The organism is [Phormidium] sp. LEGE 05292 (assembly GCF_015207735.1).
Lineage (GTDB): Bacteria > Cyanobacteriota > Cyanobacteriia > Cyanobacteriales > Aerosakkonemataceae > Floridanema.
The window spans coordinates 1-57,671 of sequence record NZ_JADEWG010000022.1 but is presented as its reverse complement, the minus strand read 5'-3'; the positions used below and the strand labels follow the sequence as shown (position 1 = coordinate 57,671).

Genomic DNA, 57,671 nt, shown 5'->3' with positions numbered 1-57,671 from the left:
AGTTTTTTATCAAATTTTTCCGGATCGGTTTGCTCGCAGCAAACAGCCTCACAAACGACTTTTGAGAAACGCCTCTTGGGAAGCTTGGGATGATATGCCAACACTCCAAGGTTATAAAGGTGGTGATTTGTGGGGTGCGATCGAACAGTTGGATTACTTGCAGGATTTGGGCATTAATGCTGTATATTTTACCCCCATTTTTCAATCTGCCAGTAACCACCGATACCATACTCATGATTATTACCAAGTAGATCCAATGTTGGGGGGAAATCCGGCTTTTAAAGAATTACTAGATGCTGCCCACAAACGGGATATTAAAGTTGTGTTGGACGGGGTATTTAATCATTCTAGCCGAGGCTTTTTCTTCTTTCATGATGTGTTAGAAAATGGCCCACATTCTCCTTGGGTGGATTGGTTTAAAGTTGAAGGTTGGCCTGTATCTGCTTACAATGGAGAGTATCCAGCAAATTATGTTGGTTGGGCAGGAAATCGCGCTTTGCCAGTATTTAATCATGACAATCCCGAAGTGCGCGAATACATCATGGAAATTGCCGAATATTGGATTAAATTTGGCATTGATGGCTGGCGATTAGATGTACCTTTTGAAATAAAAACTCCTGGTTTTTGGCAAGAATTTCGCGATCGCGTTAAAGCCATCAACCCCGAAGCTTACATAGTTGGTGAAGTTTGGGGAGACTCCCGCGAATGGTTAGATGGTACTCAATTTGACGGAGTAATGAATTACTTATTTGCTGCGCCAACTATTGCTTTTACGGCTGGCGATCGTGTAGACATTTCTCAAGTACAAGACCGTTCTTACGATCCTTACCCGCCTTTATTCGCCAAAGAATACGGCGAAAAAATTGAATATTTGCTGCAACTTTACCCTTGGGAAATTCAACTTACCCAACTTAATTTATTAGCTAGTCATGACACAGCACGATTAATTTCCATCGCCCAAGGTGACAAAGCCAGCGTAGAACTAGCAACCGTTTTACTATTAACATTTCCCGGTGCTCCCAGCATTTATTATGGCGATGAAGTTGGCTTACCTGGGAAATTAGACCCCGACTCGCGGCGCGGTTTTCCAATGGAAGCCCACTGGGATGTTTACGTTCTCAAATATCACCAAAAACTCATCGCTTTACGGAATAAATATCCCGCACTTCGTACAGGTTCCTATCACATTTTGTACGCAGAAGGAACAGTTTACGTATTTGCCAGAATTTTGGTAAATGAAAAATTAATTGTTGCTGTTAATGTCGGTACTTCAGATGCAAATATCAGCTTTGAAGTAACAACTTTGCAATCTCAACCAAGTCAATTACTATACGGTGAAGCTGAATTTTCTTGGAATGAAGAAGCAGGAAAATCCCAGCAATTAAGCTTGAATTTACCTGCTCGATCGGCTTCTATTTTAGGCCCAATTGAATAGAGTTTTTCTAGTAACTCAATTTGCTAGTTATTAATTCTTTCTTGTTCCTTGTTCCCCCCTTGAGTAAGGGGGGATAGGGGGAATCTAACTCTGTGATTACAATGTTTTGATCCCCCCAACCCCCCCGTGATGTTAATAGCGAAACTTCCGCTGGTTCCCCCCTTTGTAAGGGGGGCGGAGGGGGGATCAAAAGGGGGCTAAGAAAGAGTTAGTAGAGACGTTTCATGAAACGTCTCTACAATGTCTCTTCAATCCCTAATATTGCGGGATTAAAACAGTATCGATCGCATGAATGACACCGTTATCAGCTTCTAAATCGGACTGAACGATCGCAGCATCACCCACCATCACAGCACCATTGTTATGAATTTTCAAATCCGAACCTTCAAATGTGGTAGTTTTATCTAGTTTTACCACATCTTCTGACATCACTTTGCCTTCGATAATGTGATATGTGAGAATCTTAGTTAACTGGGGAATATCGCTCAACAATTTATCGATAGTTCCTGTGGGCAATTTGTCAAAAGCTTCATCAGTTGGAGCAAAAATAGTAAATGGGCCAGCACCTTTCAAAGTATCAGTTAAACCAGTAACTTTCACAGCTTCTACTAAAGTCTTAAAAGAGCCAGATTTAGCAGCTGTTTCTAAAATGTTTGCCATTTGTTTTACCTTTTTTTGATTTGATAATTAGTTGAACAACTTATGGCAACTTATTCAACTGCTACTAATGCAGGCATTAATACTGTATCAATGACATGAATAACGCCGTTGTCTGCGAGAATATCTTGTTTTAAAACATTAGCATCATTCACTTTTACACCATCTGAAGAATCAATAGCTAATACTGACCCTTCAAAAGTAGGTGCTTCATTGATTTGGATAAGATCATCCGATCTAACATCTCCAGCAACAACGTGATACATGAGAATTCGCTTCAGTTTGGCAGTGTTCTCCATCAAAGAAGCTACAGTAGTAGCGGGAATTTTAGCAAATGCCTCATCAGTAGGAGCAAAAACGGTTTTGGTTTCAGGATTTTTAAGTACATCTACTAATCCTGCTGCTTCCACTAAAGTTAGTAAAGTTTTGAAAGATTCAGCTTGAGTAGCGGTTTCTACAATGTCAGCCATAATTTTTCCTAAGTTGTTAACTTTTCCTGTTTCAAGTAATACAAACTGACAAGCTTAAGTGCATCTTTCAAGAGTCGCAGATATTTCTTAGACATCTAAAAGGTAAATTACCTCAAAGCCTTGTAGAGACGTTGTATACAACGTCTCTACATTGTTTTTTTTGGAGATGTCTATTTAACTGCTGGCAGTTATACCTCTTTTTTGCAGTTGTTCCATAAAAAACTCTTCTAAAGTAGGACGCGCTAAGTTTAAGGTGATGATTTGGGCTTGCATGAGGCGTAAACTAGAGAGAAAATCTTGTATATCGCCTTTTACGTGACCTTGCCAAGCTTCTTCTGTGCTACCTATTCCTTGAGATACAAATTCTAAATCTGGTAGCCATTTTTTTAAGATGTCTTGCTTACCGCCTTTGCCTTTAATGTAATATGTGTCGGCGGTTCCCAAAAGTTCATTCAAAGAGCCGATGCAAATTATTTCACCTTGCGCTAATATGGCGATGCGATCGCAAATCTTCTCCACATCTGACAATACATGACTGTTAAAAAATATGGTTTTTCCCGCAGCTTTTAAAGATGAAATAATCTCTCTAATTTGGTAGCGTCCCAGAGGATCTAAACCCGACATCGGTTCATCTAAAAATACCAATTCTGGGTCATTAATTAAAGCTTGCGCCATGCCAATTCGTTGCAACATTCCTTTAGAATATTGTCGCAGTTGCTTTTTCTTCGCTGCTGACTGGGCGAGTCCGACCATTTCTAAAAGTTGGGGAATGCGTTGCTTTTGAATTTCTTTAGGAATTTGAAAAAGTCCGGCGATCATTTGCAAAAATTCCCAACCTGTTAAAAAATCATAATAATAGGCATTTTCCGGCAGATAACCAATGCGTTGCTTGACAGTGCGATCGCCCAAAGTTTTTCCTAATATTAACCCCCTGCCAGAAGTAGGACGGGCAATGCCTAGTAAAGTTTTTAACAGTGTAGTTTTTCCCGCACCATTCTGCCCTAACAAACCAAAAGTTTCCCCTTCATAAACTGTCAAGGTACAACTTTTTAAGGATTCGATTTTCTGATTCAGCCAAAAGCCTGTGCGGTAAACTTTTCCTAATTCGTAGGTTTGCACAACTGGCTGACGTGCAATTGTAATTTCTCCCCCTGACAAATCTGTAGCAGAATCCATATTATTTTAGTTATCGACGACAACTGAGATTGATTATTACCTATATTAAGTAAATAACATCATTTAGTAGCAAGGAAACTCATGGATCGAGGGAAAATTGTGGCAATTATTACCGGGGTAATTTCTCTAATTCTAGCGATCGGCTATTTACTCTTAGTACAACTGCTAGATTTTCGTGGGGAAATGATACCTGCACCCGTATCAATGTTGAATTTGGGAATTTGGTAGTAAATTGTGGGTAATGGATGGTTGATGATTTGTGCGATCGATTCATTACCCACAACTTTGACAATTTTAAAAATGATGTACATGAGTAGCTTTGAGCGTATGAAAAGAAATTAATAACTGCGTCAAAGCCAGAGGATAACTTTGCAAAATCTCATCAGTTGTCCCAGTAATTTTCCCCAATTCTAAATTTCCTCCCAAACTACAATGCGGAAATAAATCGGGCATTTCCTGACACAAAACCTTTTCTAATTTACTCACCTGTTCCGCAGTTGCATGACTATCAATTTCCAGCACATCAACTGGTTTACCCATATCCCGATCTAATCCTAAACGAACAGATGAATCAGTACCATTATCACTGAGATCTATAATTTTAATAAAATCAGGATGGGGGATAGTAGGTCTGAGTACCAAACGCACATTTAAACGGGAATTATCCTCATCAATATCATCATTTGGGGGATAAAAAGTTACGACCACATCTGCCCATTTGCGCTGAGGACGAATAAAGTGTTCTGAGTCAGGTTCGCGTTTTTCTAATTCTGCTAAAACTTGTTCTGGCGAGTAACCCCGCTTCATTGTATCCCGCTTAATCTTCCACTTCGCACGCAAAGATTCTGGTGGTGCAAGGTAAACTTTAACATCAAAACAATCACGACAACCACGAGTAGAATAACCTAGCAATCCTTCGACAATTACAAATTTTTGGGGTTTAATATATTGTGGTGGTTCAAAAGTTCCTGTGTGGTGACTGTAAACTGGTTTTAGGATCGGTTGACCTGTTCGCAACAGCGATAAATGCTGCTGCATAATATCCAAATAATTGCAATCTGGATGCAAAGCTGTAATGCCTAATTCTGCTCGCTGAGTGCGATCGTATTTGTGATAATCGTCAGTACAGATAACTGTAACATTATCTTCTCCCAAAACCTGGGCAATTCCTCTAGTTAAAGTGGTTTTTCCCGCCGCACTATCACCAACAATTCCAAGGATAATCGGACGATTGCTCATAGTTTTTGATATATTAAAGCTTCTGAATTAATTTAATTTTAGGAGGGAATGGAGATCGAATCAATGCCTAATCAATTTATTTACAATTCTTTTCAACTTAGTTATGCCATTTTGGGAACAGGTGCGCTAGGTGGATATTACGGCGCTTGTTTGCAAAAAGCTGGTTTAGATGTTCACTTTCTGTTACACAGCGATTACGAATATGTCAGTCAGCATGGTTTAGTAGTTGAATCAAAATATGGTAATTTCACTTTACCAGATGTTCAAGCTTACCAGGAAGCTAGCAAAATGCCTCCTTGTGATGTAGTAATTGTGGCATTAAAAACTACCCAAAATCATTTATTACCGCAAATGTTAACCAATCTAGTTAAAGATAATGGTGTGGTTTTAGTATTACAAAATGGACTAGGCGTAGAAGATGAAGTTGCTAAAATTGTCGGCGCAAAAAGGGTAATGGGTGGGCTATGTTTTCTTTGTTCTAATAAAGTAGCACCTGGACATATTTGCCACTTAGATTATGGTCAAATTAAAATTGGAGAATATGCTGCTAATTATCAACCTGCTGGAATTACTAATAGAATGCAGCAAATCGCTGCTGATTTTGAACGTGCAGGAATTAAGATGGAATTAGCAGAGGATTTGCTATTAGCACGTTGGCAAAAATTAGTTTGGAATATTCCCTACAATGGACTTTCTGTAGTTTTGGATGCAAGAACTGATGAATTAATGAGTAATCCTGATACTCGCAGTTTAGTTGAAGAGTTAATGTGGGAAGTAGTAGCAGGAGCAAAAAGTTGTAATTCCATTATTGATAAAAGCTTTGTAGAAACCATGCTACACTACACCGATAAAATGAAACCTTACCGCACCAGCATGAAAATTGATTACGATGAAAAGCGACCTTTGGAAGTAGAAACAATGTTTGGCAATCCCTTACATTTTGCCCAAAAAAAGGGTGTAAATTTACCAAAAATTACCATGATTTACCAACAATTAAAGTTTTTGGATAGCCGAAATTGTAGTTAGCGGTATGGTAAATTCATCGCAGCTAATCTAAAATAGTTACAATAAATGAGTAGGGGCGGGTTTAGCCAAAAGATGGTAATAGCCAGGAATAATATAGAAGTCAAAACCCGCCCATTCCAAGCATCTGTAGCAAACATTTATTACGGTAAATTTATCCGGGAATTTAACCACAATTTAATTAAAAGCAAAACTCCCAAATGTAGCGGATACAAAGGATAAAACCATTTATAAAACGGTTTACTCTTTCCCCCTTGTTCACCGTTATATAAAGCTATTATTCCTACAGAAGCTATACCAAACAACTCGACATAACTCCATTGATTAATATAGATAAACAATAACCGATAGCCAACAAAAAAGAACCACCATTTGGCACTTTGTAAATCGATAATTGACATCAAATAAATTAGAATTAATGCGAACATTCTCCCCTCAACCCGCAACAATTCGGCAACTACCATGAAAGCAATAACAATTAAAAACTTGAAAAGTTTCGATTCAACTAATTTAGTGCAACGAATAGTTATAACTCCCAAAGCCAGAGTAAATAGGATATTAAGTTCGCTGGGTACAGAGAAAACTAAATAGTAAACTTTGCTATAAATTGGTTGAGTTATAATTCCCCAAATTATTAATCTAAAGACATATTTTTTGATATCAGATGTATACTTTTCTCCTTGTGCTGCTAACCATGCAAACAAGGGAAAACTCAGCCTTCCTAAGATAACTAAAATAGTCACTTGTGGAAAAAATAACCTCCCCACATGATCGATAATCATTAGGGAAAACGCTATCAGTTTAATATCAAAAGCGGTGAGTTTTTGAATGTTTAACTTACCAAGAATTTCAGACATATAGAGCAATCCTATTTTTTTGAACCGCTACAGACGCAGAGAGCGCAGAGAGAAGAACGTAAGTAGAGACGTTTATACAACGTCTCTACATTTTTTGATAACTAGTAACTAGCATTAATTACCAATCTTCTCGTTTTGGTGATGATTTAGTCCAATCATCTACATATTCGTAAGGTGGGATTTTGATCTCTTCTACTTCTTCCTCTTCCGCCTCTTCTTCTTCATATTCTAATTCCGTTTCTTGTGGGGGATTTTGTGTTAACGGTTGGACAACTTTTGCAATAGCATCTTGGACAAAAGCTTTGACAAATTCATCTTTTTTATTCAACTCAAATTGCCGTTGCACAACTTCTGAAATTCCGCCATCGCCCCAATCTTGATTATGGCGAAAATATTCAATAAAACTCTTTCCGGCAATGCGGGTTAAATAAGCAGCACTTACGCCTTGAATTGCTTTACCAACTAAATAAGTAGCAATGTTTAATTGTAATGCTCTAGAAACTAATTCAATTGCTCCTTTAACTATGCCTAAACTAGCGAGAGTTTTGCCTAAAGAAAGCGCCAACTCTCTCCCCCTTTCCATATTCAAATCACAGCCATAAATCTTGCCAATTTCTACTACCATTTGGGCGTTTACTGCCACAGTTGCTAACAAATCTACCACTGGCAAAGGTGTAACTGCAATTACTCCCGCGCTTATCCATTGATACCGTTCTACAACTTTATCAGCTTGACGGCGACGTTGGGCATCAATTATTTTTCTGGCTTCTTCTCCTAAACGTTGCGATTGTAATAAAATATTATCTGCCATTAAATCATCACCTTCTGCCCGTAAAATGTTTGCTAAACGGCGAATTAATGGCATAACATCAGGTTCAGGTTGAATAATTTCCCCGGTTTCTAACTTGACTGTGCGGGGATTTGCTGACACAGTAACAATATCAGAAGTAGAAATAAAACTCTTAACTCTTTCTCGGAGTCGCGCCAAAATTGTTTCTTTATCTTCGTCGGTGTAAAGGTCGATTTTGTTGAGGACTAAAATATTGCGTTTACCAATTTCTGCCAAGGCTTTTAAGGGTACAAATTCTGATTGCAGCAGGTCGTTTTCGACTACAAATAATAGTAAATCCGCCTCGGTTGCTAATTGACGTGCTAGTTGTTCTCGTTCTGTTCCCGCAACTCCCGCTTCTAAAATTCCTGGGGTATCAGTAATTAAAATTTCCCGTTCTAAACCTTTTAATTTTAATTCGTAAGTTTCGCCAACTTCTGTCGTTCCCATTGGCGCACTAACTTTGCCTACCATTCTACCCATTAAGGCATTTATTAAGGAAGTTTTGCCCGATGAACCTGTACCAAATATTACAACTTGGAGGTTTCCTCTGGATAAATTAGTTTCAATTTCACGAGAACGACTAAGTAAAGCTTGTCGGGAAACTTCGTCTTCAATTTGTTTGACTTGTTTTTTGACGGCGCGGAGATTTTCTGCTGCTGCTTCGGTTTTTGCTTCGGGAAGTTTAATTTTTGGTTTGCGGCGCTTTGGCTGATTTTGCGATCGCCAAAACATCACCCCATAATAAATCAAAGCCGTAATCAGCAACGCCAGCAGCAATATCAGCAGCAACACTACTACATTAGCCAACAAAGGCGGTGCAGACCAAGCAATATTAATATAAAGCTGATAAATGGAGTTAACTAACCAAATCATCAGCCCCAAGACTACAGTGAGGGCAGCTACTAAAGCGAGAAGTTTAGGCAGTCGCATGGCAGAAACGGGTATTTGCTTCTAAACACTAGCCTACACTGACAAAGTTTATCTGTGTCTGGTAAATTTTCTGCAAAAGACTTTAGGCTTAAGCTAGAGGTAATCGCTAGTTTTTGTCAGATAAAATTTTCTCTCACTCGCCATTTCCTCCTTATTGCTGCAACAGCTTCAGAAGAATTTCTGGATTGTCCATTTTGTCCATCACTATTTCAATAAAGGCAAGGGAGTCTCTATCTTTTTCAGCTTTAGAGACCGCTGTTTCTAACTCTGATTCTGTGCTAACTTTCATACTCCAACTATTGTTAGCAAAAACTTCAGGAAGTTTGTAATAATCCCACCTTTGGATGTCGTTGTATGGCATTTTTTCACCATGAATGTCGCGTTCTATGGTGTATCCATCGTTATTCATCAGAAAAATTATTGGTTTGAGGTTATAGCGTAATATTGTTGATAGTTCTTGTGCTGTCATTTGGAACGAACCATCACCAATTATTAAGATACACCGTCGCTGGGGAGCAGCCAGCGCACAACCTAGAACTGCGCCAAGCGAGTAGCCTATAGAAGCCCAAAGTAGTTGTCCGACAAAAGTTGTTCCCTTTGGGAAAGGAACTAGCAATGCGCCAAAAAAAGAAACTCCAATTTCGGCAACGACGATATCATCTTCTTTGAGAAAATGAGCCATTCTTTGCCACCAACGCTCTTGCTTAATAGGTGCATTATCGTTAGGTTGGAAACTCGTTGTAAAACCAGGATTCAAATTGTCTTTAACGGGTTTTATATCCAGCGAAATGCGATCGCGATGCTGCAATTTTTTGCTTAAGGCAGGTAGAAAATCCCGCATCGCTACATTATTGTACAAGGCACGCTTAATCTTTAAATACTGCCCATGCACTTCAATAGTTCGACTAGGATCTAGTTGGGCGGAAAACTTTCCGGTGTTAAAATCGGTCAAATAAGTACCGATACTTAATACACAATCTGCTTCTTCAATACGTCTTCGCACATAGTTGTCACTGATAGCACCGTTATAAATGCCAATATATTGGGGATGAGTTTCTTCTAGTAACGCTTTCCCCATGCTCAAAGTGGCATAAGGATATCCAGTAGCTGCTAACAAATCTCGCAACTGGTTATGCAGGCGATAGCGATCGACTCCCACATCAGCGAGAATAATTGGTTTTTCAGCTTTTTCCAACATAGTAACGCTAGCATCAATTGCCTCTTCCAAAGTAAGGCGATCGCTCTCGAATACAGGAGATACTAATTCACCTGAAGGCGCAGCTACTTCAGTAGAAGCAACATCCATAGGTAAGCTGATATAAACAGGTTGCTTTTTGAGAAGACAAGCACCCAGAACTCTATCAATTTCTGCTGTGGCATTCTCTGCTGTTAGATACGCTTGTGCCACCGTTACTTTTTCATACATTCTGGCAAACATGGTAAAATCGCCAGTGCCAAGGGTATGGTGCAGAAGTCCGCCCATTTTTTGCTTTTTGGTAGCCGGAGAACCAGTAATCGCTACCACAGGAACGTACTCGGCATAAGCACCAGCAATTCCATTAATTGCGCTCAATTCGCCCACACCAAAAGTGGTGACTAATGCGGCAATACCATTAATCCGAGCATAGCCATCGGCGGCATAAGCGGCGTTGAGTTCGTTGCAAGTTCCAATCCACTCAATGCCCTCTATATTGAAGATGCTATCCAAAAATTCCATATTGTAATCACCAGGCACACCAAAGATATGCTTGATGCCAATTTGTTTGAGACGAAGCAACAAATAGTCCCCAACTGTAAATTTCGTCATGGTTTATTCTGCTTTAAATAACTTTTAAGGCTTCACCACATATTTACCATTAACATTCTGTGCCTTACCTTGTTTTACCCTAGCTTGATAAACTAAAGCTGCTATTTCTGCACGAGTCGCATTTTTATTTGGGTTTAACACATTTGTATTCGGATAATTCACCACAATTCCAGCTTGGGTAGCTGCTGCAACTTTCTTCCTCGCATAGTTGGGAATTTGCGCTGCATCTTTATATTGTTGTTTTAAAATTTGTTCTGGATTAGCGGGTTCTGGTAAATTTAAACCGCTAGCTAAAGCTACAATAGCTTGAACTCTGGGAATAGGTTGTTTTGGTCGGAAACTTTGGTCTGGATAACCCGCGATAAACTCGCTTCCACTGGCTTTTTTAATCGCTGGAGTCGCCCAAAAACTATTACTTACATCTTTAAATACTACAGTTTTACTAGTAATTTTTGAACCCAAACCTTTTTCTATCACTGCGACGAATTCTGCACGAGTTACAGGTTGATCTGGTCGAAAATATCCAGCAGGAAAACCACTAACTACTCCTTGTTTTTGCAATCCTAAAATATAAGCAGCCGCCCAATAATTAGCGGGAACATCTGATAATTTAATCGGTTGCGGAGCTTTAGCTGTTGGTTTTGTTGGTACGGGAACTACAGGGACAGCTTTTGGTTGTAATGGAATAATTGGATCTGTTGGTGCAGCTGGCGTTTCCACTGCTTGAGGTACTGGTACAGGCGCGATCGCCTCTGGCGCTGCGCTTGGCGCAATCGCAATTACCCCAGGTAAAATAGGTTGAGCAACTTCAGGAACTACGCCTAACTGAGTTCCATTCCTTTGTGGATCGACAGCTACAACTCTGTTTTCAGTTCTTGCATTAGTTCCTTCTCTAACCGTTCTCCTTTCTCGATCGACTGCCCGATTCGCTAACCAAGGTAAAATTATTCTTGGTGCCAGCAAAGAACTTCTGGGAGTAGGAGCAACTTGAACCGGAGTTGTACTGGTTACATTCCAATTAATTGGCTTTCTACTTAAACTCCAAAAGAATATACTGCCGATCGACAACAAGGCAACCAAGACTGCAACAAATTCATCAAACCCTAAAGGCTCTCTTTTTGATGGTTGAGGTTCTGGGCGCTGTGATTCTGTCATCTTGATTACCCTCTACACGGCAACTCTGATTTAGATTAAACCACACTTGCGAAAACTGGAACCGCATCTTTAGATTGATTTTCGGTAACAAAATGTTTATCTAATATTTCCGGCACTTCACTGGCATCAATTCGACGATAAGCTGTTTTATCTGGCATCACAATATTTGGCCCAGCTTTACAATGTTTCATACAACCTGTGCCTTTAATGATTACTTCTTGTTGCAAATTGCGATCGCGCAACCCCTCCGCCAACGCCTGACTAACTTCCATCGCCCCCCGTTTGCAGCAATCAGACTTCTGACAAACTAAAATACAAGCTGGCTTCTTCTTCGGCTGCAAAGCTTGTGTCTCCTGGGGAACTACCTGTGTTTGTGCGCTTGCCTTCAGCTTAATTCTATAAGCTTTCAACTTTGCTGCGCCCTTCTCTGCATCCAGTTTTCGCTCTCCCCAGACTTCGATCCAATCTCCGGGTAGTAAAACTTGTCCTAATCCAGCCCTTGCCTCTTTAGAAAGTTTAATCCAAGATTCGCCCTCTGCTGTCTCTACTCGCAACAACTTAATCTTGTAACCATCCTCCAGTACAAAGCCCACAAATTTTCCAGCGAGGCAAAATTCTGTTACTTGACAAGTTTTCTTACCCATTTTTTTTGTTAAACCTCTCTATCAAAACCACAACACAATTGCAAATAAATATCAGTTTTTAACTATGATTTTAGCTGCCAGCAACGGTTCAACTGCGCTGCTAACTCGCTGCGAGGTGCTGTCAATTGCTTGAACACGCACCACAATTGAATCGCTGCTAATGGGCTATTTATTTCGACTTCTAAGCCACCGTTGCTGTTACAACAGCAGGGAATCTCTAAACCTTGTAGTCGGCGGTAGACTTGCCAGCGATCGCTACGCGCTACCGCCACTACCTGTGAATCTGTAGGATTTGTAATCGATTGCTCCATCCGAGCTTCCCACCTAAATGAAATAAATTCTCAATATTGAAACATGATTTATTTATATCCTGTTTCTGCATTTTTGTCACCTAATTGACAGAAGTTTTCAAATAATCTTTAAAGAATGGGAAGGAGGGACTGAGGACGTTCGGCTGAGCGCTCACGTCGAAGCCTGGGGATTGGACACTGGGGAACCTTCACACAGCCTTTACAAAACCCTTAGCAAACTGGCAATACTATCTACAGCTTCCAGCGCCCGAATTTCCGCCAAAGCCTGACGGAAGTTACCTTCTCGGACATCGTGAGTTACTACGACAATTTCCGCCAAATCTCCGCGAAAACCAGTTTGCACAACTGATTCCAAGCTGACACCGTGATTTCCGAAAGCAGTTCCCAGATGTCCTATAACACCAGGGTTGTCATTTGTCAAGAAGCGAGCGTAAAAACGGGTAACAAGTTCTTCCATCGGAGCAATTTGGCAATAATGCTGATGGGTGCAAGCTAAGAGAGGATGGAGGATGGGGGTTGGGGGTTGGGGAAGTACTGAGGTTTTGAGAATGGAGGCTATGTTGAGAATATCGGAAACTACGGCGCTAGCGGTTGGGCCTGCACCCGCACCTCTGCCGTAGAACATGACTTGACCGATCGGATCGCCTTCCACGAAAATAGCATTGTAAACGCCGCTGACACTGGCTAAAGGATGTTGTTTCGGGACTAAAGTCGGATGAACTCTCACTTGTAACTGTTCTGGTTCATTTGATTTAACACTCATCTGTTTAGCAACAGCGAGTAACTTAATCACAAAACCCAATTTTTCGGCATAAGCAATATCTGCCGCACCGACTTTAGTAATTCCTTCGTGATAAACTTCTTCTAATTTGATGCGTCCGCCAAAAGCCAAAGAAGCGAGAATGGCAATTTTATCAGCAGCATCAAACCCTTCCACATCAGCTGTTGGATCGGCTTCAGCGTAACCCAACTTTTGAGCATCAGCTAAAACATCAGCGAAATCAACACCTTCATTTTGCATCCGGGTGAGGATGTAGTTAGTCGTACCGTTGACAATGCCTGTAATTGCTTGAATGCGGTTAACGCCTAAAGTCTGTTTCAAAGGTTGAATTATGGGGATACCGCCGCCGACTGCTGCTTCTAACATTACATAAACGCCTTTTTCGTTAGCAGCATCGTAGATTTCTTCGGCAAAACGAGAAATTACAGCTTTGTTAGCGGTAACGACGTGCTTCCCGTGAGCAATAGCTTTGAGAATTAGCGATCGCGCAGGTTCCAACCCACCCAACAGTTCTACCACGATATCAACTTCTGGGTCTGTTGCGATCGCTTCCAAATCAGTAGTCAGAATCTCCTTAGATAATTGCACATCACGGGGTTTCGAGAGATCGCGCACTCCCACCCGATAAACTTCCAATTCTTGCACCAACGGGTGACGACCATCTGGAGAGAGCAAAATTTCCGCCGTTCCCGTTCCCACCGTTCCTAGTCCCAGTAAACCAATTTTAAAACTCACGCTTTCAACCTGTTCTGACTAAACACTTGCCACAACCATTGTGACATTTGTCGTGTGAACAGAGACACTTAGACAAAAAATTGTCTATCTTACTATCACTCTGGCGAAAAGTCAGTAATAGGTTTAATAATTACATCGTTAGCTATTGCGGCATTTAATTGGCGATCGTCCACAGTAATTAAAGGACAATTTAAGTTTAATGTTAAAGCGATATAAAGAGAATCATATATTGCTAATTGGTGAGCTAGACCAATTTCAAATGCGCGAGGTAGCAACTCTCTAACAGGTACAAATTGCAACGGTAAATCTAACAGATCAATAATAAATTGTTCAGCATCGTCCTGTGACAACCCTTGAAAACGGACTTTCTTCCAAAACACATTAACACACTCTATCAAGCAAAATTCTGGTACATATAAATCATCACCTCGATCCATCTGAGCCAACAAAATTCCTACTTCTGCTGTGTAAGGCTCGGTAATAAAATACTGAATTAGTACATTAGTGTCAACCACATAAATTGCCATTAGCTGTCTCTATCTTCACGTAACATTTCCAAAGTTGATTTAGCTCCTGGTGGAGGTGTCCACCGATGGCGATCGATTGAGTTGAGAATCTCCTGCAAGGAGCGTTTTGGCACTGGGTTTTCGGGTTTTTTCCAGTGCTGTAACCGCTCATCTACTAAATCATAAACTAAAGTCTTAAATTCCTCGACCGTCAAATCAGCAACTCGGTTTTCTCTCATTTTTTCCAACTCCTTTTTTCTAGCGATCGTTTACCAATTGAATTTTCTCATTCTAGCAATACAATCAGCTTGCCAATTACTAAGGCGATCGCAATACCAAAAACAAAAATTCACAACCTCAACCCAAAAAAACAGGGCAGGCAAAAGCCCACCCCAGAAAAAGCTGAGAGTAAAAAACTAAAAATTAGTAAGTCTCTACGTGCCAGCGATGTTCTTTCTTCAGTTTCTTTTGGTAATCAGCCCAATTTACACCGAACTTACCAGCCGCACCGGACATACCTTCGTCGATACCGCCTTCCATACCTTTGAGACCACAAATGTAGGTGTGGGTGTTGGATTTTTGCACCAAATCCCAAAGGTTATCAGCGTGTTCCGCAATTCGGTCTTGGATGTACATTTTGCCACCTTTGGGGTTCTTTTGTTCCCGGCTGATGGCATAAGTTAAACGGAAGTTATCTGGGAACGTCGCTTGTAATTCTTCCAATTCTTCCTTGTACAGAATGTTGGGGGTATAAGCACAACCAAAGAACAACCAAGCTAGACCCTTGAATTTGTAATCTTCGTGCTGTTCCTTAAACATCCGCCACAGGAAAGCGCGGAAAGGAGCAATACCTGTACCAGTAGCCATCATAATCACATTAGCTTCTGGGTCATCAGGTAAGAGCATTTCCTTACCCACAGGGCCAGTAATTTTCACATCATCACCCACATTCAGTTGAGTGAGGAAGGTAGAGCAAACGCCCTTCACTTCTTCTCCGGTTTCTGGGTGCTTGTACACGAGTTGGCGCACGCAGAGGGAGACAGTTTTATCATCCACATCATCGCCGTGACGAGTGGATGCGATCGAATATAGTCTAAGTTTGTGAGGTTTGCCGTTTTTATCGGTTCCTTCTGGAATAATACCGATACTTTGGCCTTCCAGATAGCGCAAATTGCTTCCTGTGAGGTCGAACTTCAGGTGACGGACAGTTCCTTCACCACCTTCGCGGACTAACTCTTCATTGGACATACATTTGCCCACAAAAGGAGCATTCGGACGGTAAGTATTAACTGGAATGTCCTTTTCTTTTTCCTTCGCTTGAGTCATTGGCTTGGCTTCTTCTTTCTTCTCTTGCTGGAGTCTATTAGTTTTCTCCGGCGCGGAAGTTCCATTCCCTTGATTCTCATCGCTCAGTGGTCGAATGCTGACAATCTGACCCCCCAGGCGTGTAATCCGCCGCATTTCTTCATTCATGCGGTTGTAGGGCACAGTGATAAACACGCTGCCACTGCGACGAATTGGGTAGTTAGTTTGGTCAGTTGCTTCGTTCTGCCTTAAACCCACCACTTCGTAAACAAAGACGCGGCTACCAGATTGTGTGTTGGCAGCACCACCAGCTGCGCTTGGATTGTACATTGCTTCGATCTCTCCGAACTGAAAATAAATTTGCTGCTGCTGCAAAGTGCCCTTCGCACCACATGACAGTTCTAACCCCAAATTTGGGGTGTTGAACTGGATCTAAGAAATTGCAGTAATTTATAGTTTAAAGCTATGACCACAGTTCTAAGACCGAAGGAATGGAAATTTCCGGCTCCAGATTCTCCTCCACCCTACAAGGTAAGTTTGTTAAAGAATGTTACTAGCGAATCAGTTTCACATTTTTTTTAGAAAAAATGCACAACAAACCTTAGCATAAATACTGAGCTAGATGATTCCACTTTGTTTATGCCTTGTAGAGGTAATCCCACTCTGGTAAGATATTCCAGTAATAGTAGTATTAAATACTCACTTGAAGGCTTGAGTCTTCCCTTGGGGGCAGATGCCAGACTGCTTCACAGGATTGGTAAGGGCTGCTTTTTTTTAAGTAGCTTTTTCCGTCTACCGGGATGGCTTAATAGGCTGTGATTTAGCTCGAAGTTTTGACCCAGTTAGTAAAGAATCTTAAATCGAAAGAGGGAAGCTATGACCAAAAAGCCGGATCGCGTGGTGCTAATTGGTGTCGCCGGGGACTCCGGGTGTGGAAAGTCTACATTTTTGCGCCGTATCACTGATTTGTTTGGCAAGGAGTTTGTCACGGTAATCTGTCTAGATGATTATCATTGTCTGGATAGAAAGCAGCGCAAGGAAACGGGGATTACTGCACTCGATCCGAGAGCCAATAATTTCGATCTGATGTATGAGCAGATCAAGGCGCTCAAGAGTGGCGAAACAATCAATAAGCCGATTTACAATCACGAAACCGGCATGATTGATCCACCAGAGTTAGTTGAGGCAAATCATGTTGTAGTGATTGAAGGGCTGCATCCTCTGTATGATGAGCGGGTGCGATCGCTCATCGACTTCAGTGTATACCTCGACATTAGCGAAGAAGTCAAGATTGCTTGGAAAATTCAGCGCGATATGTCCGAACGGGGTCACACTTATGAGGATGTGCTAGCTGCTATCAATTCTCGTCGCCCTGATTTTTCTGCTTACATCGAACCTCAAAGAGAGTTTGCTGATGTGGTAATTCAAGTATTGCCTACTCAGTTGCTCAAGGACGATAAGGAAGGCAAAATCCTGCGGGTGCGTTTGATTCAGAAAGTTGGTGTAGAAGGTTTTGAGCCTGCTTACCTATTTGATGAAGGTTCGACTATTGATTGGATTCCCTGTGGCAATAAGCTGACTTGTTCGTACCCCGGAATTAGAATGCACTATGGGCCTGATGCTTATTATGGTCATCCGGCTGAAATTCTGGAAGTTGATGGACAATTCGAGAATTTGGAACAGGTAATCTATATCGAAGACCATCTGAGTAAGACTTCCACCAAGTATCACGGTGAGTTAACCCACCTGTTGTTACAACACAAGGAATATCCTGGTTCTAATAATGGAACTGGTTTGTTCCAAGTCTTGACAGGTTTGAAAATGCGTGCTACATACGAACGGTTAACTGCTCAAGAAGCAAAAATTGCTGCGACTGCTAATCGGTAGGATGTAGAACTAGTTACAGGTTTTGGGGGGGGCAGAAGTGTCCCCATTTTTTTTTGCAGCATTTTGGCGGTTGAAACCGCGTCTACACAAACGAAGTCCGCCTATGCGGACTTTTAACCTGCGAAGGCAGGTTTTGTTTGTATAGCCGCGACTTTAGTCCCTGGGGTGATTTTTCAAACTTGCTCTAATGCTGGTGTTTGTTCTCTGTGTTTGAAGTACCAATAGAGGTTGGCGATCGCTAAATTTGAAGCTTGTTGTAAGTTAGGTTGGGTGAGGGTTTTGTGTTGCGCGATCGCACTTCGCTCACTCACATATAATTCATATTGTCGCCGTAATTCAGGCTGCATCATCAATCTCATTTGGTCTAATAATGATTGAGGATGAGATTTTTGTTTTAGACTTTCATAGAGTTGGATTTCTGGCGGGATTTCTAATGCGGTTGTAGTTGAGTCGCTGTCTGCAATTTTAGCAATTTCTGAATATTTAAATTCGGCGCTTTCCAGCAGTTTTAGTTCTGATTCTGGTAAAGTGCGTAGCCAATCAATATGATTTTGCCAAGATTCTAATACGGCTAAGTCGTGGTCGTGAACACGGGTGATTTCTGGGAATATAAAATCTAATTCTGCTTCGGTTTCGCATTTGTTGATTACTGTGAGAGTATCTTTACGAATTCTGTTTTTTAGATCGGAAAGGCTTTGACTTACAACAGCTGGTTGTTCTTGCATTTGGAAAACCATAGCCATTGTTTGTTCGATCGCCCAAGCACACTCATATCTACGAAGTAGTCCAGCCGCACAAGTATCTGATAATAGTTGAGGATTGTTATAGTTTGCTAAAGCGGTTGTCAATATTCCCTTTGCAGTTTCCAGGGTATTATTTCTAATACTTAAATCTTCACATAACATGGCCTTTTGCATAAGCTTATTTGCTTGTACAAAGTATCCATAAGCTTGAGCTACGATTGTGCGATGATGTCTGAATTCAACATCTTGGGCAACCAGATCAATTCTTTCGAGAATTTCTTTACCTTGATATTTTAATGCTTCTTTTAAGTCAATAAAACCGTCTTTAACTTCTAGGCGCAACTGTTTAACATCTTCTCTCAACTTCATTGTTTGGTATAAATTCACTGCTGAGAGTGCCGCAACAGCAACTACTCCAACACCAATCACAGCTGTAGATGCTTGTAAAACTCCTAGACTAGCTGGAAGAGACTGTAACCCCTGTACGCTAGCCTGAATATTGTCAAGTCTACTAAAAGTTCCTACTTGTAAATCGTCAATTTTGGCGTTAGTTCCTTGAAGTCCCTTATCAATATGATGCTTGATTTCTCTTCCAACTTTATCGGTGTGAGCCATCTGCGCTTTGGTTGCAAACCACTGAGTTCCAATTACTAAAGGTGCTAACTCAGCATTTTTAATTGCAACTGAAATGACATAACCTCCTGCTCTACGCGCAATCTCACAACCACCAGTAATAAGGAGAGACTGAATTAGAGGATTGAACATAAAAATTTTCCTTTTTTGAATAAAGTAATTAACCAAACATTTAGACAAACTACATTTGTTGCAGAGATGCTGGAGTTATCCAAGTAACATCTCTCTTTTTGGGAATATAGGAATCAGAGCTATTAGATGAAATCACGATCGACTGCCTCTTCAAGACCTATTTCACCATGCAGTTGATCGGGAGTTATCGAGTCAAGCATTTCTTTAAGTTCTTGAGCTTGTCTAGCGACAGAAGGTAGCCGCCCAGCGATGATTCTGATGGCGATCGTTTCTTTAGACTCTTCGCTCATCTCTGCCACACGCTCCAATTGTTCATAAAGCGATTCCTCAATTTCTAAGGTCAGCTTTTTGGTAGTCATCTTTTACCTGCCTTAATTATTCCCCTGTTTTTGAGGGTAACTCACATTGTCAAGAAAAATAACCGTATTTACTCTATGTTTATTTTCGGCTGAGACTGGGAATACTAGTTACGAGTAATCTATGGGATTGAAAAATTTATGGATACTAAACTGGTTGATTCTCAGGCTGTTGACTTGTTATCTAATATTACTGGACAGAAGCTTAGTCAAGAAGATGTGACACCTTCGGTAATTTTTCTAGCAGCTTTAGTAGCATTACTGCTAGGTGTGATATATGCTGATAGCCAGGTGACAGAAGAGGAAAAACAAAGGTTACAAAAAACTCTCAATAAATTTATTCCTGCTCAGGGTGGCGTGCGTGAATTAACTAAATTGATGGTTAAGGGAGTAAAGGAAAATTTAGATTATACTAAATCTACTAACTTATTAAAGTTAACAAATTCTTTTTCTAAACCTCAAAAGCTTTTGTTACTCAGTTTTGGCTATGAAATGTCAGCAGCAGATGGAACAATTGATGCACGGGAAAAGCGTTATTTAGAAGTAATTGCTGATTGGTTAGGTGTAAAATCCACTCATTTGGCAGTATTAGAAGCTGGTTTTAACGGTCAAAAAAATGTCAATTCAGCAGCGTTTTCCGAAATTAAATCTTTACTCGATCCGGCTCATTTTCGTGATTTAGATACTATTTTTGTTAAGGCAGCTAATGATATTCTAGAATCTCTATTTCCTCAATTTGAAAATCAACAGCAGGAAGCTATTAAAACTAATAATAGTGAAGAAAAGGCTGTTTCTGCGCCATCTCAACCGCCACAAAGTCAACAAAATCAAGCGACTTCTTATCAAGAGTTAGCTAAGTTTAATCAGCAGAAGCGGAAATTAGATAATCTTTGTGGTCAACTATATAATGTAATTCGGGATTGTTGCGATCGCAATCTCTTACCCCCAACTCTAACCACAGAAATAGAAAAAATCTCTCAAAAACTGCGATCGCAGCGTTTTAGATTAGCAGTAGTCGGAGAATTTAGCCAAGGTAAATCAACCTTATTAAATGCTTTATTGCGGGAAGAAATTCAACCTGTCAGAGCAATTCCTTGTAGCGGTACAATTACCGTTTTAAAATATGGAACGCAAAAGCGGGTTGTTTGTCGTTATAAAGATGGACGTGAAGAAGAAATTCCATTTGAGCAATATAAAGAAAAAGCAGCTATCCCTAAAAAAGCTGCTCAGGAACATCGCAATGATGAACATTTTTGCTCTGATATTGATGAAATTATTTTTGAACATCCTGATTTAGATTTATGCCGAAATGGTGTAGAAATTCTTGATTCTCCGGGATTAAATGAACACCCTGCTCGAACTGCGATTACTCAAAAACTTCTCAAAGATACCGACGCAGCTATTTTCCTGACAAATGCTAGTCGTCTGCTTCCAGAAAGAGAGAAAGAATTGATTCAAGATGTGAGAAATCAATTAAATGGTGGTAAGGAAAATCAACCTGCGGAAAATCTTTTTGTGTTAGTTAATTTTATGGATTTATTGGAAGAGGAAGAAGATCGTCAAGATGTAAAACATCGACTCGAAAGTTTTGTTAAAGATAATAGTTTACTAACTGCAAATGATAGCCGCATTCACTACATTTCGGCTAAGGCTACTCTGAAGTCAATTTTGCATAAAACTGAAGATGAACACTTAGTAAATTTCCAAAAGTTTACTCAATCTGTGGAAAATTTCCTCACAGTAGACAGGGGAAATCTGAAAATTAAGCAATCTGTAGAAGCGATTCAGTTGGTGATTCAAGAAAGCTTAACAACTTTACAACAAGCTGAAGCAGCTTTAGATGGAAAAATAAATCTTTCGGAAGCTGAAAGGCGCAAAATATTAGAACAAATTGGCGAAGCTAGCGGTAAAGATGTAAAAATTCAGTTGTTAGCTAATAAACTGTTAGATGAAGTGAGAGAACCAGTTCATAAATCTTGGAATCAATGGGTTAATTCTTTAGAGGATAGGTTAAGGAAAAAGTCTGAGAAATGGACTTCGGAAAATTCGCCTATTTGGAGTAGAGACGCATTAGCTAGAGATTTTGCTAGTCAATTTAATGATGATTTAGCAGCAGAATTAGATATTTGGATTACCCATCAACTTCAAGCAAGGATTCTCAAGGAACCATTAGAAACGCTGGATAGTGATATCGAGCAACATTTAACAACAATTCTATCTGGACTGCAATCATTAAATCGGCAAATTAATACTGCATCTCGAAATTTGGCTTATTTTAATGAAAAAATCGCAACAGGTGCTACCGCCGAAGAATGGTTTTTTAGTAGTTTAGGAGTAGCTGGATTAGCTGTAGCTTTGATTCCAGTTATAGTGCTTGCTGGCCCACTTATGACCATAATAGCTAGTGTCGGTGCTGTAGTGTCTGGAGGTGCTGGTGCAGGTATGATGTTTTTTGGAGTTACAAATATCATTAAGGGCAATGTTTTTGATTTTGGTTATCAGGAATTTAAGAAATCTAAAGAAAATGTCTTTGCCAAGATCGAAAAGATGATTAATTCCTTATTTGAGCAAAGAGTCACAGAATCATCAGAAACTATTGCCAAGGTTATTACATATTACGAAACTTTGTTAGAACAACAAGAAAAAGCCCACCAACAAAACTTACAAGAAAGAGAATTAGAAAAAACATTGATTACTCAAAAATGCCAACAACTTGAGCAAGTACAAAAGGAAATTGCAGCACTGTTAACTCAAGCTACTGCTTAAATTCAGATCTTCACCAGTTCCGCAATCCGCCTGCCTTATCAATTCGCTTTTCTTATAGCGAAAGTCCTCTTTAGAGCGGTTCACGGGCGGGAATGCTCGTTATAGATGAAAGAAACAATTGTTTGGTACGCAAGCATAAGGTTGTGTAGGGACACGGCATAATTAACTTTATTTTCTAGTGCAAAATATTTCGGATGCCGTGTCCCTACATATTTGTCTGTTAAGAGGACTAAATACTTAGAATTCTTATGCTTTTAGCCCATTTTAATGGACTTAAGCTATTAGCCCGGAAATTGATTTCCGGGCGGACTCGCAATCGCAGGTGCAAGATTTCACGATCGCCCTTTTTTGCCCTTTCCCTCACGACTCATCCAACTGCAACTGACCATAATAACCAGTTACAATCCGACTTCCATCTTTCATAATGTGAATTTCTATTTGGTCACTCGCCCAAGAAATTTTATCTGTTAAAGCAGGATTAAAAACGTGAACTTTTTGATTACTAGAAGCTACCGGACAATCAGGAGAATGTAGAGCCAAATGTTGCACATAAGGGCCATCAATTAGTATATCTAGTTGTTCCAGCAATTCATGAGCACCAGCGGGGGCATATTCCGAGCGCAATTGTTCTAAAGTAAAACCAGTAAAGGACATTACATTTAACCCTTCCGCCCGGACTTGTTTTGCTACACTAGCTAAAGCCGAGGCTTGCCAAAAAGGTTCTCCCCCAGAAAAAGTTACCCCCGTATTTTTCGGATTACTCAAAATTCGGTGAACTAAACTATCAATAGATACTAAATCATTAATTTCAAAAGACCAAGAAGCCGGATTAAAACAACCCGGACATTCCCGCAAACATCCCTGTACCCAAATTACCGCACGACAGCCAGGGCCATTAACTTCTGATTCATCCACATAGCCCATAATATTTACATATCCTGGGGGAATTTCCAGAAGTTCCATGTATTGGTTAGCTTTTTGTTCTTTCATTTCTGCTGCTCCTTAATACTCGGAAGCTTAAGAAACTTCCTCTGTTTTAGATAGTGCCATTGAATTATAAAATTTGGGTGAGTTTGTGATGAACTGAAACAATTTCGCCCGTTAAGTTAAAGAAGAATTAAGCAAATTAGGAGCGGGGTTGTAGTTGATTTTCCGTTACATTTCAACTAGGGCTCGACTTGCCTTAATATAAAGACCTCTCCAAAAAAGAATGTAGAGACGTTGTATACAACGTCTCTACATTCTTTTGCATATCTGACTTTCGCCTTCTCATTACAAATCACTCGATCGCGTTTGTTGATAAGTTTTTACTAATTTATTTACACATATTTGCGGATTAGAACCAGAAGAATTTGCCTGCAACAATATATGTCTAATTTGATTCAATAAATCTTCCATTGCAATTGAACTAGGCAAAATACTAGTTGCTACATCACCCAAAGTAGAAGCCCAAAAATCTATTTGGTAATGTGTTTTTTCCCGATGATAAGTACTTAATTCATCGGCAGAATTTTGACTATTATTTGTTCCATCAGTCTGAGGTTTTCCGGCTTGTCTAACTAACACTACTGTCGGAGGTCTTTGGGCTACTTGACGTAAATCACTAAGGGCTTTTACTAAAGTTGAATTTGGTGTACTATTACCCAAGTCAATTAGCAGTAAATCTACACTACAATGTTGTGCTTGTCGTAAAACTTCTGCCCAACATTGACCAGTAACAACTCTCAAACCAGCCGTTTGTAAATATTGAATTAAAGCTTGCAACCATTCTGTCCGTTTTTTATCATTTACCCCTTGACATTGATTTTGGTGTTCATTAGTAAAACTTCTGCCTAAATCTGGCATTGTGGAAATATCAACCACCAAAATAGTTAATTTGCAGCTAATACCCGCAGCAACTTGGATTGCTTGTAGCAAAATATTAGCTTCTGGCAAAGCGTCATTAACCCCCAAACAAGGATATACTTGTAAAGTCGTATTTTCTTGTTTATGTCCTACTTGTAAAGCTGCGTGAGTCGTAGTTTCATCCATCGTTACTAACGGGAGACTAGCTAAAGCTTGGTATTCAATGAATTGTTCTAAGTAGCTTTCCGGTTCGACAATTTTACCTTCTAATAAAACTACATGAGGTTGCCAAATTCTCGCTAGCAATTCTGCTTGAACTAAATCATCAGCTTCTAGGACTCGATAATTATGTTGATGTAATAGGTTACTCAAATCAGAATCAGAATTTGGCGATGAATTAATACTATTAATTCGCAACTCCAAATTTTTCTCACCCGCATTGAGACGCAGAATTGTCAAACTAGTGTTTGTTGACTGTTGTTGTGAAATTTTTGCAGGGAGAGTTATTTTTTCTAAACTTTGTTTGAGGCTATCTGGTTGGACTGGTAAAGACAAAAAGCCATCTGCACGTTTGCCATAAGCATATTCTTTTTCTCCTCTGCTAGCAGTCACAACTACGGGGATATGTTGAGTTTGGGGAGATGCTTTTAATAAAGTTAAGACATCCCAACCAGAAAGCAAAGGTAATAGAGGATTTAAGAAAATAGCAAAAGGCTGTAATCTTCGGGCTTTTTCTAAAGCTTCAGTTCCCGAACGAGCAATTACAATCCGATAACCTAAACTAGAAAGTTGTTGGCTTAAATCTTCAATTAATCTGGGAATAGATTCTACAACTAAAACTAAGCGAGAAGAAATATTATTAATCGATAAATTAGTTGTTGTATTAATACCAGTTCCATTAAATGAGAATTTTTCTCCTTTTTCTTCTGTTTCTATTTCCCAATGACTATTGGGAGGACTAGGAGGTAAAAGCAAAGTAAATTCACTACCGCTTCCAGGTTTAGAAGTAAAGCTAACATCTCCCCCATGCAATCGCGCTAAACGTTGGGTTAAAACTAATCCTAAACCTGTTCCTTCAAACTGACGAGTTAAGGGATTTTCTAATTGTTGAAATTTCTGAAAAATTAGGTGTTGTTTGTCTTCAGGAATGCCAATTCCTGTATCCCAAACTGTAAAAGCAATCCAACCTTCCCAGTAACTTACTCTTAAGCCAATTTCTCCTGTAACTTCGGTAAATTTAAGGGCGTTAGATAATAGGTGAACTAGCATTTGTCGCAGACGCATTTCATCAGCAACTAAGCTATCTAATCTTGGTTCAATTGATAAGATAAACTTGGTTTCTGGTTCGTTAGAATTCAAGTCGTCTAGATCGCCGCTTTTTCTGCTTAAATGGATTTGGCGGGATTGTTGATAGGCTCGATCGCACACCGCCTGAATATCCACTGGTGCTAACATTAACTCTAGCTGTCCAGTTTCCATTCGAGTTAAGTCTAAAATATCATTAACGATGGTCATTAAATGACGACCACTTTGATGAATTAACCTGGTATAACGCGCTTGGCGATCGTTCAATTCTCCTAACACTTGATCTTTCAACAAACTCGACAACCCTAAAATAGCCGTTAACGGTGTTTTTAGTTCATGACTAATACAAGCTAAAAACTCATCTTTCAAACGGTTTAATTGCATTAAATCCGCATTTTTAGCCGCCAATTCCTTAGCTACTTGGTGCGACTCAGTGACATCCTGCGCCAACACTAACCACAAATCATTTCCTAATAAATTCTTCGGTGATGCTGGGGTTGTATTATCTCTGGGTTCCCCCAACATATTTCTCGAAATTAAGTTAGCTAACCGAAACTCATTTGGTTGAGAAAAATCTATTGATAAATTTGTTTCTTTTGGCGATAAATCGGGGTTATAAAAAACATTACCCAAAGGGATTTTCACAAACTGCCAAACTCTTTCCGTTCCATTTTGCATCGGACAAACACAAGTGCAGCTATCAGGATTATTCCCTAACTGGCACAACTTAGGTAAAGAAACAGGTGTAGCAAATCTTTCTTCTTGATTATCGTTACAATTACTTGTTTTCTCCGTGTAATAATGAACTGCGTGTTGAAATTTACCCTGTTCTTGTGATGGCAAAAACTCCAATAATTCCGCAATTTCTTTTCGTAGCCAATCAGCATCTTGCAGGGAATCAAAATATTGTCGCCAAGCCAAATTTTGTTTTACTGATTGACCATTACCAGTTTGCAGCATTAAAGGCAAAGGTAGCTTTTCTAAAAGTTGAATTAGGGAATTCAACGCTGCTACTTCATTCGGCAAATTTTTCTGATTTGTCAGTGCTACTTTAGCTAAATTCAGTGATTCCTGATTTAATTGCAACGTCGATAAATCAGTAGCAATAAATTCCAACAAACGTTGAATATCCAGCAGTCCTAAAAATTTACCTGCCAAATTAACTAAACCCAAATTTTGAGTTTTGCCTAACCGGGAAATTACATTTCGGAGATAAGGCCAAAAATCCTGCAAACTAAATTCCGCAGGTACAGTAGTCAATGGGGTGATGATTGATGAATCTAATTTTGATAAAGGCTGGAGTAAACTGGATTGACTGGCTATCCCCTGAGAACGAGAGGAAACAGCTTTTTCCTGAGTTTCCAGTTTTTTAGCAGTTTTTGACAAAGTATCTAGGGATTTTTTCCCCTTTCTTTCTCGCAAGTAAGGTAGTAGACTATACAAATGCAATACTCCTAAAGGAATATCTTCTTCGCTCACTACTACAATCCGATCGCACTCGTTTTGCTGGAAAATATCCAGTATCTTTCCCAAAGTAGTCCTCTGGGTGCAACTGGGAACAAACGCGATAAATTCTTTGACATCTGGGCTTGGCATAGCGTAAGCTTTCTCGCTGACCGGGTAAAACAGCTGGAATTGCCTCCCTCACTCAATTTCTGTGGTTAGTTTCTCTATTCCCTACTCAATGGCTACAGCGAGGGTAGGCGATGTCTCTAGTTTAGAGTGGAAGCAAAACTGTAGCAGGGTTGAAGTAAATCCGTATAGTTAAGGACGTTTTAAGCGAGCCTATCTCAATTATGACCCCAGCGTTAAAATTACTTATGTCTGGGCAATTACAATTAATGACAATTCAACAAATGTTAGCTTAATGTTAAAGATTGTGTTGAATTATTCACGCAACGCCCCCTGAACCCAGGTCGGCATTATACAACGATTTAACCTTTATAGCGAAAACAAGAGTGCGATTGTCACTTACTATCTGTACATTACTTGATTCTGAGACTCTGGCGCGATCGCTTCAGCATTATTTAAGCGGCGAACGCTACGTGCTGACTAGTCATCAATCACAAGCGGAGTTTTTACAATTTGTTGAACAGGAAAAGCAAATCTTAGATTGCCTAATTTTAGAGGATGGCCCTGATTTACTGCCATTAGTTAATCAACTATACGCGCAGGGAACACTCCTACCGTTAGTCATCTTAAAGCCAGATTCACCAGCCACAGACAATAGTTCTCTTAGCCAGCCAGCACCAGAATCACCCGATGATTATAAAAACAATGAAAATCGAGAAACTGCGATTGCCGAAGCGCCAAAAAGCCCTGCCAAAGAGCTAACATCAGGAGAAGGGAGCTTTTTTTATCACGCTGCTGCTGTTGAAGTCTACTACAGCCAACTTAGTCATATAAGCCATTATATTGATGAGGCGATCGCCAACTTCCTCAAGCTCTCCTCTGTAGCCCCTTGGTGTAAAACTAACTCCGATGCTGATACCATTCCAGAGGAAGAAAACGTTCTGCTTCAGCAACAGCGCCGACTAGCTGAGAAACTGAAGGAACGATTAGGATACTTAGGTGTGTATTACAAGCGAAACCCCCAAAACTTTTTCCGCAACCTTCCTTCAGCAGAAAGACACGAGTTCATCGCCAATCTCAAATCCGCATATCGGCAAATCGTCTTAGAATACTTTGTCGGAAATAGCAATCTCAATCAAAAAATTGATGAATTCGTAAATGTAGCTTTCTTTGCAGATATTTCAGTTACTTATATCGTAGAGATTCACATGGAGTTGATGGATGAAATTTCTAAACAACTAAAACTTGAAGGGCGCGGCGATGAAATCCTCCTAGATTACCGCCTCACCTTAATCGATGTCATCGCTCATCTTTGTGAAATGTATCGACGTTCGTTACCAAAAGACTCTTGAAAACCAACTTGTTTAAGTTTAGTCTATACCTCGTATCATTTTAAACAGAACTTGATTTATGAATCCGCTCAAAAAAACCTACGTTCTCAAACTTTATGTTGCGGGAAATACCCCTAACTCCGTCAGGGCTTTAAAAACACTAAAGAACATCCTGGAAGAAGAGTTTCAAGGTGTCTATGCCCTGAAAGTTATTGATGTATTAAAAAATCCTCAACTAGCAGAAGAAGATAAAATTTTAGCTACTCCTACCCTCGCTAAAATCCTCCCTCCACCAGTACGAAAAATAATTGGCGACCTTTCCGATCGAGAAAAAGTATTAATTGGGTTAGATTTACTTTATGAAGAACTGAGAGAAGAAGAACAATTAGAACTATAGAGTCTATTCTTTCATCTCTATAGACCGTTTTATGGTAAGCTATAATCCCGACCCTGGTTTATAGTAATATATTTTATCTCTTACGAGCCAAACAATGAGTAAAAGTAGTCAAAATAAACAACCAAATCGAGTGAAAATAGGAGTCGAAAAAATTCGTACCCTCATCGAGGGATTTGATGACATCAGTCATGGCGGTTTACCAATTGGTAGAACCACATTAGTCAGCGGTACATCCGGTACTGGCAAAACCTTACTCGCTATTCAATTTCTTTACAATGGCATCATTAATTTTGATGAAGCAGGCGTATTTGTCACCTTTGAAGAATCCCCCACAGATATTATCAAAAACGCCTCCAGTTTTGGTTGGGATTTACAACAACTAATAGATGACGGAAAACTATTTATATTAGACGCTTCCCCAGATCCAGAAGGACAAGATGTAGTCGGCAGTTTTGACCTTTCCGCCTTAATAGAAAGACTACAATATGCAATTCGTAAATATAAAGCTAGAAGAGTTTCTATTGATTCCGTAACTGCCGTATTTCAACAATATGATGCCGCCTCTGTAGTGCGCCGAGAAATCTTTCGCTTAGTCGCTAGATTAAAACAAGTTGGTGTTACTACAATTATGACCACAGAACGCGAACAAGAATATGGCCCTGTAGCGCGTTTTGGTGTTGAAGAATTCGTTTCTGATAACGTAGCAATTGTCCGTAATGTGTTAGAAGGAGAACGCCGTCGTCGCACAATTGAAATCTTAAAATTGCGCGGTACTACTCACATGAAAGGCGAATATCCCTTCACAATTACTGGTGAAGGTATTAACATCTTCCCATTAGGAGCAATGCGCTTAACCCAACGTTCATCTAACACCAGAGTATCTTCTGGTGTAAAAACTTTAGATGAAATGTGTGGTGGCGGTTTCTTCAAAGATTCAATTATTTTAGCAACAGGAGCTACAGGTACAGGTAAAACCCTGTTAGTTAGTAAATTTTTACAAGACGCTTGTATGCGTGGTGAAAGAGCAATTCTGTTTGCTTATGAAGAATCTCGCGCCCAACTTTCCCGCAACGCTTATTCTTGGGGTATAGACTTTGAAGATTTAGAACAAAAAGGTTTATTAAAAATCATTTGTGCTTACCCAGAATCAGCAGGATTAGAAGACCATTTACAGATAATAAAGTTAGAAATTGCTCAATTTAAACCTTCCAGAATTGCGATCGACTCCTTATCAGCTTTAGCCAGAGGTGTTAGTAACAATGCCTTTCGTCAATTTGTCATTGGTGTAACTGGTTTTGCTAAACAAGAAGAAATAACAGGCTTTTTCACCAACACTACCGATCAATTTATGGGTTCACATTCTATCACTGATTCCCATATTTCCACAATTACAGACACAATTTTAATGCTGCAATATGTAGAAATTCGCGGCGAAATGTCCCGTGCCATCAACGTCTTTAAAATGCGTGGTTCCTGGCATGATAAAGGCATTCGAGAATATACAATTAGTGAGAAAGGCCCTGAAATTAAAGACACATTCCGCAACTTTGAAAGAATTATTAGTGGTTCACCTTCTCGAATTAGTGTTGATGAAAAAAGCGAACTTTCTCGGATTCTTAAAGGAGTGCAAGGTAAAACTCCCGATACAACCGAATAATATCACTGTTGGCAAGGAGTTCTCCCCTGTATAAGAAAAATAAAATGTACCCAATTACACAAACTAATCGCTTTTTTCAGAGTTACAGAATCGCATAAAATGCGATCGGCTTTTAATCTCAATAATTTAAACAAAAATATAGGATTATCCTCGCTACAAATCCTACTAAACTGCTACGCATTTAAATTGAATATTTAGGCTGATGGGGTGATGGGGGGATGGGGAGAGGGATAGACGGTTTTTGCTTAACACTAAAAATATACAATTTAGATGCGCTTTAACTTAATACCAATTCTTTATGAAGATGCGCTTAATTCACCCCACCCCAAACCCCTCCCCGTCTACGGGGAGGGGCAATGATTAAGCTCAATTTTACGGAGAATTGGTATGAGCTGCTTTTTGTCAAATTTTATGCCATTAGATAGATGCAAAAATTTTTTAAAAGTACAATCTAATTCTCTACAGGATTTCATCTTTTACAATTCCCTAATAACAACAAATCGCACCGCTTTCCCCATCCTTCACTCGGTCTAGAACCCACAATACGAGCCGAATCTGCGGATGTGGGATATAAGCTTTGAAGTTCTAAGTTTGAGATCGTAAATAAACAATCTCTTCTCAAAATATCCCAAAAAAAAATATCCTGAAAGTCAATAATTAACCGGAAATATTTATAGAACTAAATAGAAAACCTAATCAATTCGTGTTAGGCAGTAAACCTCATTAATTATTCGGAGATAGAAATTATGAACACGATCGCTGTATTTGTGGGAATGGCTGGAGTTTTAGCAACTGTGGTTGGAGTTTTAATAGTGATTGTTTTGCGAGAAATGGTCAACTTACAGGCTCAAAATTATCGGCTTAAGCCAGAAGATAAATTAGAAGCATTGAAGAAACTTGAAGCTTGCTACCTAATTGGAGAGTCAGGATTGCAACCAAGTGAATCTACTAAAAGATTTGCGGGAAGTGAAAACCCGGTTCAGAACGAAAGCTTGGCTGAGTAAATGGCTATGTGTAAAATCATCATAAACTCGATTGCTGGCAAGAAATAAGTTGATATAAATCTATTGAGGGAAATTCTGATGGGGAATTTTGCAAAAATAGAACTATACTCCTAAAAAGGAGGTGAGTAAAGATTGTACAAAACAATTCCAATCAGAGGTAGATTCACAGATGAAGAAAAAGCTTTTTGGGTTGACCAATGCCAGCACTCAAATAGCTTAATAAATTGTGCAATTTATTATACTCGCCAAAATCATTACGCAAGACTAGAAAGCATGGATAATGCTTTTACAACTTACTGGTGTAGTGATGAATTGTATAGTGGATGGAAAACTTATTCTTGCCAAACAACTTATCCTGAATTAGACAAAGCTCTTAAAGACAACCCACATTATAAAGGTTTGGCAGCGCAAGCAGCACAACAAACCTTAAAGCTAGTTGGTGAATCAATAGCTAGCTACAACGGATTAGTTAAAGCTTACTACAACGGGGATGTAGATAGACCTTCATTGCCTAAGTATCGTAAAAAAGGAGGTTTGGCAGCAGTAACATTTCCCCGTCAAGCACTTACTTTTAAAAATGGTTACTTTCAGCCATCAATTAGTAAAGAAACTAAAAGGGAGTTAATCACAGATATCAAACTACTTTTGCCTGATTTTATTGATTCTGACTGGGTTAAGGAAGTAACCATCAGACCTTATTATGGTGATTTCTGGATTGATTGGGTGATTGATGATGGTAAGCAACCAATTAAAATTAATCCACACCTTGATTATTCTCAAGCATGGGGATTTGATCATGGTGGTACAAATTGGTTAACTGGAGTTTCTACACTAGGTAAAAGCCTGATTATTGATGGGAGAAAGCTGAAATCAATGAATCAAGGTTATTGTCGTTTGCTTGCCAAATATAAACAAGGTAAATCTGATTTTTATTGGGATGCCAACCTTGACCGTATTCAACGTAAGCGAAATAACCAAATGCGAGATGCCATCAACAAAGCAGCTAGGTTCATTGTTAACCGATGCCTAAATGACCAGATAGGAAATATAGTTATTGGTTGGAATAAATTGCAAAAAGTTAGTGCTAGTTTAGGCAAAGTAAGTAATCAAAGCTTTGTCCCAATTCCAACAGGCAGGCTAATTCAAAGATTAAAAGAATTGGCTAGTGAATACGGAATTATGGTTACTCTAACAGAAGAAGCGTACACCTCAAAAGCGTCTTACTTGGATGACGATAACCTCTACAGGCATGGTGAAAAACCCGCAGGATGGAAACCGTCAGGTAAAAGGGTAAAACGTGGATTGTATCAATCTGCCAAAGGATTCTTAACCTCATCTGATGCTCAGGCAGCAGCAAACATTTTAAAAAAAGTAGCCACACAGCTAAGTTTATCTTTAGCCGAGGTGGGTAGGGCATCCTTGACTGTGCCACAACGATATGACTTGTTTAAGAGGTTAAATAAATCATATCGTAAACGTTGCGTAGCATGGCTTCAGCCTGCGTAGCAACATCAGTTTAGAATCCCCTGTGATTCCATCCAGGGGAGAAGTCAAATGTATGGTTGTAGTTGAAGAAATTGGTTAGGTCGATCGAGCGATCGCTAACCTATTATCTAAACGCCTAAACGGATATTGAAGATGAGAGAGCTGATTGAGATCGATTTCTCCAGTTATACAAACATTGTTGTGCTAACCGGGGCGGGGATTTCGGTAGCATCAGGACTCCCTACCTTTCGCGGTACTGGCAGCATAGGTGAAGAACCTTCTACCAAAAAATATACATCCGTCCAGGCAGTTGAAGAAGATCCGGCTGGTTTGTGGCACTACTTTAGCCACTTCCGTAAAGCTGCTTCCCAAGCAACCCCGAATGCAGCCCATATCGCACTTGCCCATTTGGAACATCATCTTCGCCCCGATCGGTCCTTCACTTTAATTACTCAGAATATAGACGGACTACATCAGCTTGCCGGGAGTCACAATGTTATCGAACTGCACGGAAACGTACATCGGACAAGGTGTACTTTCCCAGACTGTACTTTGGAACCGTACTTAGAAGAAAATCTGTATACAGACTCCATACCTTCGTGTCCTTTGTGCGGTCATCTGCTGCGCCCAGATATTGTACTATTTGGCGAGAGCCTTTCACCACTAGCAGACTGGAAATCAAAGCGATCGCTCCGTGAATGCGACTTATTTCTCGCTGTTGGCACGTCAGGCGTAGTATTTCCGGCTGCTAACTTTGTCCGATCGGCAGCTTATGTTGGTGCAAGAACGATAATAATTAACAAGGAACCAATCAATCCACCCAATCCATATTTCCAAGAAGAATACCTGGGACGTGCTGAAGAAATTTTGCCACAACTGCTAGAGCGCCAGTCCGAGTTTTAATAAACAAAACGAGCACGGAGGGATTTGAACCCCCGACACCCAGGACCGGAACCTGGTGCTCTATCCACTGAGCTACGTGCCCACACAACATTATCCATTATAGCACTTTGCTTGCCGATCAATTCAACAATCGGATTAAGAATTGAGGTGCAGGCAAAATGATTAACAACAGTAGGGCTAGGGAAAGTAAACCGAACAAGTCTCGTTTGTTGTCTAATTCTGTCACATCATTAAGTGCTGGTTCATCGTACACAGGCATTAAAAACAGGAATAATGCCCATAACAGAAAATCTCTAGGAATCAGCGTCACCTGGAAAAGTATCGGCATTAAAGAGACGAATAGCAGTAACAAGCGAGCAAGTTGACCAATAGCAATTGCTTTTTTTTGTCCAAACATTGCATGGACGATGTGCCCGCCGTCGAGTTGTCCAACTGGCATTAAATTTAAAGCTGTGACGATTAAACCAATGTAACCAGCTACGGCTACTGGGTGAAGATTAATTGCAGTCTTAGCCGTAAGTTCGCTACCAAGAGCTAGTTTACTTAAAATTGCTAGCAAAATCGAAAAATTGGGAATCAGGGCATCAAATTGTAATATTCCTGTCCTTTCTGGTAGGGGAACAACGCTAGAATTAGCCAAACCCCAAATTAGCAAAGGTATTGTAACAATGAAACCTGCTAATGGGCCTGCAATTCCCACATCGAATAAAGCTTTGCGGTTGGGTACGGGGCTTCGCATTTGAATAAATGCGCCAAAAGTTCCCAGGAAAAAGGGGATGGGAATAAAATAGGGCAGTGTGGCGCGGATTTTGTAGCGTTTAGCCATTAGGTAATGACCCATTTCGTGAACGCCCAAAATGGTCATTATTGCTAAAGAGTATGGTAAGCCTTTGAGTAATAAACTGGGGTCAGATTGGAGGGCTTTGAGGGTAACGCCTGCAATTTCTGTACCAATAACTGTGGTGGTAAAAAGGGTAATCAACAACAATGCTAAGGCTAAACCGGGGCGATCAATATTGGCGTTGATCCGCTTAACATCGGGGTGGGCTTGAGGGTTAGGAACTAAGGCAAAAAAGGGGTGTTCGGTGAAACTATCTTGAAAGATAACTAAAAAGCGATCGCCAAATTTAGCTTGAATATTACTACGAATCGTTCGATACGCTTCTTCCGATTTAGTTCGCAAATGTCCCCGACAAATTACCGCTTGTGGGTGGTACTCTAAGTCTTGCAGGTAGTAAACTGACCAAGGGAAACAATCTCGCAGTTGAGCTTCCTCTTCTTTATTAATGGGGCGTACTTTTGGCGCTTCGGCATCAGCTGGCTTAGCTGTTTCTGGTGTTTTGGAGTTATTTGTTGTCTCATTTGCTTTCGTTTGAGGTTGTATTCTTCCCTTTTGAATCAGGAAAGTGTACAAAATTAGGGAAGCAAAGAACACACCAAGTAACAAGGCTGCTGGCATTGGTCGATTTCTGCCATAAGCCAAAATCCACCCAGTCCAAACAAACGGTGGTGCCATCATCACCAACCACAATAACCAAATTGGCGTTGTGGTGATGCCAGCGACGCTACGCTTCACGATAAAGTAAGTAGCTATTCCTAGTAGTATGAGCAATAAAAGAATCATATTATGTCCAAACTAGCAAGGGCTGTCTTGGACACTATTTCTGCCTTTCCACCCAATCGAGATACGTTGGGAGCAACAGCCTACCTTATTGTAGAAAACCAAACTCACATTTTGGTCGATTGTCCGGCTTGGGATCAAGAAAATCAACAATTCTTGCAAGAGCAGGGTGGTGTTTCTTGGTTAATCATCACTCACCGAGGCGGTATTGGCAAGGTAAAGGAGATTCAAGCAGCTTTTGGTTGTCAAATTTTAATTCAAGAACAGGAAGCTTATCTTTTGCCAGATTTAGAGGTAACAACTTTTGAGCAAGAGTTTAACCTGACTCCTCAGATTCAAGTTATTTGGACACCTGGACATTCTCCTGGTTCTTCCTGTGTTTATTCGAGCGTCCAAGGGGGTGTATTATTTTCTGGTCGTCACCTGTTACCAAATCAGCAAGGTTTACCTGTTCCGTTGCGAACTTCTAAGACTTTTCATTGGCGGCGACAACTTCGGAGTGTGGCTTTGTTGCGCGATCGCTTTTCCCCAAATACGCTAAACTACCTTTGCCCCGGTGCTAATACTGGCTTTCTCCGGGGTAAACGAGTCATCGAACAAGCTTACCAACACTTAGCAGCTTTGGATTTAGAGGCAATGCTGGAAACACAACCTTTGATCTAAAGGCTATGCCAACAAAAAACCTTTCCTTTAAGCTCGATCGTCTGAATCTACCGAATTATCTATTCCTAGTTGTTTTTTTGAGCTTTTTAGCTGTTTCCAAAGGTTTTTGATTTGTTGGTAAGCTTCCTCAGCAGACAATTTACCATTAGTTTGGAGAGCACAAATATAACTTATTCGTTGAGCGAATTCTTGCAAATTCGCATCAAACGTCAAGTACTCTGGTGTGAATTTGCCGTAGTAACGACCTCTAGGGTAAAGAAATTCTTTTGGATCTGTCATCTTTATTTACCCAGCCTCTAATTGTTACAACTTAGCATTTTGCTCAAAATTAACCAAATCTTAATCTATACTTAATCATAAACATCGGTAAATCGCTCGATTTACCAGAGATAGATTTAGCATAGCAGGCAAAGCGGAAAAACTCTTTTGGCTGGAATCTGCACACTAAAAGTGCTGAGTTTCAACCAGGAATCTCTACTCAGCACAGAAGTCCTAATGGGGGGTGTGGTCATGAATTCGATGTTTTTTAGTTCTAACAATTGGCAGGTTGTCGCTTTTAGACTAACAGTGGCTTTGCTAATAGGCTGTGTAATAGGTCTTAATCGTGACCAACCTGGTAGACCTGCTGGATTGAGAACTTTTATGATCGTCAGCTTAGGTGCTGCGGTATTTGTCATGATTCCCTTACAAATAGAGAACGATAGTACTTTTGCCTCTTCTAACGCTTTGAGTCGAACTATTCAAGGTGTAGCTTCAGGGGTGGGATTTTTAGGTGCCGGGATAATTCTGCAACAGTCTTCTGAGAAATCAGGGAAAGCAGAAATTAAAGGGTTAACTTCTGCGGCGACAATCTGGCTAGCCGCTGGGTTAGGTGCAGCAGCAGGCTGTGGTCTATGGCAAATGAGTGCGATCGCAACTGTGATGGCGTTAGTAGTTCTCAGTGGAGTGAAGAAACTGAAAAAGTCTAACATCATTGGTTTTCGTAGTCGCAACCCTCAAACCAAAACAGAGTCAAAAGATAGCGCGACTAGTCAAGAAATACAGCAACGTTAGTTGGTCAATAATTCCAAAATTGGGCTTGAGATCCAGTTCACACCGACTCGCAATTGATGATTTAAATTAGGCATTCGGTACAGATAAATCAGACGACGCAAAGTATAGGCTAACTGACCATTTAATTGTACGCCCATGCTAGAGATTGAGGCATCTTGGGTTCCTAAAATTAGCATTTCGCCTGTATTTTGATAACGGAAAGATAGTAAGGGTCGATCGCTCAAAGCCGCCCAAATATTCCAAGCTACAAAATCAGATTGTTGAAAGGCTGCTTGCGCCGAAGCCGGAACTTGTTGCCCATCAACATCCCGACAGTCTGCTAAATCTCCTAAAACGAAGATTTCAGGACGATCGATCGCTTGCAGAGTTGGTGTAGTAATTAACTGACTGCGTTGATTTTGTTTCAAGGGCAAAACTTTAACCAAATTAGACCCCTGCATTCCCGCCGTCCAGATGACTAATTCTGCGGCAATTGTGTCTATTTGTCCTTTATAAAGTAAGGAAATACTATCAGGTTCAATGGAATCAACGGCAGTTTCTAAATCAATCCAAATACCCTTAGCTTCTAATACTTTGAGTGCGGTTTCGCGGTTAAATTCTGGCGATGTTCGCAAAATTTGATTAGCTTGTTCAACGAGTCGAAAGCGTCCTCTGTCTCCCAAGCGATCGGCTAATTTACAAGCTAATTCCACTCCACAATAACCTGCACCGACGATCGCCACTCGAATTTTATCCTTGTCCGAAGCTTCTAAAACTCGCAATCTTTCTTCTAAACGATAAGCATCGGCTAGGGAACGGAACGGAAAAGCATAAGCCGAAGCACCAGGTACCATATCCAAAGGAGACTCGCCACCCAAAGCCAAAACTAGCTTGTCATACGGAATTGCTGGGCTATCCTGCAATTGAACTTGCTGCTGTTCTAAATCAATTCCCGAAACAACTCCTTGACAAAAACGAATATTTGTGTTTTTCAGAATTTCACTAAAGTTTGGTGCGACTTCCCAAGCTTGTAATTCTCCAGTGAGAAGTTCGTAGAGTAGGGGAGTGAAGACGAAGCGATCGCTTCGATCGACCAGCACAATTTCCGGTTTTTCCCCTTGTTCCCAAGGTAGCGAATCCAAGCGTAGAGCCGTGTAGAGACCGCCAAAGCCTCCACCTAATATACAAATACGGGCAGGTTGTTTGCTCATGGTTGAAGTCTTAGCAGAGGGACTCTTTTCAGGATAGCAAGGTGATTGGGGACTGGGAGGAAGACGAGAAGAGTCCTTCTTTCCCTTTATCCCCTTGTCCCCTTGTCCCCTTGTCCCCAGTCCCCAGTCCCTAGTCCCCAGTCCCTAGTCCCTAGTCCCTCGCCCTTGATTGTAGTTGAGTTTGCAATTGCTGTTCTGGTTGAATCAGGATGCCTGGGCGATCGCGTACCATTGATTTTGGAGTGGTGGTGCGATCGGGCCATAATAGCCAGCGACTACCAGAGGGTAAAGAGTTAATACTTAAAAAATTGGGAGTTAACCAAACAATTGGTTGATCTGGTGGCGGGGTGTCGCCTGGTGTTTCGCCAAAGTTAACCGATGCTAGTGCTTCTAGGACTACGCGATGACCTTGGACTAAACCAGTGTTAGCTGTCCAAAGTTTAGCGTTTAGTTGAGTGCGAGTGGCATAAAAATATAAAGAAGCAGCGGCGATTACTGCTTGTTCAAAGTTTTCGGCATCCCAAGGGCTAGCACTATCTAAACAAATAATGACTTCTTGACCGCCTGTAAATACTTCTAATTCTCGAACGCGCAACTCACCGTAACGGGCGCTGGTGCGCCAATGAACTAAGCGGAAGGGATCTCCCCAACGGTAGGGACGAAGCGATCGCGTTAAGTCTTGATTTGCTATTTGGGAACGGCGATCGCGACTAAAATATTGCGGACTATCTTCTTGCCCAATTTCATCTATCAAAGGGCAGGTAGTCAAGGGTAAAACCGTAGGATAAACTATGGCTGTAGTGGGAAGTTGACGCTCTCGACGACACCAAAATAAACCCAAAGGTGTGGCAGTGCGTAATTGAATAGTATGCCAGCGGTAAACGCCACGTTTTTCAGTTGGTTGGTAATAAATCCAACGGTGAGTTTGCCCCGGCAAAATAGTTTCAATTACACCAGAGACAGGTTGACCGAGAACAAAAGGAATTAAATCTTTAATTTGCAGTAAAGTTTTTGGTTGAGAACTGTGATTGTGTAATTCGATTTCTACAGTCAGTTCATCGCCAGCACTAATTGGTGAAATGGGGAGACGTTGGAGATGAAGCCCTTTGAGCGATCGAACAGGCAAAGTCGCCGCTATTCCCAATAAAGCAAAACTCACCCCGCTAATTACATACAGCCATCCAGCCATAGTATTAATAGCTGCGGCTAAAAAACACAGGGAAAAAGCCCCTAAAACCCAACCACTATAAGCAGGTACAACCCAACGACGTTCCAACCAATCAGTAAGACGATGCGCTATTCTCATATAGATTACCGTTTAATCAAGGAAACTTAGTTAAAGGAATGATTAGTAGAGTTAGCAATGATGGCGATCGAAAATCCACCGTTAAATTGACTTAATAAAATTTTTGTATATTTGCTGCACCAAAAGCAGCTATTTCTCTTATTTTTCCCGATCGTCTTCAAGATTGTTAATTATACTTCTATCTTGATTCAGGTTAATAACTTTTCGCTAACGTTATTCACAAAAGGAACATAAAATGAACAGTTCAAACAGGTCTGGAATTACTCAAATGGACAATGCTGGGGAATTTATCGCCGAAATAGCAGAAAATCAAATAGCTGGGATTAATTCACCAACTCGGTTACAACAAGAAACCATTTCCCCAGAACTCCCACTACATGAAGAACATGAAGCGGAAGCAGAAATAGAAGAAGGAACTAAGCTGAAAACAGGTTTAAAAGAAATGCCTGTTCCGCCTCGTCGCGAAAAAAAAGGTGCCGAACAAGAACCTCGTCCTCGCCATCCTTCGGTATTTCCTTCTATTGAACGCATGGTGAAACACGCCCACGCACAACAAGCGTCTGACATTCACCTTCGGGTAGGAGAAATACCCAGATATCGCATTCGCGGACAGATGCTACCTGTGGGAAATCATGACCGAGTTACTCCTGAACTATTTCATCAGTACCTCAATGAAATCCTAGCGCCAGATCAGCTCAAAAGATTTCAAGAGTCAAAGGAATTAGATACGGCGATTTATTATCCTGGTTTGGTACGCTGTCGGGTAAATTGCTTTGAATCACTAATGGGCGGCGCAATGGTGTTGCGGTTAATTCCTCTGGAAGTGCCTTCTCTTGATAGTTTGGGATTACCGCCTATACTGAAAACTTTGGTCAAACGTCCTCAAGGTCTGATTCTGGTGACTGGGCCTACAGGTTCGGGGAAATCAACGACTTTGGCGGCGATGATTCGCTACATGAACGAGACGCAGCAAAAGCATATTATCACGATCGAAGATCCGATCGAATTTGTTCATACTTCCAATAAGTGCTTAGTCAGTCAACGGGAAGTGGGGTTACATACTTATGAATTCCACCATGCTTTACGGGCGGCTTTACGGGAAGACCCAGATGCGATATTAATTGGGGAAATGCGCGATCGCTTAACCGTAGATACAGCCATCAAAGCAGCCCAAACAGGTCACTTAGTATTCGGAACTCTCCACACTCGTAGCGCGTTAAATACCATCAACCGTTTGTTGGGTATTTATAACCCAGATGAACAAGGCCCTGTACGAATTCAACTAGTAGACTCTTTAATAGCTGTAATTGCCCAAGCTTTGCTACAAACTACAGATGGTAGACGCACCGCAGCACACGAAATTTTGATTAACACCCCAGCAATGCAAGATTACCTAGCCAAGGGTAATGAGGAAGAAGCTTATCACTTGCTAGAAAATGGTATCGATGAAGGTATGCAAGTACTCAACCAAGCATTGTGCGACTTGTTGCTAATGGGCAAAATTAGCGGTGATGAAGCCTTGAAAATTTCTCCCGATGTGGGCGACTTGCGCCGCCGAGTACGTAACGAAGGTGTCGATCCAGCACGCGCTTCTCGTGAGTTCCAAGACCAACATAGTGGTTATAGTCCGATTTAGGGGGACTGGGGACTGGGGACTGGGAAAGTTTTGAGTTTTGAGTTCTCCTTGTCCCCTTGTCCTTTTGTCTCCTTTTTTCCGAAAGTGTTGGCTTGACACTTACATATTTGCGATAATGCTACGCATCGCTGCGCGAACGCACAAATCAGCAATTATCAAAATAAAATAACGATCGTAACCATTCCCTAATATAAAATATCAAAATGAATGCTCTCACCGTTAATTTCAATTCCATAATTAAACTGACAGACGAGCAATTTTTCCAGCTATGTCAAGATAACCGCAATTTGAGATTTGAACGCAATGCTAATGGAGAATTAATTATTATGCCGCCGACGGGAGGAGAAACGGGAAACCGTAATGCTGGATTAACTGCGTAACGCACTATTCCACCATTCCAAAAGTATGACACGACACTGTAAACATAAGAGTTCTTTAAGTAAATCTTGAATTCCCTCTGAAGTTGTTGGATAAGTGTTAGTAACAAATTCTGGTAGTAATTTTATATCGTCTCGCAAATAAGCTACAAAACCGTAGAGTTTTTGATTAGAAAAGGAACTATTTACTGCCCATCCTTGAGAGTTTAAGGGTGTTAATTCAGCAATATCTGTTATTTCAATACATAATTCTCGTTTCAAGATTTTGGGTACTGCTTCTTGGGGAGTTTGTCCTTCTAAAACTCTTCCACCAGGAAAATCTAAAGTCATTTGATTTACTCCAGGGCGATAACTTGGAGGTGGTAGCAGGATTTGATGATTGTGAATGGGGAGAATAATTACTGAGTCTGCTTTTTCAATGCGCCAATATTCTAATTGCTGTCCTTGAGTATCTTCTAAATGTTCACCAAATAGTGTAAACCAGCGGGAATGGATTTCTAAAAAGCGATCGCACAACTTCCATTCCTGTTCTGATGTACTATCAGTCATAAGCTTTAGCATTAAAATGAAATTTGTAATTGTTTTCCAAACCAGTTCTCATCTTGGGATTTAACTCTTTGAACAAAAGATGTTAAGAGAGAAGCAACAAAATGAACAGAATCTCGATTAGAAAGGTCAGCTTTATTTTCCTCTAACGGTGCACCTATAGGCTGAGGAGTATTGTTAATACTATAGTGATTTAGACCTTTTAACTCAATGAAAGTTTTTGCTGTTGGTATCCGTTGAAATGCTGCTCTAGAAATAACTGGAGAAACAACTGAATCCTTTTCTCCTGATAGCATCAGAACCGGAGGTAGTGAACTGATATGGCTAATATTAAATGGAGTGTTTGATCCGTAGGTTGCGATCGCCACTAGCGGACTAAATAAGTCAGACAAATTATCATTTAAAGCAGCCAAAGCAGCCATTCCTCCCGCAGAATGTCCTAGCAAGATAACTCCTCTTTGCAGGGCTTGATACAACGGTTGAGATGGGGAATATTGCAATGCGTTAATAACTTGTTTTGCCGAATAGTTTTCTGGACAAATATAATCTCTGCCAACAGGGTAGCAGTTGGGAACAATTACCCAAAATTGATGGCGATTTAACTCCTTTGCGATCGCAGAATATTCTGATTTGTCGATTTCAACTCCCTGTAAAATTAGCACAACTAAGGACGAGTCATCCTCTGCCAATAGGGGTTCGGGAGGATAGAGATCTAAAGGAATCGAAGATGTTAATTTAGAAGTTGGGGGTACAGACATATTGGCGGTTTTTGTGGTTAATTAACCAACCTAAACGACTGCCAGTGGGAACGTATTTCCAAAAAAAGCGATAATGCTACGCATCGGTAACTTACCAAAATTTTACCTCTAGGAGAGCTAACCCGATGGTGAATTTACCTGATAAAAATCGCGTCCGGTATATTAGCAACGCTGCTGGAGAAACCACTGATCTACTTGTGCCTTTTGACTTTGTAGGGGCGGGTGAGAGCAAATAAATTTGTGTTCACAAAAGAAGAATTAACAACAAAACCCGCCCTGACAAACTCTCTCCAGGGCGGGTTTTGTCCTCAGATTGTGTGTAGGTAACAAAGGTTATCTGCTAAACTCGCCCCTACATCAATTTTTCTGCTGCCTTCTGGACCCCTACTTTCCTGCCTTTCCTTAACGTTTCACCAATTTCTTACTCAACTTCCGCAAGCGAATTGATTTTGGTGTGACTTCTACCAATTCATCGGGGCCGATGTATTCCAAAGCACGTTCCAAACTCATCTCTACTGGTGCTTGCAACTGTACCAATTCGTCACCGCTAGCGGCGCGGTGGTTGGTTAATTGCTTGGTTTTGCAGATGTTGAGGTCTAAATCTTGGGGGCGATTGTGTTCGCCAACAATCATTCCTCTGTAAACTTTAACACCGGGAGTGATAAAGAAAACACCACGATCTTCGGCGTTTTTCATGGCGTAAAATGTGGCGGTACCTTCTTCAAAGGCAATTAACACACCGTTGCGGCGCAGTTCCACATCTCCACTGTAATTGCGGTATTCCAAGAAACTGTGGTTCATGATGCCTTCGCCGCGAGTTAGGCGCATGAATTCGCCTCGGAAACCAATTAAACCACGAGCGGGAATCACAAAGTCAAGTTGAGTGCGTCCATTTCCGCCAACTTGCATATCTTGCATTTCGCCTTTGCGTTGTCCTAAGCGTTCGATGCAACCACCGACGCTTTCTTCGGGAACGTCTAATACTAAATACTCGAAAGGTTCGCAGGGTTGTCCGTTGACTTCGCGGTAAATAACTTGCGGTTGGGATACTTGGAATTCGTAACCTTCGCGGCGCATATTTTCAATTAAAATGCCCAAGTGCAGTTCGCCACGACCGGAAACTAAGAGTTTATCAGGAGAGTCGGTTTCTTCAACCCGCAAGGCGACGTTGGTTTCTAATTCTCGGAATAAGCGATCGCGCAATTGCCGTGAAGTTACAAAAGTTCCTTCTTGTCCAGCAAAAGGTGAATCATTAACCGAGAATGTCATTTGTAAAGTAGGTTCATCTACTTTAATTAATGGTAATGCTTGCGGATCGTCGGGATTAGTAATTGTTTCCCCAATATTGGCATCGGCAAAACCAGCGACAGCGACAATATTTCCCGCAGAAGCTTCTTCTAATTCGATGCGTTTTAAACCTTCAAAACCCATCAATTTACTAATTTTGGCTTTGACAATTTCGCCGTTTTCTTTTACCAAAGCTGCTTGTTGACCTGCTTTAATTACGCCGTTGTGAATCCGACCAATTACAATCCGACCGACATACTCGGAATAATCTAAAGTGGTAACTTGCAGTTGTAATGGTTTGTTGATATCGCCTACTGGTGGTGGTACGTGGCGTAAAACTGCCTCAAATAAAGGCTGCATATCTACGCCTTCTTCCTCTAAAGTATTTTTGGCGTAACCTGATAAACCAGAGGCAAAGAGATAGGGAAAATCACATTGATCGTCGTCTGCACCTAATTCTAAGAATAGGTCTAATACTTTATCAATTGCACCGTGAGGATCGGCTTGTGGGCGATCGATCTTGTTCACAATCACGATCGGACGCAATCCCTTTTCTAAAGCTTTTTTTAACACAAATCTGGTCTGCGGCATTGGCCCTTCATTAGCATCGACAATCAAAAGGCAACCATCCACCATTCCCAGTACCCGTTCAACTTCGCCACCAAAGTCAGCGTGTCCGGGTGTGTCAACAATATTTACCAGAGTTTCTTTGTAATGAACAGCGGTATTTTTGGAGAGAATGGTAATTCCGCGTTCCCGTTCAATGGCGTTGGAGTCCATCACGCAGTCAGGTACGTCTTCCCCCTCGCGGAAAATGCCTGATTGTCGGAGTAAAGCATCTACTAGGGTAGTTTTGCCGTGATCTACGTGGGCAATAATAGCTACATTGCGAATGGGAAGAGTCATATTGATGAGCGTACAGGACTTTTGTGAGGTTTGATTAGTGGTTTTTGCGGTTCTCTAACAGATTTGTTTGCTAAGTCACATTTCTGTAAAGAATCCTTAATAATTCTAGCTTATGACGCGGCCTTTTGTGTGAGAAAGTTGGTATTGTGTTGGCGTTGGTGTAGCCTGTCGTAGGCAGTACTGACAATTACTTTCACATCTGCGAATTTAATGATGTTATATAGTAACGCAAGTTGTTAGTTATTAAATTGAGGTTGGTAGTAGGTAGTAGGTAATGGGTAATGGGATTCCTACTACCTACTACCCACTACCAACTACCTATCACCACGTTAGTAAGTAGCAACTTGAGTTAGTAGATGTACTTTTTTCTGTACATTAGCTGATGTTGTCTTATAAAATCACATCTCCAACAGATGCGAAAAATGAGTTTTTCAAATTATTAGACTTAGTAGTACAAGCTCATCAGGTATACATAATTAATCGTCCAATATAATCGATACGGCGTAATTATATTTTTAACTAATTTCATCAATCATTAGTCGCAAATTTATGAGATTGTATGAACTGTGATTATTGATAAAATGTTCGTTGCGTAAGGAAATTCACGCTTCACTTTGATTTACTTCCTATGGGAGATTACGCTATATCCAGAAGCAACGAATATAAATTGTATAGCGTACACAGTAGCAAAACTTAATTTAGGAGTATTGCATGATCAATTTGATTGCTAACACCACTGCTTACATCAGTTCTTTAGTTAAAAAAATCCAAGTTAAGCAGTTTTTAGCTGTTGTCTTAGTAGGTTTTTTACTCCTAACAACCAACATAGATTCTGGGAGTAATAACAAAGCTTTAGGTAAGCAGCTTGATGAAATAGCACACGATCGCGATTCCGTCAGACCAAAAACCACAAGAGAGTGGGAAAAAGAAGGACGCGAAACCGAAAATTCTCCAGGGGAAAGACTGGGAAGAATTGGTAAAGAATCGGCAAAAGCTTTTGAAGAATTTGGTTCAGGTTACGTAGAAGGCGCTAAACAAACCGCTAATCAAGCTAAAGAAGCAGGTAAACAAATCCTTCCATAAACGAACCTTAAACAACGGAGGAAAGATTTTTTCCTGCTTGATTAAGTAGTGAAATCCTTGCTTTTTATTTCAGTCTACTTTAGTGGACTGAAATCTTTATATATTTAGCGTCTATAGCTAGCAGTAGATTTTAATAGTAAACTGGTATTAATAAAATTAGTTCAAAAGTTTCAATGGTTCTTTCAGAACGTTTTGCAGAAGCATTGGTTTTTGCCACACAATTACACGCTACCCAAGTCAGAAAGGGAAGTGGTGTTCCCTACATCACACATTTACTTGGTGTTACTAGTATAGCTTTGGAATATGGGGCAAATGAAGATGAGGCTATTGCAGCACTTTTGCATGATGCGATCGAAGATCAAGGAGGTGCTAAAACTAGGGAAGAAATTCGCCGACGTTTTGGTGATAATGTAACAGCAATTGTTGATGGTTGTACAGATTCAGAAATAGTTCCTAAACCGCCTTGGCGAGAAAGAAAAGAGATTTTTATTGCTAGTCTTGCTACTGCTTTGCCTTCAGTTTTGTTAGTTTCGGCGGCAGATAAATTGCATAATTCCCGATCGATATTAAAAGATTACCGAGAGTTAGGAGAACCTGTTTGGCAACGTTTTAAAGGAGGCAGAGAAGGGAGTCTTTGGTATTATAAAAGTTTAGTGGAAGCATATCGCCAAGTTTATTTTTCGCCATTGATTGACGAATTGGAACGAGTTGTCACAGAATTAGATTATTTGGCGAATGGTAGTCGGTAATGGGTATTAGGCGATCGACTATTATCAACTACCAACTACCAACTACCAACTACCTAAAAGATTATGGCAAAAGTCAAACTAACAGAAGTTACCCGCAAATTTAATAATGTCACTGCTATTGAGGATATTACCTTTGAAGTTCCTGATGGGGAATTTTGGGTATTAGTCGGCCCTTCTGGTTGTGGTAAGTCTACAATATTAAGAACGATCGCAGGTTTAGAATCTATTACTAGTGGTGGTGTTTATATTGACGAGACTTTAGTAAATCATGTCCCAGCACGTCAACGAGATGTGGCGATGGTATTTCAAAATTATGCCCTTTATCCTCATAAGACGGTAGCTGAAAATTTGGCTTTTGGTTTACAAATGCGTCAGGTTGCGCCGAAAATAATTAAAGAACGAGTGGAAAATGTGGCGCGATCGCTCGATATTTTCCATCTTTTAGATCGGAAACCAAAACAATTATCAGGAGGACAACAACAAAGAGTTGCTTTGGGAAGGGCGATCGCACGGGAACCAAAATTATTTTTGTTAGATGAACCTTTGTCTAATTTAGATGCTCAATTGCGCGATGATACGAGAGCAGAATTAAAGCAATTGCATCAAAGAGTTGGAATTACTACTATTTATGTAACTCACGATCAAGTTGAAGCAATGACTTTAGCTGATAAGATTATAGTTTTAAATCGGGGTAAAATTCAACAAATTGGGGAACCACAGGCAATTTATGCCCATCCTGCTAATCGAATGGTAGCGACTTTTTTGGGTAATCCACCCATGAATATTTTACCTGCTATTTATGTAGGTAATGGCTTCAAACTGGGAGAAGAAATGATAGGTTGTCCGGGTTTTGTGCGGGATAAGTTTCAATTAAGAGAAGGACAAAGTTTAGATTTGGGGATTCGTCCCGAACATATAGAAGTTATTGAACCGCAGAGGCGCAGAGAACACAGAGAAGAAGGAAGAGGAGAGTTGTTTGTTGAGGTGAAAGTTATTGAACCTTTGGGAAGAGAGACTTTAGTTCGGGTTAATTTATCTGGGTTAGATTTGCAGATGGATGTGTTAGCTTCCGGTAATTGGCGGGGGAGAGTTGGCGATCGCATTTCTGTACAATTTGATTTAAATCAGTTGTTTATTTTTGACCCCGCTACTGGTAATACTCTTTATCCTTTGAGGTAAAATACTGCCATGATTGCCACAGGTTTACGCTTGTTTTCGCAAGATGAATACCACCGCATGATAACAACAGGAATTCTCGATCCAGAGGAACGACTGGAACTGCTAGAAGGACAAATTATCTCAATGGCTGCGAAAAATCCCCCCCATTCAGCTACCAATTTGTGTGCTGCTGAATATTTGCGAACCTTACTTGCAGGATTAGCTTTAATTCGGATTCAAGATCCAATTAACCTCAGTTCTTACTCAGAACCAGAACCAGATATTGCTGTGGTGAGGATTAATCCTCGATTTTACGCAGAAAATCACCCCACCCCAGCAGATACTTTTTTGTTGATAGAAATCTCTGATACCACTTTAGAACAAGACCGCAAACAAAAAGCCGCTGCTTATGCTAAAGCCGGAATTGCAGATTATTGGATTCTTGATGTTAACACGCGCCAAGTTCGAGTGTTTCGAGAAATTGTCAATCAAACCTATCAACAAGAAACTATTCTCAACGAAGAAGCAACTCTTTTTCTATTAGCTTTTCCTGAAATTGAAGTGCAAATTTCTAGACTATTTCCCTAAATATTTATATTACTTAGGAGAAATTTGATTAGCATTATCTGGACATTGCACTTTAGTTCGAGTTACTATCCCGCTTTTTGGATAATTCCCAGGATTTTTAGTTTCACAAACTATGGCTTGGGTAACTTTTTCACCTTGGGGATCTGGTGCAATTAAACCGACAACTCCTGTGTAACTTCGTAATACGTTAGGTAGCATAGGAGCGGCAAAGGCATTAACTCCGTTGTTACCAATTGCTGAAATTAAGTATTTGTAACTAGAAGTTTGGGTTTTAATACCAACTCCCAAGCTACCCCAAGCGATAGGGTCGGTATTAATTACGAAAATGCTATGTTGTGCGTAATAAGCTTGTTGTGCTTTGTTGATAGCACTAACGTATTGTCTCCCCTCTGCTTCTCTGCTATTCTGTGCTTGGGAAATTTGACTTGGTAAAGTTGCTAAGGTTAAAAGTCCGAGAATAGCGATCGCTACCACAACATCTATAATGGTAAAACCGCGATCGCGTTCTTTTTGGCAAAGATATAACAAATACTTTAACCGCAATTCAATGTTCATATTCAGCACCAAATAACACTAAAAAATCTTGGTTCTATATTAACTAAACAGTATAAGCACAGCACCAGAAAAAATGCTAAAAATCACAGGAAATTTTAACGATGCTGTGCTATTACTAAAACCGAAAGGATCGATCGCCTACAGCACGCTACGCGATCGCTACCACCAAAAAAACCGCAACTAAATTAAACCGCTTGCTTTTCCTCAAACTGTTTCAATTCACTCGGAGAAACAGCACCAAATTCAGTAATAATGGCGGTAATTAAATTGGCTGGAGTCACATCAAAAGCTGGATTATAAAAATTGACACCTTCTGGCGTAATGAATGTTTTTCCAATTTGGTAAACCTCTGAAGGATCGCGTTCTTCAATGGGAATTAGACTACCATCAATTAAGTTAAAATCAATTGTAGAAAGTGGTGCAGCGACAAAGAACGGAATATTATGAGCTTTGGCACAAATTGCTACACTATAAGTCCCAATCTTATTCGCAGTATCCCCATTAGCAGCAATTCTATCCGCACCGACAACCACAGCATGAATTAAACCTTGTTTCATACAATGGGCTGCCATATTATCAGTAATTAAAGTAATCGGAATTTGATCTTGCACACATTCCCAAGCGGTTAATTTTGCGCCTTGTAAACGGGGACGAGTTTCATCAGCAAAAACCCTGGCTAAACGTCCTTCTCGCCACGCCGATCGCACTACCCCCAAAGCCGTACCATAACCAGCAGTGGCTAAAGCGCCAGCATTACAATGAGTTAAAATCGTTAATTTTTCGGGGGTTTTTGGTAAAACTTCCAAACCATAATCGCCGATCGATCGACAAGTTTGGATGTCTTCTAAATTGATCGTTTTTGCTGTTTCTAGTAATACCTCTTTCAGATATTCTACTGGCCCCAAAGTGCGACGGGCAGTATTTAACATTCTTTGAATTGCCCAGAATAAATTTACCGCTGTTGGTCGGGTCGCGCGTAACTTTTCGGCTACTTTTTCCAACTGGGTTAAAAACAATTCGCGGCTTTCAGTGTTAATTTCCCGCGCCCCTAAATACATTCCATAAGCAGCAGCAACTCCGATCGCAGGCGCACCCCTGACAATCATCGTTTTAATTGCTAATGCCATATCATCAGAGTTACTAATTTCTACTAAAGTATACTCAGCAGGCAAGCGATTTTGATCTATTAGTAAAACATGGTCTTTTTGCCACATTACCGGATAAACTTGAGACTCTGTAGATGTCATGACAGTTAGTGAGAATGCTAGACGAATGTGAACCTAATTGTTACACATAATCAAGAAAGACAAATTTTCTTCTCAAACTTGAACTAGCAACCATTCACCGGGACAAGGGGACAAGATGACAAGGAGACAAGGAGACAAGGGGACAAGGCGAAGTTCATTAACCTAAAACTCAACCAGGATTTATGGATTTACATGATGAACTGGATTGATGATTTGATTTATTGAAAGACCCGGAATTAATCTTGTTAATCCTTTCATCCTTCAATCCTGGTCAATCTTTCTCTTTATCTCAAAACTCAAAACTTTGTAGGGGCGGGGGGGGGATCGAAGTGATAATATTTGTAACCAGCAACTCTTGCGTTAATAGGCAAAACTTGAAGTCACGAAAATTGTGGTGAATAATCGGAATTGTCAGGGTTGAAATTATTTCCCTTTGTTCACGTAACTTTTATGCCGATCGCTCACCCGCAACGCCTTTCTCTCACAAAGTTAAACATCCCGTTGCGATGGGTGTTAGTTGTTCCTTTTGTAGTGCAAACTGTAGGCGCAGTAACGCTAGTGGGCTATTTATCCTTTCGCAGCGGACAGCGTGTAGTAGAAGACTTAGCACATCAGTTGATGACAGAAGTGGGGAATCGCACCACACTTTACTTAGACAAAACCTTGGAAATTCCCCATCTGGTGAACCAACTCAACGCTGATGCCATTAGTTTAGGGATGATACCCAATTTCCAAACCGAAAATACAGAAACTTTAGAAAAATTTTTCGGCAAACAAATCTCGCGGTTTCCTTCTGTTAGTACAATAGCGATCGCCAACGAACGCGGCGGGATGATTGGTTCGGCGCAAAAAAAACCTTTACCCTCATTTACTGTTTATCGCACAGAACGCTTTAGTAAAGGCAAATTTTCTTTTTCTGATGTTGATACCCAAGGTAATAAAATCACAAACCAAGTGATTGCCGAAAATTATGATGCTAGAATCAGACCTTGGTATCAGACTCCCAAGCAAGCAGGTAAGGCAACATGGAGTCCCATCTACAAATTTGTCACCCCGAAAAACCTAACAATTTTAGGAATTTCTGCGGGACTACCAATTTATAACCGTTCTGGCAAATTTCAAGGAATACTAGCAACCGATATTAGTCTCTATCATTTGAATCAATTTCTATCAACTCTGCGTATCAGTCCATCAGGACAAGTTTTTATGATCGAACGATCGGGATTATTAATTGCTAGTTCCACCGACTATCCCCTATTTACATTGCAAGGCGGAAAATTGCAACGCACTAAAGCCGCAGAAAGCAAAAATCCCATCATCCGGGAAACAACTTTACAATTAATCAAACGCTTCCGAAGTTTAAGCCAAATTAATAATACTGAACAGTTTGATATTGAACAAAACAATGCAACACAATTTGTTCAAGTTATACCATTTCGCGATCGATTTGGGCTCGACTGGTTAATCGTAATCGTAGTCCCAGAATCTGATTTCACAGCCGAAATCCAAGCAAATAATTATCGCACTGCACTACTGTGCGGTTTAGCTTTGATGGGTTCCATTTTACTGGGGTTGTGGACGGCGCGGAAAATTACTAAACCGATTCAAAAGCTGAACCTTTGCACTCAAGCATTTTCTGCCGGAAAACCCGTTTCCCTACTCACTCCCACTGGTATTCAAGAAGTCGATGCCCTCAGAGATGGGTTTAACCAGATGATGACTCAGCTTAACGCTTCTTTCCAAGCACTTCAAGAAAATCAGCAAACCCTGAAAACCTTTTTGGATAGCGTTCCCGTTGGGATGAGTGTTCATGCGCCTTCTGGACAAGTCATCTTTGTCAATAACAAAGGCAAAGAAATCTTAACGCCAGGAGTAACATCAACTCCCGCAGAACAACTTTCCCAAGTTTATCAGCTTTATCTAGCAGGTACTAATGAATTTTACCCAACGGAAAAACTTCCAGCAATTCGCGGATTGCAAGGGGAATCGGTTTATATTGACGATATGGAAATTGAGGTGAACGGACGACGAGTGCCGATCGAAGTTAACACCATTCCCGTTTTTGATAAAAATGGTAATGTACTCTATGCGATCGATGCTTTTCAAGACATCACTGAAAGACGACAAAGTGAACAATTGCGAACCAACTATCAGCGAGAATTAGAAAGTCAGGTGGCGGAACAAACAACGGCATTAAGAGAAAGTAAAGCTCAGTTGCAATTAATTACCGATTCTGTTCCCGGTTGCATTTCTTATATTGACGCTTCGCAACGCTACCGTTTTGTGAATAAAACCTACGAAGCTTGGTTTAATTGTCAAAAAGAAGACATTTTAGGCAAAACCATTCAGCAAGTAATTGGTTTAGAAGCATACCAACAAGTACTTCCATACATTACCCAAGTTTTGGTAGGAAAAACTGTCACCTACGAAACGCAAGTTCCTTATCAAGGTAATCATACTCGCGATATTTCTGCGGTTTTGGTTCCAGATATGGATGAACATCAAATTGTTCACGGGTATTATGCGCTGATTACAGATATTAGCGAACAGCAAGCTGCGCTGCGCGAACGCAAACGTACAGAAGCAGCTTTGCGCGAAAGTGAAGCTCGATTTCAACAGTTGGCTGCTAATGTACCCGGAATTATTTACACAATTGTTCATTCCCCAGATGGATCTACTAGGTTGGAATATATTAGTGCTGCCGTTGAAGAAATATTAGAAATTAAGCCTGAACAAGCGTTGGCAGATTTTTCTTTGATTGCTAAACAATGGCATCCAGAAGATGTGGAAGCCTATAGTTTAGCGATTCGCCAAAATCTTACCACCTTTGAGCCGTTTTCTTATGAATGGCGAGTAATTACGCCATCCGGTAAGTTGAAATGGTTAATTGCTAAACGTTCTGCGCTGGAACGGCGAGACAATGGAGACATCGTTGGGTATGGGATTGTGAAAGATATTAGCGATCGCAAACGTGCAGAAGCAGCTTTGCGTGAAAGTGAAGCACGATTCCGGCTGGCATTTGATGATGCCGCAATTGGAATGGCGCTGCTTGCCTTGGATGGACAATTTATGGAAGTTAATCAGGCACTTTGCGATCTAGTCGGTTACAGTGAAACGGAATTATTGCAAAAAACTTGTTGGGCTATTACTCACCCAGAAGATTTCCCAGCGATCGAGGAAAATGTGCAGCAATTGCTATCAGGGGAACAGCGTTCTTTTCAAATGAAAAAACGCTGCATCCATAAGCAGGGAAAGGTGATTTGGACAATGCAAAGTACATCTGCGATCCGAGATCAAAATGGTGTTCCCTTGTATTGTGTTTCCCAAATTCAAGATATTAGCGATCGCCAAGTAGCTGAACGGGTGAAAGATGAATTTATTTCCGTAGTTAGTCATGAACTCCGCACGCCACTAACTTCCATTTGTGGCGCTTTAGGGATACTGCAATCAGGAAAATTTGACAATCACTCGGAGAAGTTCCAGCATTTTTTACAGATAGCGGTGAATAACAGCATTCGCCTAGTGCGGTTGATCAATGATATTTTAGATTTGGAACGTTTGGAATCAGATTCAGTCGAATTACTAATAGAAGAATGTGAAGCAAGTGAGTTGATGAAACAGGCAGTTGAAGCAGTCCAGACTCTTGCCAGTCAAGCATCGATTACGATTCAAGTTGTACCAATTTCAGTTAATTTATGGGCCAGTTCTGGTGCGATCGTTCAAGTAATCACTAATTTACTCAGCAACGCGCTCAAATTTTCTCCTCCTGGTAGTACTATTTGGCTGAAAGCAGAGTTAGTAAATGATGAGCCAAATTTATCATCTAATGTTTACCTCCGCTTCTCAGTGCAAGATGAAGGAAGAGGCATACCAGCGGACAAGTTAGAAAGCATTTTCGAGCGTTTTCAACAAGTTGATGCTTCTGATTCTCGTCAGAAAGGTGGTACAGGTTTAGGTTTAGCTATTTGTAAAAGTATTGTGCAAAAACACAAAGGCGAGATTTGGGTAGATAGCGTATTGGGAAAAGGCAGTACTTTTTACTTTACAATTGTGCGATCGAGAAAAGATTTGTGAGGAAAATTGCGACCGCCTAACAAAATTAGGTTGCCAGAATTATATATATCAGAGTACGCAAAAGACAAAAATGGGTACATTTGAAAAAGTTTCATAATTGAAAAGCGGTAGAAAAGATTCCTATCTACCGCTTTTTTTATTGCTCACTTTTGTCGGGAATTGATATTCTGTCTGATTGAAAAGGTTGTCTGCTCTCACCTGCACCTACAATTAGACAATAGACACAACCGATGTCACCGGACATAATATGAATTGCTATTTCTGCTTTATAACAGTATCTCAAAACTTAGTTCATCGACAGAAGAAATCTATGATTCGACAATATTCACACTTGCCAAGCGACGCTTGCGTAACATCGAACCAGCAGCAGTCAAGCCCACCAAAGCTAAACCAACTATAGAAGAAGGTTCGGGTGCTTTTGCCAAGTTTCCTGCCAGCGCCACGCCGTCATTACCGCACTCAACAAACACATTCGCCATATAGCTACCGCTGCCCAACAAAGAACGGCTAAGCTGGAATCCGATGGTTTGACTACCAGCTGCACCAAAGTGACCAAAATTAAGACCCGCAGTAAGCAGTTGAGTAGCGGTGAGCATTGTAATATCACCCACCTTTGTACCTGAACCGATTTCATTCAGAATCGGTGTATTTTGCCCGAAGTAGTTGTAAGCAGCTTCTTTAGTTGCCAGATCTGTACCTTGAGTGTTGGCTTTATCGAAACCAGAATTATAGTATTGGTTTAAGCTGCCGTAGCCGTTATTCACTCCAGTAACGCTCATAGCACTAACATTCTTGTAAACGCCAGTAGTGGCAGCATTAGAATCGTTAGTACCAGCAAAGCGAATTCCAAACAAACTGTTTGTACTGCTGGCAGTTTGAAAATCTTTACCTGATAAGTTAAAGAACAAGTCTCCCCAACCAATGTTTCCGTCAGCCGCGCCGCCATCTGCTGCTCCTGTCAAAGGCATACCACCAGTAAGGGCAACGAAAATGCTATCACCAACTTCCTTGATAGCCATACCCTTAATTTCAAAGCTCGATCCACCAGAGCCATCATTGGAAGCATCTATGCCATAGTTCCAGCCATTATATAGCTGTCCGGCACTAGCTTGCTGACCAGTAGCAGAAAAAAGACAAACACTAGCAGCAGCAACTCCTAATAAAGTGCGAATTTTTGTACCTGTAAGTTTCATTTGCTTCTCTCCTGATTGGTTTTGAACTCCTGTTATTAATAAACGTAATCAATTAGCTATGAAGATAAAAGCAGGAAAGAGGGTATTTTTTGTAAATTGACAATGAAATTTAGCCGCAGATTCTGTGGTCTATTTCAGTGATTTTATCTATGACAATTACAGCGTTTTTTATCAGGTAGAAATTGAATTTGAGGAGGCAGTGGAAACATGGATTCGCTGTCAGTATTTTCCCGGATAAAACTTAATTTTTTTCCGTATTTACGGCAACTTTCCCTGAGTAAAACCATCTTCTCTAATAAATACACTTAGCTTTCAGCCAAAGAGGCTAGAAGATCGGACGAGTATATCGTTCTTTCCCCAACCAACCTTTCTCAGCAATAGCAAACCCTATAAGCTTTTTTCGTTCCCAGGTTCTACTTGGGAACGAAAAAAGGAGGTTCTACCTCCTCTGCTACAAGCGTAGTCCTATCTAATTAACCGAACATAATATTAGGCAAAGTCAAAAAAGGGAGTATTTCAAGAAAATCGAACGCTGCCATCAGCCTGCCGCATATCTTGCAGAACAGAACCAAGACCTTCAGCGGCGATAAAGCTGATTTTTTTGATCGATCGATGGCGAGACAATCGCTGCTGCATCTGCTGAAATTCTCCCGGCTTGAGACTGATCTTTTTAATCCAATCTTTATAGTCATCATTTCGAGGTATCAACGACGCAGGGGCATGATCGAATACTTCACGCAAATAATAGTGACTTACTCCCAATGAGTCACCAAATTTAATTAAATCTTCAATACCGCCAATGGTCATTGAATTAACAACTACAGAAAATATTACTCCTAAATCGGGACATTTTTCCCGAAAATACCGCAAATTCTTAACAATTTGTTCCAACTCAGTTCCGCGCCTGGTGATAGCATTAATCTCAGGATCTACGGTGTCTAATGAAATTTGCAAATCGGTTAAACCACAATCACGAAAGAAACCAACATCGTGTCGATGGAGCATTGTGGCGTTGGTAATCATAGTTAGTCTTCTTGGCTTAAGTTTGGAACTATGTAACGCTCGATAAAAATCTGGAAGGCGGACATCAAGAGTTGGTTCCTGCCCACAACCAATTTGCAGCGTATCTACTTTTTCTACACATCGATCGAGCAATGTTTGGAACTGCTCTAATTCTATTCGTTTTTTAGTGCGAGGATTGGGGCAATATACGCACTCAGCATTACAAGTGTCATTAATATCAATCAGAAGATGATCGATCGTTGCAGCTTCCAAGTTTTCCAGACTGAAAGCTATATTGTCTGGATCGAGCTTTAATGTAGTTAAATGACTTTTTGTTTTCAGCTTTTCATTGCCATTAATCCATATCGGACTTTTTGAGATCTCCGATGTAGTACCTGCTAATCGAACTGAGAGCAGATAGGTTGAACCATTATTTTCGGGTGGTAGAGGATACATGAAACAATGAGCGCCATTACCGATGCCAGCTTCTAGGAGGTCTTCACGGTAGCGATCGGCTTTAATTGTTTTATCTAATTCACCATTTATGTATATATCAACATCCACAGGTTCATCAGGCGTAAGAGAATTCCAAGCCCAACCTACGACTTGATTTTGGAACACTCCATCTAGACATCCACTTTGAACCGCAAATTGTAAAGAGTTTCTCTTCGTCATCCCTGTCGATCCTAAATCTCGATCTATACATAATTACATGGAGTTGCTGAAAAAAAAATACCCGCAGGTGTTCTAAACTGCTAGGCATTTAAATTTAAGATTTAGGCTGATGGGGAGATGGGGGG

At 40.5% G+C, this 57,671-nt stretch carries 48 protein-coding genes, 1 tRNA gene and 1 pseudogene (1 of these 50 running past the window's edge); 20 read left to right on the top strand and 30 right to left on the bottom strand.

Annotated features, from left to right (window positions below):
- Positions 1-1,435 carry the 3' portion of a glycoside hydrolase family 13 protein gene (locus IQ264_RS09090; RefSeq protein WP_193980428.1) on the top strand. 35 nt of this gene lie to the left of the window's left edge, so only the last 1,435 of its 1,470 coding nucleotides appear in the window; its start codon lies beyond the left edge, outside the window; it ends in the stop codon at positions 1,433-1,435.
- Positions 1,436-1,690: 255 nt separating this feature from the next.
- Here the strand turns inward: IQ264_RS09090 and IQ264_RS09085 are convergent, their stop codons facing one another.
- The 3 genes from IQ264_RS09085 to IQ264_RS09075 all read right to left on the bottom strand — a co-directional run bounded on the left by IQ264_RS09085 (position 1,691) and on the right by IQ264_RS09075 (position 3,738).
- Entirely contained in the window at positions 1,691-2,095 is a 405-nt protein-coding gene (locus tag IQ264_RS09085) for a fasciclin domain-containing protein (protein WP_193980427.1), read from the bottom strand.
- A 50-nt stretch (positions 2,096-2,145) separates the two neighbouring features.
- A complete protein-coding gene (locus tag IQ264_RS09080; protein WP_193980426.1) occupies positions 2,146-2,562 on the bottom strand; it encodes a fasciclin domain-containing protein in 417 nt (138 codons plus the stop codon).
- 174 nt (positions 2,563-2,736) lie between these two features.
- Positions 2,737-3,738 (bottom strand): ABC transporter ATP-binding protein, encoded by a 1,002-nt coding sequence (locus IQ264_RS09075; protein ID WP_193980425.1) that lies wholly within the window; start codon positions 3,736-3,738, stop codon positions 2,737-2,739.
- A gap of 81 nt (positions 3,739-3,819) precedes the next feature.
- Between IQ264_RS09075 and IQ264_RS09070 the strand changes: the two genes are divergently transcribed.
- Positions 3,820-3,966, top strand: a complete 147-nt coding sequence (locus tag IQ264_RS09070) for a hypothetical protein (protein WP_193980424.1) — start codon at positions 3,820-3,822, stop codon at positions 3,964-3,966.
- Positions 3,967-4,032: 66 nt separating this feature from the next.
- On the opposite strand, the gene IQ264_RS09065 is transcribed toward IQ264_RS09070, so the two are convergent.
- Positions 4,033-4,977: a phosphoribulokinase gene (locus tag IQ264_RS09065; RefSeq protein ID WP_193980423.1), complete on the bottom strand. Its 945-nt coding sequence runs from the start codon at positions 4,975-4,977 to the stop codon at positions 4,033-4,035.
- A gap of 63 nt (positions 4,978-5,040) precedes the next feature.
- Here IQ264_RS09065 and IQ264_RS09060 point away from each other — a divergent pair, with 63 nt between their 5' ends.
- Positions 5,041-6,003: a putative 2-dehydropantoate 2-reductase gene (locus tag IQ264_RS09060; protein WP_193980422.1), complete on the top strand. Its 963-nt coding sequence runs from the start codon at positions 5,041-5,043 to the stop codon at positions 6,001-6,003.
- 140 nt (positions 6,004-6,143) lie between these two features.
- Here IQ264_RS09060 and IQ264_RS09055 read toward each other — a convergent pair whose 3' ends face one another.
- The 10 genes from IQ264_RS09055 to petH form a co-directional block, all read right to left on the bottom strand.
- Positions 6,144-6,857, bottom strand: a complete 714-nt coding sequence (locus IQ264_RS09055) for a TraX family protein (protein WP_193980421.1) — start codon at positions 6,855-6,857, stop codon at positions 6,144-6,146.
- 118 nt (positions 6,858-6,975) lie between these two features.
- Positions 6,976-8,619, bottom strand: a complete 1,644-nt coding sequence (locus IQ264_RS09050; RefSeq protein WP_193980420.1) for a YcjF family protein — start codon at positions 8,617-8,619, stop codon at positions 6,976-6,978.
- A gap of 151 nt (positions 8,620-8,770) precedes the next feature.
- Positions 8,771-10,426 (bottom strand): alpha-keto acid decarboxylase family protein, encoded by a 1,656-nt coding sequence (locus IQ264_RS09045; RefSeq protein ID WP_193980419.1) that lies wholly within the window; start codon positions 10,424-10,426, stop codon positions 8,771-8,773.
- Positions 10,427-10,450: 24 nt separating this feature from the next.
- The gene (locus tag IQ264_RS09040; RefSeq protein ID WP_193980418.1) at positions 10,451-11,581 is read right to left on the bottom strand and encodes an S-layer homology domain-containing protein; all 1,131 of its coding nucleotides are present in this window, start codon (positions 11,579-11,581) and stop codon (positions 10,451-10,453) included.
- A gap of 35 nt (positions 11,582-11,616) precedes the next feature.
- On the bottom strand, positions 11,617-12,225 hold the full coding sequence (locus IQ264_RS09035; protein WP_193980417.1) for a (2Fe-2S) ferredoxin domain-containing protein: 609 nt from the start codon (positions 12,223-12,225) through the stop codon (positions 11,617-11,619).
- Positions 12,226-12,287: 62 nt separating this feature from the next.
- Positions 12,288-12,536 carry an Asr1405/Asl0597 family protein gene (locus tag IQ264_RS09030; RefSeq protein WP_193980416.1) on the bottom strand — a complete coding sequence of 83 codons (249 nt, stop codon included), beginning with the start codon at positions 12,534-12,536 and terminating at the stop codon, positions 12,288-12,290.
- 199 nt (positions 12,537-12,735) lie between these two features.
- Entirely contained in the window at positions 12,736-14,052 is a 1,317-nt protein-coding gene (locus IQ264_RS09025) for a homoserine dehydrogenase (protein ID WP_193980415.1), read from the bottom strand.
- 95 nt (positions 14,053-14,147) lie between these two features.
- A complete protein-coding gene (locus IQ264_RS09020) occupies positions 14,148-14,579 on the bottom strand; it encodes a type II toxin-antitoxin system VapC family toxin (RefSeq protein WP_193980414.1) in 432 nt (143 codons plus the stop codon).
- Positions 14,579-14,797 (bottom strand): hypothetical protein, encoded by a 219-nt coding sequence (locus tag IQ264_RS09015; protein ID WP_228061394.1) that lies wholly within the window; start codon positions 14,795-14,797, stop codon positions 14,579-14,581. Before IQ264_RS09015 ends, IQ264_RS09020 begins: the two co-directional genes overlap by 1 nt.
- 184 nt (positions 14,798-14,981) lie before the next feature.
- Positions 14,982-16,193, bottom strand: a complete 1,212-nt coding sequence (petH, locus tag IQ264_RS09010) for a ferredoxin--NADP reductase (RefSeq protein WP_193980413.1) — start codon at positions 16,191-16,193, stop codon at positions 14,982-14,984.
- Positions 16,194-16,739: 546 nt separating this feature from the next.
- Between petH and IQ264_RS09005 the strand changes: the two genes are divergently transcribed.
- A complete protein-coding gene (locus tag IQ264_RS09005) occupies positions 16,740-17,750 on the top strand; it encodes a phosphoribulokinase (protein WP_193980412.1) in 1,011 nt (336 codons plus the stop codon).
- Between the two features lie 173 nt (positions 17,751-17,923).
- Here IQ264_RS09005 and IQ264_RS09000 read toward each other — a convergent pair whose 3' ends face one another.
- Together IQ264_RS09000 and IQ264_RS08995 are read right to left on the bottom strand one after the other, a co-directional pair.
- Complete coding sequence (locus IQ264_RS09000) at positions 17,924-19,258, bottom strand: hypothetical protein (RefSeq protein ID WP_228061393.1); 1,335 nt, start codon at positions 19,256-19,258, stop codon at positions 17,924-17,926.
- A 122-nt stretch (positions 19,259-19,380) separates the two neighbouring features.
- Complete coding sequence (locus IQ264_RS08995) at positions 19,381-19,617, bottom strand: hypothetical protein (RefSeq protein WP_193980411.1); 237 nt, start codon at positions 19,615-19,617, stop codon at positions 19,381-19,383.
- 138 nt (positions 19,618-19,755) lie between these two features.
- Between IQ264_RS08995 and IQ264_RS08990 the strand changes: the two genes are divergently transcribed.
- A complete protein-coding gene (locus tag IQ264_RS08990; protein WP_193980410.1) occupies positions 19,756-22,380 on the top strand; it encodes a dynamin family protein in 2,625 nt (874 codons plus the stop codon).
- Positions 22,381-22,740: 360 nt separating this feature from the next.
- On the opposite strand, the gene IQ264_RS08985 is transcribed toward IQ264_RS08990, so the two are convergent.
- Together IQ264_RS08985 and IQ264_RS08980 are read right to left on the bottom strand one after the other, a co-directional pair.
- Positions 22,741-23,370, bottom strand: coding sequence for a 4Fe-4S single cluster domain-containing protein (locus IQ264_RS08985; RefSeq protein ID WP_193980409.1), 630 nt, complete (start codon positions 23,368-23,370; stop codon positions 22,741-22,743).
- A 282-nt stretch (positions 23,371-23,652) separates the two neighbouring features.
- Complete coding sequence (locus IQ264_RS08980) at positions 23,653-27,126, bottom strand: ATP-binding protein (RefSeq protein ID WP_193980408.1); 3,474 nt, start codon at positions 27,124-27,126, stop codon at positions 23,653-23,655.
- Between the two features lie 362 nt (positions 27,127-27,488).
- Between IQ264_RS08980 and IQ264_RS08975 the strand changes: the two genes are divergently transcribed.
- The 6 genes from IQ264_RS08975 to IQ264_RS08950 all read left to right on the top strand — a co-directional run bounded on the left by IQ264_RS08975 (position 27,489) and on the right by IQ264_RS08950 (position 33,879).
- Positions 27,489-28,454, top strand: a complete 966-nt coding sequence (locus IQ264_RS08975; protein ID WP_322744642.1) for a circadian clock protein KaiA — start codon at positions 27,489-27,491, stop codon at positions 28,452-28,454.
- A 58-nt stretch (positions 28,455-28,512) separates the two neighbouring features.
- A complete protein-coding gene (kaiB, locus tag IQ264_RS08970; protein WP_073594531.1) occupies positions 28,513-28,830 on the top strand; it encodes a circadian clock protein KaiB in 318 nt (105 codons plus the stop codon).
- A 94-nt stretch (positions 28,831-28,924) separates the two neighbouring features.
- Entirely contained in the window at positions 28,925-30,487 is a 1,563-nt protein-coding gene (gene kaiC, locus IQ264_RS08965) for a circadian clock protein KaiC (RefSeq protein WP_193980407.1), read from the top strand.
- A 746-nt stretch (positions 30,488-31,233) separates the two neighbouring features.
- Positions 31,234-31,491: a hypothetical protein gene (locus IQ264_RS08960; protein ID WP_193980406.1), complete on the top strand. Its 258-nt coding sequence runs from the start codon at positions 31,234-31,236 to the stop codon at positions 31,489-31,491.
- A 132-nt stretch (positions 31,492-31,623) separates the two neighbouring features.
- The gene (locus tag IQ264_RS08955) at positions 31,624-32,997 is read left to right on the top strand and encodes an RNA-guided endonuclease InsQ/TnpB family protein (protein ID WP_193980405.1); all 1,374 of its coding nucleotides are present in this window, start codon (positions 31,624-31,626) and stop codon (positions 32,995-32,997) included.
- A gap of 132 nt (positions 32,998-33,129) precedes the next feature.
- The gene (locus tag IQ264_RS08950; protein WP_193980404.1) at positions 33,130-33,879 is read left to right on the top strand and encodes an SIR2 family NAD-dependent protein deacylase; all 750 of its coding nucleotides are present in this window, start codon (positions 33,130-33,132) and stop codon (positions 33,877-33,879) included.
- A gap of 9 nt (positions 33,880-33,888) precedes the next feature.
- On the opposite strand, the gene IQ264_RS08945 is transcribed toward IQ264_RS08950, so the two are convergent.
- Positions 33,889-33,961, bottom strand: a tRNA-Arg gene (locus tag IQ264_RS08945).
- Between the two features lie 36 nt (positions 33,962-33,997).
- The gene (locus tag IQ264_RS08940) at positions 33,998-35,503 is read right to left on the bottom strand and encodes a site-2 protease family protein (protein ID WP_193980403.1); all 1,506 of its coding nucleotides are present in this window, start codon (positions 35,501-35,503) and stop codon (positions 33,998-34,000) included.
- A gap of 3 nt (positions 35,504-35,506) precedes the next feature.
- Here IQ264_RS08940 and IQ264_RS08935 point away from each other — a divergent pair, with 3 nt between their 5' ends.
- Complete coding sequence (locus tag IQ264_RS08935; protein ID WP_193980402.1) at positions 35,507-36,163, top strand: MBL fold metallo-hydrolase; 657 nt, start codon at positions 35,507-35,509, stop codon at positions 36,161-36,163.
- Between the two features lie 27 nt (positions 36,164-36,190).
- Here IQ264_RS08935 and IQ264_RS08930 read toward each other — a convergent pair whose 3' ends face one another.
- Positions 36,191-36,442 (bottom strand): DUF7219 family protein, encoded by a 252-nt coding sequence (locus tag IQ264_RS08930; RefSeq protein WP_193980401.1) that lies wholly within the window; start codon positions 36,440-36,442, stop codon positions 36,191-36,193.
- A gap of 231 nt (positions 36,443-36,673) precedes the next feature.
- Here IQ264_RS08930 and IQ264_RS08925 point away from each other — a divergent pair, with 231 nt between their 5' ends.
- On the top strand, positions 36,674-37,216 hold the full coding sequence (locus tag IQ264_RS08925; protein WP_228061391.1) for an MgtC/SapB family protein: 543 nt from the start codon (positions 36,674-36,676) through the stop codon (positions 37,214-37,216).
- Here the strand turns inward: IQ264_RS08925 and IQ264_RS08920 are convergent.
- Complete coding sequence (locus IQ264_RS08920) at positions 37,213-38,406, bottom strand: NAD(P)/FAD-dependent oxidoreductase (RefSeq protein ID WP_193980400.1); 1,194 nt, start codon at positions 38,404-38,406, stop codon at positions 37,213-37,215. The two genes, IQ264_RS08925 and IQ264_RS08920, sit on opposite strands and share 4 nt — an antisense overlap.
- A 151-nt stretch (positions 38,407-38,557) precedes the next feature.
- Positions 38,558-39,712: a DUF58 domain-containing protein gene (locus IQ264_RS08915; protein WP_193980399.1), complete on the bottom strand. Its 1,155-nt coding sequence runs from the start codon at positions 39,710-39,712 to the stop codon at positions 38,558-38,560.
- A 442-nt stretch (positions 39,713-40,154) separates the two neighbouring features.
- On the opposite strand from IQ264_RS08915, the gene IQ264_RS08910 reads away from it, so the two are divergent.
- Entirely contained in the window at positions 40,155-41,348 is a 1,194-nt protein-coding gene (locus IQ264_RS08910) for a PilT/PilU family type 4a pilus ATPase (RefSeq protein ID WP_193980437.1), read from the top strand.
- A 203-nt stretch (positions 41,349-41,551) separates the two neighbouring features.
- Positions 41,552-41,725, top strand: a pseudogene (locus IQ264_RS08905) (Uma2 family endonuclease); the annotation flags it as partial.
- Here the strand turns inward: IQ264_RS08905 and IQ264_RS08900 are convergent.
- The 3 genes from IQ264_RS08900 to typA form a co-directional block, all read right to left on the bottom strand.
- Positions 41,717-42,274 (bottom strand): NUDIX hydrolase, encoded by a 558-nt coding sequence (locus IQ264_RS08900; RefSeq protein WP_193980398.1) that lies wholly within the window; start codon positions 42,272-42,274, stop codon positions 41,717-41,719. The pseudogene IQ264_RS08905 and the gene IQ264_RS08900 overlap by 9 nt on opposite strands.
- Positions 42,275-42,285: 11 nt before the next feature.
- Entirely contained in the window at positions 42,286-43,029 is a 744-nt protein-coding gene (locus IQ264_RS08895) for an alpha/beta hydrolase (RefSeq protein ID WP_193980397.1), read from the bottom strand.
- Positions 43,030-43,431: 402 nt separating this feature from the next.
- Positions 43,432-45,222 (bottom strand): translational GTPase TypA, encoded by a 1,791-nt coding sequence (typA, locus tag IQ264_RS08890; RefSeq protein WP_193980396.1) that lies wholly within the window; start codon positions 45,220-45,222, stop codon positions 43,432-43,434.
- 711 nt (positions 45,223-45,933) lie between these two features.
- On the opposite strand from typA, the gene IQ264_RS08885 reads away from it, so the two are divergent.
- The 4 genes from IQ264_RS08885 (at position 45,934) to IQ264_RS08870 (ending at position 48,800) form a co-directional block, all read left to right on the top strand.
- Positions 45,934-46,305 (top strand): hypothetical protein, encoded by a 372-nt coding sequence (locus tag IQ264_RS08885; RefSeq protein WP_193980395.1) that lies wholly within the window; start codon positions 45,934-45,936, stop codon positions 46,303-46,305.
- Between the two features lie 173 nt (positions 46,306-46,478).
- On the top strand, positions 46,479-47,054 hold the full coding sequence (locus IQ264_RS08880; RefSeq protein ID WP_193980394.1) for an HD domain-containing protein: 576 nt from the start codon (positions 46,479-46,481) through the stop codon (positions 47,052-47,054).
- 63 nt (positions 47,055-47,117) lie between these two features.
- Positions 47,118-48,233 (top strand): ABC transporter ATP-binding protein, encoded by a 1,116-nt coding sequence (locus IQ264_RS08875; RefSeq protein WP_193980393.1) that lies wholly within the window; start codon positions 47,118-47,120, stop codon positions 48,231-48,233.
- A 9-nt stretch (positions 48,234-48,242) separates the two neighbouring features.
- Positions 48,243-48,800 (top strand): Uma2 family endonuclease, encoded by a 558-nt coding sequence (locus IQ264_RS08870; protein WP_193980392.1) that lies wholly within the window; start codon positions 48,243-48,245, stop codon positions 48,798-48,800.
- Between the two features lie 9 nt (positions 48,801-48,809).
- Here IQ264_RS08870 and IQ264_RS08865 read toward each other — a convergent pair whose 3' ends face one another.
- On the bottom strand, positions 48,810-49,355 hold the full coding sequence (locus tag IQ264_RS08865) for a type IV pilin-like G/H family protein (RefSeq protein WP_193980391.1): 546 nt from the start codon (positions 49,353-49,355) through the stop codon (positions 48,810-48,812).
- Between the two features lie 185 nt (positions 49,356-49,540).
- A complete protein-coding gene (gene mtnA / locus IQ264_RS08860) occupies positions 49,541-50,602 on the bottom strand; it encodes an S-methyl-5-thioribose-1-phosphate isomerase (RefSeq protein ID WP_193980390.1) in 1,062 nt (353 codons plus the stop codon).
- Positions 50,603-51,010: 408 nt separating this feature from the next.
- On the opposite strand from mtnA, the gene IQ264_RS08855 reads away from it, so the two are divergent.
- Entirely contained in the window at positions 51,011-54,676 is a 3,666-nt protein-coding gene (locus IQ264_RS08855) for a PAS domain S-box protein (RefSeq protein WP_193980389.1), read from the top strand.
- Positions 54,677-54,984: 308 nt separating this feature from the next.
- Here IQ264_RS08855 and IQ264_RS08850 read toward each other — a convergent pair whose 3' ends face one another.
- Positions 54,985-55,869 (bottom strand): XDD3 family exosortase-dependent surface protein, encoded by an 885-nt coding sequence (locus IQ264_RS08850; RefSeq protein WP_193980388.1) that lies wholly within the window; start codon positions 55,867-55,869, stop codon positions 54,985-54,987.
- 516 nt (positions 55,870-56,385) lie between these two features.
- Positions 56,386-57,546 (bottom strand): radical SAM protein, encoded by a 1,161-nt coding sequence (locus IQ264_RS08845; protein ID WP_193980387.1) that lies wholly within the window; start codon positions 57,544-57,546, stop codon positions 56,386-56,388.
- Positions 57,547-57,671: the final 125 nt, after the last annotated feature.

Excerpts from the sequence above, each read along its gene's own strand:
- IQ264_RS09085 (WP_193980427.1), bottom strand. The coding sequence starts at position 2,095 with ATGGCAAACATTTTAGAAACAGCTGCTAAATCTGGCTCTTTTAAGACT.
- IQ264_RS09080 (WP_193980426.1), bottom strand. The coding sequence starts at position 2,562 with ATGGCTGACATTGTAGAAACCGCTACTCAAGCTGAATCTTTCAAAACT.
- IQ264_RS09075 (WP_193980425.1), bottom strand. The coding sequence starts at position 3,738 with ATGGATTCTGCTACAGATTTGTCAGGGGGAGAAATTACAATTGCACGT.
- IQ264_RS09070 (WP_193980424.1), top strand. The coding sequence starts at position 3,820 with ATGGATCGAGGGAAAATTGTGGCAATTATTACCGGGGTAATTTCTCTA.
- IQ264_RS09065 (WP_193980423.1), bottom strand. The coding sequence starts at position 4,977 with ATGAGCAATCGTCCGATTATCCTTGGAATTGTTGGTGATAGTGCGGCG.
- IQ264_RS09060 (WP_193980422.1), top strand. The coding sequence starts at position 5,041 with ATGCCTAATCAATTTATTTACAATTCTTTTCAACTTAGTTATGCCATT.
- IQ264_RS09055 (WP_193980421.1), bottom strand. The coding sequence starts at position 6,857 with ATGTCTGAAATTCTTGGTAAGTTAAACATTCAAAAACTCACCGCTTTT.
- IQ264_RS09050 (WP_193980420.1), bottom strand. The coding sequence starts at position 8,619 with ATGCGACTGCCTAAACTTCTCGCTTTAGTAGCTGCCCTCACTGTAGTC.
- IQ264_RS09045 (WP_193980419.1), bottom strand. The coding sequence starts at position 10,426 with ATGACGAAATTTACAGTTGGGGACTATTTGTTGCTTCGTCTCAAACAA.
- IQ264_RS09040 (WP_193980418.1), bottom strand. The coding sequence starts at position 11,581 with ATGACAGAATCACAGCGCCCAGAACCTCAACCATCAAAAAGAGAGCCT.
- IQ264_RS09035 (WP_193980417.1), bottom strand. The coding sequence starts at position 12,225 with ATGGGTAAGAAAACTTGTCAAGTAACAGAATTTTGCCTCGCTGGAAAA.
- IQ264_RS09030 (WP_193980416.1), bottom strand. The coding sequence starts at position 12,536 with ATGGAGCAATCGATTACAAATCCTACAGATTCACAGGTAGTGGCGGTA.
- IQ264_RS09020 (WP_193980414.1), bottom strand. The coding sequence starts at position 14,579 with ATGGCAATTTATGTGGTTGACACTAATGTACTAATTCAGTATTTTATT.
- IQ264_RS09015 (WP_228061394.1), bottom strand. The coding sequence starts at position 14,797 with ATGAGAGAAAACCGAGTTGCTGATTTGACGGTCGAGGAATTTAAGACT.
- petH (WP_193980413.1), bottom strand. The coding sequence starts at position 16,193 with ATGTACAATCCAAGCGCAGCTGGTGGTGCTGCCAACACACAATCTGGT.
- IQ264_RS09005 (WP_193980412.1), top strand. The coding sequence starts at position 16,740 with ATGACCAAAAAGCCGGATCGCGTGGTGCTAATTGGTGTCGCCGGGGAC.
- IQ264_RS09000 (WP_228061393.1), bottom strand. The coding sequence starts at position 19,258 with ATGTTCAATCCTCTAATTCAGTCTCTCCTTATTACTGGTGGTTGTGAG.
- IQ264_RS08995 (WP_193980411.1), bottom strand. The coding sequence starts at position 19,617 with ATGACTACCAAAAAGCTGACCTTAGAAATTGAGGAATCGCTTTATGAA.
- IQ264_RS08990 (WP_193980410.1), top strand. The coding sequence starts at position 19,756 with ATGGATACTAAACTGGTTGATTCTCAGGCTGTTGACTTGTTATCTAAT.
- IQ264_RS08985 (WP_193980409.1), bottom strand. The coding sequence starts at position 23,370 with ATGAAAGAACAAAAAGCTAACCAATACATGGAACTTCTGGAAATTCCC.
- IQ264_RS08980 (WP_193980408.1), bottom strand. The coding sequence starts at position 27,126 with ATGCCAAGCCCAGATGTCAAAGAATTTATCGCGTTTGTTCCCAGTTGC.
- kaiB (WP_073594531.1), top strand. The coding sequence starts at position 28,513 with ATGAATCCGCTCAAAAAAACCTACGTTCTCAAACTTTATGTTGCGGGA.
- kaiC (WP_193980407.1), top strand. The coding sequence starts at position 28,925 with ATGAGTAAAAGTAGTCAAAATAAACAACCAAATCGAGTGAAAATAGGA.
- IQ264_RS08960 (WP_193980406.1), top strand. The coding sequence starts at position 31,234 with ATGAACACGATCGCTGTATTTGTGGGAATGGCTGGAGTTTTAGCAACT.
- IQ264_RS08950 (WP_193980404.1), top strand. The coding sequence starts at position 33,130 with ATGAGAGAGCTGATTGAGATCGATTTCTCCAGTTATACAAACATTGTT.
- IQ264_RS08940 (WP_193980403.1), bottom strand. The coding sequence starts at position 35,503 with ATGATTCTTTTATTGCTCATACTACTAGGAATAGCTACTTACTTTATC.
- IQ264_RS08935 (WP_193980402.1), top strand. The coding sequence starts at position 35,507 with ATGTCCAAACTAGCAAGGGCTGTCTTGGACACTATTTCTGCCTTTCCA.
- IQ264_RS08930 (WP_193980401.1), bottom strand. The coding sequence starts at position 36,442 with ATGACAGATCCAAAAGAATTTCTTTACCCTAGAGGTCGTTACTACGGC.
- IQ264_RS08925 (WP_228061391.1), top strand. The coding sequence starts at position 36,674 with ATGAATTCGATGTTTTTTAGTTCTAACAATTGGCAGGTTGTCGCTTTT.
- IQ264_RS08920 (WP_193980400.1), bottom strand. The coding sequence starts at position 38,406 with ATGAGCAAACAACCTGCCCGTATTTGTATATTAGGTGGAGGCTTTGGC.
- IQ264_RS08915 (WP_193980399.1), bottom strand. The coding sequence starts at position 39,712 with ATGAGAATAGCGCATCGTCTTACTGATTGGTTGGAACGTCGTTGGGTT.
- IQ264_RS08910 (WP_193980437.1), top strand. The coding sequence starts at position 40,155 with ATGCCTGTTCCGCCTCGTCGCGAAAAAAAAGGTGCCGAACAAGAACCT.
- IQ264_RS08900 (WP_193980398.1), bottom strand. The coding sequence starts at position 42,274 with ATGACTGATAGTACATCAGAACAGGAATGGAAGTTGTGCGATCGCTTT.
- IQ264_RS08895 (WP_193980397.1), bottom strand. The coding sequence starts at position 43,029 with ATGTCTGTACCCCCAACTTCTAAATTAACATCTTCGATTCCTTTAGAT.
- typA (WP_193980396.1), bottom strand. The coding sequence starts at position 45,222 with ATGACTCTTCCCATTCGCAATGTAGCTATTATTGCCCACGTAGATCAC.
- IQ264_RS08885 (WP_193980395.1), top strand. The coding sequence starts at position 45,934 with ATGATCAATTTGATTGCTAACACCACTGCTTACATCAGTTCTTTAGTT.
- IQ264_RS08880 (WP_193980394.1), top strand. The coding sequence starts at position 46,479 with ATGGTTCTTTCAGAACGTTTTGCAGAAGCATTGGTTTTTGCCACACAA.
- IQ264_RS08875 (WP_193980393.1), top strand. The coding sequence starts at position 47,118 with ATGGCAAAAGTCAAACTAACAGAAGTTACCCGCAAATTTAATAATGTC.
- IQ264_RS08870 (WP_193980392.1), top strand. The coding sequence starts at position 48,243 with ATGATTGCCACAGGTTTACGCTTGTTTTCGCAAGATGAATACCACCGC.
- IQ264_RS08865 (WP_193980391.1), bottom strand. The coding sequence starts at position 49,355 with ATGAACATTGAATTGCGGTTAAAGTATTTGTTATATCTTTGCCAAAAA.
- mtnA (WP_193980390.1), bottom strand. The coding sequence starts at position 50,602 with ATGACATCTACAGAGTCTCAAGTTTATCCGGTAATGTGGCAAAAAGAC.
- IQ264_RS08850 (WP_193980388.1), bottom strand. The coding sequence starts at position 55,869 with ATGAAACTTACAGGTACAAAAATTCGCACTTTATTAGGAGTTGCTGCT.
- IQ264_RS08845 (WP_193980387.1), bottom strand. The coding sequence starts at position 57,546 with ATGACGAAGAGAAACTCTTTACAATTTGCGGTTCAAAGTGGATGTCTA.